At 54.9% G+C, this 55,852-nt stretch carries 64 protein-coding genes (1 of these 64 cut by a window edge); 39 read left to right on the forward strand and 25 right to left on the reverse strand.

Annotated elements, in window-relative coordinates; all coding sequences use genetic code 11:
• The first annotated feature begins 40 nt into the window (after positions 1–40).
• Complete coding sequence (locus VGA14_RS05600) at positions 41–1,045, forward strand: hypothetical protein (RefSeq protein ID WP_331002768.1); 1,005 nt, start codon at positions 41–43, stop codon at positions 1,043–1,045.
• On the opposite strand, the gene VGA14_RS05605 is transcribed toward VGA14_RS05600, so the two are convergent.
• Positions 1,046–2,128 carry an LLM class flavin-dependent oxidoreductase gene (locus VGA14_RS05605; RefSeq protein ID WP_331002769.1) on the reverse strand — a complete coding sequence of 361 codons (1,083 nt, stop codon included), beginning with the start codon at positions 2,126–2,128 and terminating at the stop codon, positions 1,046–1,048.
• 240 nt (positions 2,129–2,368) lie between these two features.
• Between VGA14_RS05605 and VGA14_RS05610 the strand changes: the two genes are divergently transcribed.
• On the forward strand, positions 2,369–2,587 hold the full coding sequence (locus tag VGA14_RS05610) for a hypothetical protein (RefSeq protein ID WP_331002770.1): 219 nt from the start codon (positions 2,369–2,371) through the stop codon (positions 2,585–2,587).
• Here VGA14_RS05610 and VGA14_RS05615 read toward each other — a convergent pair whose 3' ends face one another.
• The 6 genes from VGA14_RS05615 to VGA14_RS05640 are packed head-to-tail and all read right to left on the reverse strand — an operon-like array spanning position 2,588 to position 7,781.
• Positions 2,588–3,811 (reverse strand): NADP-dependent malic enzyme, encoded by a 1,224-nt coding sequence (locus VGA14_RS05615; RefSeq protein WP_331002771.1) that lies wholly within the window; start codon positions 3,809–3,811, stop codon positions 2,588–2,590.
• A 47-nt stretch (positions 3,812–3,858) separates the two neighbouring features.
• On the reverse strand, positions 3,859–5,037 hold the full coding sequence (locus VGA14_RS05620; RefSeq protein WP_331002772.1) for a citrate/2-methylcitrate synthase: 1,179 nt from the start codon (positions 5,035–5,037) through the stop codon (positions 3,859–3,861).
• Positions 5,038–5,093: 56 nt separating this feature from the next.
• The gene (locus VGA14_RS05625) at positions 5,094–5,348 is read right to left on the reverse strand and encodes a hypothetical protein (RefSeq protein ID WP_331002773.1); all 255 of its coding nucleotides are present in this window, start codon (positions 5,346–5,348) and stop codon (positions 5,094–5,096) included.
• 53 nt (positions 5,349–5,401) lie between these two features.
• Positions 5,402–7,114 carry an urease subunit alpha gene (gene ureC / locus VGA14_RS05630; RefSeq protein ID WP_331002774.1) on the reverse strand — a complete coding sequence of 571 codons (1,713 nt, stop codon included), beginning with the start codon at positions 7,112–7,114 and terminating at the stop codon, positions 5,402–5,404.
• Positions 7,111–7,473, reverse strand: coding sequence for an urease subunit beta (locus VGA14_RS05635; RefSeq protein WP_349257141.1), 363 nt, complete (start codon positions 7,471–7,473; stop codon positions 7,111–7,113). The genes ureC and VGA14_RS05635 overlap by 4 nt, the downstream gene beginning before the upstream one ends.
• Before the next feature lie 5 nt (positions 7,474–7,478).
• On the reverse strand, positions 7,479–7,781 hold the full coding sequence (locus VGA14_RS05640) for an urease subunit gamma (protein ID WP_331002776.1): 303 nt from the start codon (positions 7,779–7,781) through the stop codon (positions 7,479–7,481).
• Positions 7,782–7,951: 170 nt separating this feature from the next.
• Between VGA14_RS05640 and thsA the strand changes: the two genes are divergently transcribed.
• The gene (gene thsA / locus VGA14_RS05645) at positions 7,952–9,622 is read left to right on the forward strand and encodes a thermosome subunit alpha (RefSeq protein WP_331002777.1); all 1,671 of its coding nucleotides are present in this window, start codon (positions 7,952–7,954) and stop codon (positions 9,620–9,622) included.
• Here the strand turns inward: thsA and VGA14_RS05650 are convergent, their stop codons facing one another.
• The 4 genes from VGA14_RS05650 to VGA14_RS05665 all read right to left on the reverse strand — a co-directional run bounded on the left by VGA14_RS05650 (position 9,623) and on the right by VGA14_RS05665 (position 12,825).
• Positions 9,623–10,411, reverse strand: coding sequence for a hypothetical protein (locus VGA14_RS05650; RefSeq protein WP_331002778.1), 789 nt, complete (start codon positions 10,409–10,411; stop codon positions 9,623–9,625).
• Position 10,412: 1 nt separating this feature from the next.
• Entirely contained in the window at positions 10,413–10,799 is a 387-nt protein-coding gene (locus tag VGA14_RS05655; protein ID WP_331002779.1) for an urease subunit gamma, read from the reverse strand.
• 6 nt (positions 10,800–10,805) lie between these two features.
• Complete coding sequence (locus VGA14_RS05660) at positions 10,806–11,954, reverse strand: agmatinase family protein (protein ID WP_331002780.1); 1,149 nt, start codon at positions 11,952–11,954, stop codon at positions 10,806–10,808.
• Positions 11,955–12,069: 115 nt separating this feature from the next.
• Positions 12,070–12,825, reverse strand: a complete 756-nt coding sequence (locus VGA14_RS05665) for a ParB/RepB/Spo0J family partition protein (RefSeq protein WP_331002781.1) — start codon at positions 12,823–12,825, stop codon at positions 12,070–12,072.
• A 189-nt stretch (positions 12,826–13,014) separates the two neighbouring features.
• Between VGA14_RS05665 and VGA14_RS05670 the strand changes: the two genes are divergently transcribed.
• From VGA14_RS05670 to VGA14_RS05695, 6 genes are all read left to right on the forward strand, one after another.
• Positions 13,015–13,287, forward strand: coding sequence for a hypothetical protein (locus VGA14_RS05670; RefSeq protein ID WP_331002782.1), 273 nt, complete (start codon positions 13,015–13,017; stop codon positions 13,285–13,287).
• A gap of 77 nt (positions 13,288–13,364) precedes the next feature.
• The gene (locus VGA14_RS05675; protein WP_331002783.1) at positions 13,365–14,888 is read left to right on the forward strand and encodes a sodium:solute symporter family protein; all 1,524 of its coding nucleotides are present in this window, start codon (positions 13,365–13,367) and stop codon (positions 14,886–14,888) included.
• A gap of 61 nt (positions 14,889–14,949) precedes the next feature.
• Positions 14,950–15,471, forward strand: a complete 522-nt coding sequence (locus VGA14_RS05680) for a hypothetical protein (protein WP_331002784.1) — start codon at positions 14,950–14,952, stop codon at positions 15,469–15,471.
• 45 nt (positions 15,472–15,516) lie between these two features.
• Complete coding sequence (locus tag VGA14_RS05685) at positions 15,517–15,657, forward strand: hypothetical protein (protein ID WP_331002785.1); 141 nt, start codon at positions 15,517–15,519, stop codon at positions 15,655–15,657.
• Between the two features lie 42 nt (positions 15,658–15,699).
• Positions 15,700–16,191, forward strand: a complete 492-nt coding sequence (locus VGA14_RS05690; protein ID WP_331002786.1) for a hypothetical protein — start codon at positions 15,700–15,702, stop codon at positions 16,189–16,191.
• Positions 16,192–16,248: 57 nt separating this feature from the next.
• On the forward strand, positions 16,249–16,725 hold the full coding sequence (locus VGA14_RS05695; RefSeq protein WP_331002787.1) for a universal stress protein: 477 nt from the start codon (positions 16,249–16,251) through the stop codon (positions 16,723–16,725).
• Here VGA14_RS05695 and VGA14_RS05700 read toward each other — a convergent pair whose 3' ends face one another.
• Genes VGA14_RS05700 through VGA14_RS05715 form a run of 4 tightly spaced genes read right to left on the reverse strand, consistent with a single transcriptional unit; the run spans position 16,726 to position 19,453 of the window.
• On the reverse strand, positions 16,726–17,616 hold the full coding sequence (locus VGA14_RS05700) for an urease accessory protein UreD (RefSeq protein WP_331002788.1): 891 nt from the start codon (positions 17,614–17,616) through the stop codon (positions 16,726–16,728).
• Position 17,617: 1 nt separating this feature from the next.
• Positions 17,618–18,268, reverse strand: coding sequence for an urease accessory protein UreG (gene ureG / locus VGA14_RS05705; protein WP_331002789.1), 651 nt, complete (start codon positions 18,266–18,268; stop codon positions 17,618–17,620).
• A gap of 17 nt (positions 18,269–18,285) precedes the next feature.
• The gene (locus VGA14_RS05710) at positions 18,286–18,969 is read right to left on the reverse strand and encodes an urease accessory UreF family protein (RefSeq protein ID WP_331002790.1); all 684 of its coding nucleotides are present in this window, start codon (positions 18,967–18,969) and stop codon (positions 18,286–18,288) included.
• A complete protein-coding gene (locus VGA14_RS05715) occupies positions 18,959–19,453 on the reverse strand; it encodes an urease accessory protein UreE (protein ID WP_331002791.1) in 495 nt (164 codons plus the stop codon). The genes VGA14_RS05710 and VGA14_RS05715 overlap by 11 nt, the downstream gene beginning before the upstream one ends.
• Before the next feature lie 81 nt (positions 19,454–19,534).
• Between VGA14_RS05715 and purM the strand changes: the two genes are divergently transcribed.
• The 9 genes from purM to VGA14_RS05760 all read left to right on the forward strand — a co-directional run bounded on the left by purM (position 19,535) and on the right by VGA14_RS05760 (position 27,625).
• A complete protein-coding gene (gene purM / locus VGA14_RS05720) occupies positions 19,535–20,563 on the forward strand; it encodes a phosphoribosylformylglycinamidine cyclo-ligase (protein ID WP_331002922.1) in 1,029 nt (342 codons plus the stop codon).
• Between the two features lie 41 nt (positions 20,564–20,604).
• Complete coding sequence (locus tag VGA14_RS05725) at positions 20,605–22,188, forward strand: tRNA uridine(34) 5-carboxymethylaminomethyl modification radical SAM/GNAT enzyme Elp3 (RefSeq protein WP_331002792.1); 1,584 nt, start codon at positions 20,605–20,607, stop codon at positions 22,186–22,188.
• Entirely contained in the window at positions 22,189–23,811 is a 1,623-nt protein-coding gene (lysS, locus tag VGA14_RS05730; protein ID WP_331002793.1) for a lysine--tRNA ligase, read from the forward strand.
• Between the two features lie 66 nt (positions 23,812–23,877).
• Entirely contained in the window at positions 23,878–24,633 is a 756-nt protein-coding gene (locus VGA14_RS05735) for a hypothetical protein (protein ID WP_331002794.1), read from the forward strand.
• A gap of 53 nt (positions 24,634–24,686) precedes the next feature.
• Positions 24,687–25,103 (forward strand): hypothetical protein, encoded by a 417-nt coding sequence (locus VGA14_RS05740; RefSeq protein WP_331002795.1) that lies wholly within the window; start codon positions 24,687–24,689, stop codon positions 25,101–25,103.
• A 149-nt stretch (positions 25,104–25,252) separates the two neighbouring features.
• Entirely contained in the window at positions 25,253–26,209 is a 957-nt protein-coding gene (locus VGA14_RS05745) for a hypothetical protein (RefSeq protein ID WP_331002796.1), read from the forward strand.
• A gap of 27 nt (positions 26,210–26,236) precedes the next feature.
• Positions 26,237–27,001, forward strand: a complete 765-nt coding sequence (locus VGA14_RS05750; RefSeq protein WP_331002797.1) for an SDR family oxidoreductase — start codon at positions 26,237–26,239, stop codon at positions 26,999–27,001.
• 102 nt (positions 27,002–27,103) lie between these two features.
• Positions 27,104–27,448 carry a P-II family nitrogen regulator gene (locus tag VGA14_RS05755; protein ID WP_331002798.1) on the forward strand — a complete coding sequence of 115 codons (345 nt, stop codon included), beginning with the start codon at positions 27,104–27,106 and terminating at the stop codon, positions 27,446–27,448.
• Between the two features lie 39 nt (positions 27,449–27,487).
• Complete coding sequence (locus VGA14_RS05760; RefSeq protein WP_331002799.1) at positions 27,488–27,625, forward strand: hypothetical protein; 138 nt, start codon at positions 27,488–27,490, stop codon at positions 27,623–27,625.
• A 3-nt stretch (positions 27,626–27,628) separates the two neighbouring features.
• On the opposite strand, the gene VGA14_RS05765 is transcribed toward VGA14_RS05760, so the two are convergent.
• A complete protein-coding gene (locus VGA14_RS05765; protein ID WP_331002800.1) occupies positions 27,629–27,973 on the reverse strand; it encodes a P-II family nitrogen regulator in 345 nt (114 codons plus the stop codon).
• 149 nt (positions 27,974–28,122) lie between these two features.
• Here VGA14_RS05765 and VGA14_RS05770 point away from each other — a divergent pair, with 149 nt between their 5' ends.
• Both VGA14_RS05770 and VGA14_RS05775 read left to right on the forward strand, forming a co-directional pair.
• Positions 28,123–28,536, forward strand: a complete 414-nt coding sequence (locus VGA14_RS05770) for a hypothetical protein (RefSeq protein WP_331002801.1) — start codon at positions 28,123–28,125, stop codon at positions 28,534–28,536.
• Entirely contained in the window at positions 28,533–28,751 is a 219-nt protein-coding gene (locus VGA14_RS05775) for a C2H2-type zinc finger protein (protein ID WP_331002802.1), read from the forward strand. The genes VGA14_RS05770 and VGA14_RS05775 overlap by 4 nt, the downstream gene beginning before the upstream one ends.
• On the opposite strand, the gene VGA14_RS05780 is transcribed toward VGA14_RS05775, so the two are convergent.
• Both VGA14_RS05780 and ppdK read right to left on the reverse strand, forming a co-directional pair.
• Positions 28,737–28,862 (reverse strand): DNA-directed RNA polymerase subunit P, encoded by a 126-nt coding sequence (locus VGA14_RS05780; RefSeq protein WP_349257143.1) that lies wholly within the window; start codon positions 28,860–28,862, stop codon positions 28,737–28,739. The genes VGA14_RS05775 and VGA14_RS05780 overlap by 15 nt on opposite strands.
• 75 nt (positions 28,863–28,937) lie before the next feature.
• Positions 28,938–31,601: a pyruvate, phosphate dikinase gene (gene ppdK / locus VGA14_RS05785; RefSeq protein WP_331002804.1), complete on the reverse strand. Its 2,664-nt coding sequence runs from the start codon at positions 31,599–31,601 to the stop codon at positions 28,938–28,940.
• Between the two features lie 350 nt (positions 31,602–31,951).
• Between ppdK and VGA14_RS05790 the strand changes: the two genes are divergently transcribed.
• Positions 31,952–32,647, forward strand: coding sequence for a trimeric intracellular cation channel family protein (locus tag VGA14_RS05790; protein ID WP_331002805.1), 696 nt, complete (start codon positions 31,952–31,954; stop codon positions 32,645–32,647).
• Here VGA14_RS05790 and VGA14_RS05795 read toward each other — a convergent pair.
• Genes VGA14_RS05795 through fbp form a run of 3 tightly spaced genes read right to left on the reverse strand, consistent with a single transcriptional unit; the run spans position 32,595 to position 34,731 of the window.
• Complete coding sequence (locus VGA14_RS05795; RefSeq protein WP_331002806.1) at positions 32,595–32,900, reverse strand: hypothetical protein; 306 nt, start codon at positions 32,898–32,900, stop codon at positions 32,595–32,597. The two genes, VGA14_RS05790 and VGA14_RS05795, sit on opposite strands and share 53 nt — an antisense overlap.
• Before the next feature lie 47 nt (positions 32,901–32,947).
• A complete protein-coding gene (gene tpiA / locus VGA14_RS05800; protein ID WP_331002807.1) occupies positions 32,948–33,613 on the reverse strand; it encodes a triose-phosphate isomerase in 666 nt (221 codons plus the stop codon).
• Complete coding sequence (gene fbp, locus VGA14_RS05805) at positions 33,610–34,731, reverse strand: fructose-1,6-bisphosphate aldolase/phosphatase (RefSeq protein ID WP_331002808.1); 1,122 nt, start codon at positions 34,729–34,731, stop codon at positions 33,610–33,612. The genes tpiA and fbp overlap by 4 nt, the downstream gene beginning before the upstream one ends.
• A 163-nt stretch (positions 34,732–34,894) precedes the next feature.
• Here fbp and tuf point away from each other — a divergent pair, with 163 nt between their 5' ends.
• On the forward strand, positions 34,895–36,208 hold the full coding sequence (tuf, locus tag VGA14_RS05810; RefSeq protein WP_331002809.1) for a translation elongation factor EF-1 subunit alpha: 1,314 nt from the start codon (positions 34,895–34,897) through the stop codon (positions 36,206–36,208).
• 9 nt (positions 36,209–36,217) lie between these two features.
• Positions 36,218–36,529 (forward strand): 30S ribosomal protein S10, encoded by a 312-nt coding sequence (gene rpsJ / locus VGA14_RS05815; RefSeq protein WP_292641456.1) that lies wholly within the window; start codon positions 36,218–36,220, stop codon positions 36,527–36,529.
• Position 36,530: 1 nt separating this feature from the next.
• Here the strand turns inward: rpsJ and VGA14_RS05820 are convergent, their stop codons facing one another.
• A complete protein-coding gene (locus tag VGA14_RS05820) occupies positions 36,531–37,442 on the reverse strand; it encodes a cobalamin-binding protein (RefSeq protein ID WP_331002810.1) in 912 nt (303 codons plus the stop codon).
• A gap of 262 nt (positions 37,443–37,704) precedes the next feature.
• Complete coding sequence (locus VGA14_RS05825) at positions 37,705–39,570, reverse strand: fibronectin type III domain-containing protein (RefSeq protein WP_331002811.1); 1,866 nt, start codon at positions 39,568–39,570, stop codon at positions 37,705–37,707.
• A gap of 177 nt (positions 39,571–39,747) precedes the next feature.
• On the opposite strand from VGA14_RS05825, the gene VGA14_RS05830 reads away from it, so the two are divergent.
• From VGA14_RS05830 to VGA14_RS05845, 4 genes are all read left to right on the forward strand, one after another.
• Positions 39,748–40,299: a DDE-type integrase/transposase/recombinase gene (locus tag VGA14_RS05830; protein WP_331002812.1), complete on the forward strand. Its 552-nt coding sequence runs from the start codon at positions 39,748–39,750 to the stop codon at positions 40,297–40,299.
• A gap of 272 nt (positions 40,300–40,571) precedes the next feature.
• Complete coding sequence (locus VGA14_RS05835) at positions 40,572–41,381, forward strand: plastocyanin/azurin family copper-binding protein (protein ID WP_331002813.1); 810 nt, start codon at positions 40,572–40,574, stop codon at positions 41,379–41,381.
• Between the two features lie 100 nt (positions 41,382–41,481).
• Positions 41,482–41,886: a hypothetical protein gene (locus tag VGA14_RS05840; protein ID WP_331002814.1), complete on the forward strand. Its 405-nt coding sequence runs from the start codon at positions 41,482–41,484 to the stop codon at positions 41,884–41,886.
• A gap of 5 nt (positions 41,887–41,891) precedes the next feature.
• Complete coding sequence (locus VGA14_RS05845; RefSeq protein WP_331002815.1) at positions 41,892–42,416, forward strand: hypothetical protein; 525 nt, start codon at positions 41,892–41,894, stop codon at positions 42,414–42,416.
• Here VGA14_RS05845 and VGA14_RS05850 read toward each other — a convergent pair.
• Positions 42,413–43,093 carry a hypothetical protein gene (locus VGA14_RS05850; protein ID WP_331002816.1) on the reverse strand — a complete coding sequence of 227 codons (681 nt, stop codon included), beginning with the start codon at positions 43,091–43,093 and terminating at the stop codon, positions 42,413–42,415. The genes VGA14_RS05845 and VGA14_RS05850 overlap by 4 nt on opposite strands.
• Positions 43,094–43,196: 103 nt before the next feature.
• Between VGA14_RS05850 and VGA14_RS05855 the strand changes: the two genes are divergently transcribed.
• From VGA14_RS05855 to VGA14_RS05885, 7 genes are all read left to right on the forward strand, one after another.
• Positions 43,197–46,076: a virginiamycin B lyase family protein gene (locus VGA14_RS05855; protein WP_331002817.1), complete on the forward strand. Its 2,880-nt coding sequence runs from the start codon at positions 43,197–43,199 to the stop codon at positions 46,074–46,076.
• A 143-nt stretch (positions 46,077–46,219) separates the two neighbouring features.
• The gene (locus VGA14_RS05860; protein WP_331002818.1) at positions 46,220–46,621 is read left to right on the forward strand and encodes a hypothetical protein; all 402 of its coding nucleotides are present in this window, start codon (positions 46,220–46,222) and stop codon (positions 46,619–46,621) included.
• Positions 46,621–47,133 carry a winged helix-turn-helix transcriptional regulator gene (locus VGA14_RS05865; RefSeq protein WP_331002819.1) on the forward strand — a complete coding sequence of 171 codons (513 nt, stop codon included), beginning with the start codon at positions 46,621–46,623 and terminating at the stop codon, positions 47,131–47,133. Before VGA14_RS05860 ends, VGA14_RS05865 begins: the two co-directional genes overlap by 1 nt.
• Before the next feature lie 8 nt (positions 47,134–47,141).
• Positions 47,142–47,633, forward strand: coding sequence for a hypothetical protein (locus tag VGA14_RS05870; RefSeq protein ID WP_331002820.1), 492 nt, complete (start codon positions 47,142–47,144; stop codon positions 47,631–47,633).
• Between the two features lie 150 nt (positions 47,634–47,783).
• Complete coding sequence (locus tag VGA14_RS05875; RefSeq protein ID WP_331002821.1) at positions 47,784–48,287, forward strand: hypothetical protein; 504 nt, start codon at positions 47,784–47,786, stop codon at positions 48,285–48,287.
• Between the two features lie 63 nt (positions 48,288–48,350).
• Positions 48,351–49,196 (forward strand): hypothetical protein, encoded by an 846-nt coding sequence (locus tag VGA14_RS05880; RefSeq protein WP_331002822.1) that lies wholly within the window; start codon positions 48,351–48,353, stop codon positions 49,194–49,196.
• Between the two features lie 67 nt (positions 49,197–49,263).
• Complete coding sequence (locus VGA14_RS05885; RefSeq protein WP_331002823.1) at positions 49,264–51,099, forward strand: CFI-box-CTERM domain-containing protein; 1,836 nt, start codon at positions 49,264–49,266, stop codon at positions 51,097–51,099.
• Here VGA14_RS05885 and VGA14_RS05890 read toward each other — a convergent pair.
• Complete coding sequence (locus VGA14_RS05890) at positions 51,092–52,132, reverse strand: formate--phosphoribosylaminoimidazolecarboxamide ligase (RefSeq protein WP_331002824.1); 1,041 nt, start codon at positions 52,130–52,132, stop codon at positions 51,092–51,094. The genes VGA14_RS05885 and VGA14_RS05890 overlap by 8 nt on opposite strands.
• Positions 52,133–52,389: 257 nt before the next feature.
• On the opposite strand from VGA14_RS05890, the gene VGA14_RS05895 reads away from it, so the two are divergent.
• The 5 genes in view from VGA14_RS05895 to gatA are tightly spaced (at most 32 nt apart) and all read left to right on the forward strand, a layout consistent with a single transcriptional unit that may run on beyond the window.
• On the forward strand, positions 52,390–52,863 hold the full coding sequence (locus tag VGA14_RS05895) for a hypothetical protein (RefSeq protein ID WP_331002825.1): 474 nt from the start codon (positions 52,390–52,392) through the stop codon (positions 52,861–52,863).
• Complete coding sequence (locus VGA14_RS05900) at positions 52,812–53,318, forward strand: hypothetical protein (protein ID WP_331002826.1); 507 nt, start codon at positions 52,812–52,814, stop codon at positions 53,316–53,318. The genes VGA14_RS05895 and VGA14_RS05900 overlap by 52 nt, the downstream gene beginning before the upstream one ends.
• A 32-nt stretch (positions 53,319–53,350) precedes the next feature.
• On the forward strand, positions 53,351–54,682 hold the full coding sequence (aspS, locus tag VGA14_RS05905) for an aspartate--tRNA(Asn) ligase (protein WP_331002827.1): 1,332 nt from the start codon (positions 53,351–53,353) through the stop codon (positions 54,680–54,682).
• Positions 54,683–54,952 carry an aspartyl/glutamyl-tRNA amidotransferase subunit C gene (locus VGA14_RS05910; RefSeq protein ID WP_331002828.1) on the forward strand — a complete coding sequence of 90 codons (270 nt, stop codon included), beginning with the start codon at positions 54,683–54,685 and terminating at the stop codon, positions 54,950–54,952. It begins immediately after the preceding gene.
• A 12-nt stretch (positions 54,953–54,964) separates the two neighbouring features.
• Positions 54,965–55,852: the 5' portion of an Asp-tRNA(Asn)/Glu-tRNA(Gln) amidotransferase subunit GatA gene (gene gatA, locus VGA14_RS05915; RefSeq protein ID WP_331002923.1), read on the forward strand. 534 nt of this gene lie beyond the right edge of the window; 888 of the gene's 1,422 nt are visible here — the first part of the coding sequence; it begins with the start codon at positions 54,965–54,967; its stop codon lies off the right edge, out of view.

Here is a 55,852-nt window from a genome sequence, read left to right on the forward strand (position 1 = left end):
GTTAAAATACTAACACCCAGCTAAACCTGACAGCTCGGGAGTGCAGGTAAGAGTTTCATACGGCAAGTCAGGGATAACTGTGCACCAGAAGGACGGCACGACGGTCGCGCTTGACCCTTCGAGACCTAACGGCTGCGACTATGCCTTTGTCTCTCACGCCCACCTCGACCACCTGCACAGGAAGGGCAACAGCACATCAAAGCTGATAGCGTCAAAAGAGACCTCGATGATAGCGTCGGCCCGGGGCTACGAGATGCAGGGCAATGAATATGATGGATTTGAGCTCGTCGACACGGGTCACATACTGGGCTCCAGGGGTCTCCTGACTGGCGAAGATGTCTATTACACGGGCGACCTCTCGACCAGGGAGCGCGCATTCTTAAAGCCGGCAAGAATGCCCAAGGCAAAGACTCTGATAATCGAGTCGACGTTTGGCAAGGCCGGCTACTCCTTTCCTGCTACAGACGAGATCACACACAACGTCAACCGGATAATATCTGACATGTACGACATGGGGATACCCGTCGTTCTGATGGGCTACGCGCTTGGCAAGGCGCAATTGCTGACCAAGATGTTCGGGCACTGGGACCCAGTGTTTGTCCACGACTCTGTCGCTAAAATGAACAACGTTTATTCGGACCTTGGCGTCGACCTGAAGGACGCTGTCACTTACACAGAAGCAGAGCAGAAAGGCCTGCTGTCAAAGCGCCGGCCGTGGATAATGATAGCTCCCCTGATGTCAGGCAGGAGTTCGTTTGTACAGGACATGAAAGTAAAGTACGGCGCAATCACCATTGGCTTTTCCGGCTGGGCCGTTGACTCTCAATACCCCTACCGCATGGGCCTTGACTATGCATTTCCGATGAGCGACCACTGCGACTACTCCGAGCTTGTTGAGGCGGTAAGGAGGTGCGCGCCGGACAAGGTCTACACGTTCCACGGCTTTGCCGGGGAGTTTGCAGGTTCGCTCAAGAAGATGGGCTTTGACGCCGAGCCTATAGAAAAGAGAAATGGGCGAGCGATGTCGCTCGACTCGTTCAGCTAATTACTTTCTCTTCTGGTCCCGGAAGTATGGGATGACCTTCTTGCCGAACATCTCGATGTTCTTGAAGTAGCCGTCGCCCCAGAACCTGATGATAAAGTGGTTGGTGCCCGCCTTGATGAAGCGCTCAAGCATCTCTATCACGTCGTCCGGCGAGCCGACGCCGATTGCTGTGCGCGCCACGCTGTCGGGTATCTGCAGAGCTGCTCTCTTCATCTGCTCCATCAGCTCGGGCTTGTCCATCGTGTATTCGGTAAAGTATCTGCGGAAGTCAAACTCCGAGTCCTGCGCGATGTTGTGCACCTTGAGAAGCTCGGGCTTGTAGAGGCTGACCTTGACCGCGTTCTTCATCTTGTTCCAGGCTTCCTCACCATCCTCTGAAAAGTAGATATCGACATCGTTTGCGAACTGGAAATCAGACAGGTCGCGCCCAAGCCTCTTTGCGTGGTCCCTGATGACGTTTGCGTGCGCCTTGAAAAGCTCCGGAGTGTAGCCTATAGGGATCCAGCCGTCGCCGTACATCGCGCATAACTCAAGCGTCTTTGGCGCGCCTGCAGCAATATACACGGGCGGCCTTGGCTTTCTTATTGCCTTTACCTGAAGGCAGGCGTTTATCAGCTTGTAGTACTGGCCGTTGTAGTTCACCTTCTTATCGGGACTGGACTCGAACAGCTTTTCGATTACCTCAAGCTGCTCTTTGAATTTCGTGACCGGCTTTGAAAACTCTATGCCAAAGTCAACGACATTCTGCGCCTCGCCAGCGCCGATGCCAAGAATGCCCCTGCCGTTTGTAATCCTGTCAAGCGTGATTGTGGAAAGCGCGATTGCAGACGGGTGCCTTCTTATGGCGTCAGTTACACACGTGCCAAGCTCGACGTTGCGGGTGACGGCTCCAAGAGCCGCTAGCATCAACCACGCGTCGTTTACCACCGCGTTCTTCCATTGCGGCACGTTGGAGTGGTCCATAGCCCATATCGAGTCATAGTCCAGCCTGTCCGCCATCTGGGCGGCGGTCATTATCTGCGTCTCGTCAAGGCCGAGCCTTGCGACGTTGAGGCCCTGGGTAAAACCAAATTTTGTTCTCATTAGAAAAGAGCCCCCAAGAATGCAGTCTCAATCGCGTAATTCATTTGACATAAAAGTCAAAGGAGGGGCTTATTTAAGTATTTTAAAAACCTCGATTTCTCTAGGCAACCTGCGAATTCTAGCTCCCTTTCCATGAATTTCAGGAAAATTAGCCGTCAGGAGCCTTGTCAACATAATATACGCAATCGGTCAAGTGTGCTTGAATCGCGGAGTAAAAACGCAAATGCGCGACTTGCCCGCATGTCTATTACGGAAGCCGACGACGAGCAGTTCATGAAGATGGTTGACGAGATGGTGATGAGCGCCGATAACGACTCTGAGCTTGCCGAAGGCCTGAAGTGGATAGACATGCAGGCGCGCAAGAACGGCGTGACCTTTTACGAGATGGCACTAATTATCCTGAAAAAGCATGTGGCAGAGCGCAGGGCAAAAGAGTGGCTCAAGGCACGAACAGCCTGACTACTTGCTGACTGATTTTACCGCAGCAGTCACCGCCGGCTGTATCCTCTTGTCCATGAGGTCTGGCAGGATGTTAAACGGCGCAAGGCTACCTCTCGGGACCAGGTCTGCAAGCGCGTTTGCAACGGCGACTAGCAGGCGCTGGTTTATCGTGCGCACCCTGTTGTCGAGAATTGCGCGCATCGTGAACGGGAACACCAGCGCGTTGTTGGCCCTGTTCTCGAACTTGTAGCTGCCAGTCGCTATTACCTTTGCGCCTGACTTGGCCGCAAGCCTTGGGTGTATCTCAGGGTCGGGGTTTGTCAGCGGGAGCACTATTGAGTCTTTATTCATAGAGGTGACCATCTCTGCGGTGAGCAGGCCCTTTACGCCTGACACTCCGACAAACACGTCCCTGCCCCTCACCGCGTCGACAAGGCTCGAGAGGCTCCCCTTGGAGCCGTCACGGTCCGTCATCTCGACAAGCTCGAGCTTGTACTTGTTCATCGTGGTCAGGTCCCTTGCCTTGGATATAATGCCCTGCGAGTCGGTGACGGTGATGTCCCGCACGCCGACTTCGTCGAGTATCTTGACTATGCCATAGCCGGCCGAGCCCGCGCCGGCAACGATCACACTTGTCGACTCAGGCTCTCTGCCAGTCAGCCTCATGGCGTTGAGTAGCGCCGCCAGCGTCACGACGGCGGTGCCATGCTGGTCGTCGTGGAATACGGGGATGTCAAGCTCTGCATCGAGCCTGTCGACTATCTCGAGAACTTTTGGGGTTTCAATGTCCTCTACGTTGATGCCGCCAAACACGGGCGCGATGTTCTTTACCGTTGAAATTATCTCGTCGATGTTTGTAGTCGCAAGGCAGATTGGGAACGCGTTGACGTTTCCAAACTGCTTGTACAATAATGACTTGCCTTCCATGACGGGGAGCGCGGCTTCCGCGCCGAGCTTGCCAAGGCCAAGCGTCCTTGTCCCGTCAGTTACAATCGCAATGTTGTTCCACTTTGACGTATATTCAAAAGCCTTTTCGCGGTCGGCGTGTATTGCCCTGCACACTTCGGCGACGCCGGGGGTGTAGGCTATGCTGATATCATGCGCGTCTTTGATCGGAAACTTGCCCCTTATCTCTATCTTGCCCCGCAGCTTTTTGTGGAGCTCGATTGCCTCCTTGCCGAGGTTCGACTTTTCCTTCTTGGCCCACCGCCTGCCTCTGGGGCCTTCCCTGAGAGTTTCCATGCTTTTCTTGTCCCCACATTACAATTGCCGTCTTCTTATCAGCGTTTCTACTTGCCCTTCGAATTCCTTTCGGCAAGCGGGACATACTCGCAGCCCATCGGGCCGCAGTACCGGCCGATGTAGACAGCCTTTGGCCGGTAGAGCGCCGGCTTGGGCGCGGCTTCAGCGAATTTCTCTTCGATGATGTGCGAGGACCATCCGGCTATCCTGGATACTGCAAATATGGGCGTGTTGAGGTCCATCGGTATGCCAATGCTGTAGTAGATCGAGGCGCTGTACAGGTCAACGTTAGGGTAGATGGACTGCTTCTTGTTCTCTATCATCCACTTTTTGGTGGCGCGCTCGACCTTCTCGGTCATCTCGTACCACTTGTTGTTCTTCTCCTTTGATATCGCCCTTGACAGCCTTGAAAGTATGTCTGCCCTCGGGTCAGTCGTGTGGTAGACTGCATGCCCCATTCCCATCATCCTGCCGCCGGACGAGAGCCGCTCTGCGACCCACCTGTCAACGTTTGCCGGGTCGCCTATTTCTAGGAGCATCTTCATGACCTGCACGTTTGCTCCGCCGTGAAGCTCGCCTGACAGTGCACCCACCGCGCCGCTGGCCGCCGCGTACATGGACGCCTTGGTAGACGATATTTCTCTTGCCGCAAAAGTCGATGCGTTAAAGCTGTGTTCCGCGTGCAGTATGAAGCAGATGTCCATCACCTTTGCCTCGTCCTGCGACGGCTCGACCCCGCGCAACATGGATAGGAAATTGGTGGCGTGCGAGCCCTCCTCCATCGGGTCGACGACGTGCTGGCCTGAGCGGATCCTGTTCCACGCCGCCACTATCGCCGGTATCTTTGCAATGAGCGAAATCGCGCGCCTTACATGCGCCTCCTTGCCCATGTCCTCGATGTTCAGGTCGTAGTCCGCAAGTTCTGCGACGCACGACTGGAGCACGTCCATCGGCTGCGCCCTCTTGGGCCTGTTCTTCAGGTTCTTAATTAAAGGCTCAGGCAGGTTGCGGGCCTCGCGCAGCCTGCGGCCAAAGTCAGCAAGCTGCTCCGCGTTTGGCAGCTCGCCGAACAGCAACAGAAAAGACGTCTCTTCAAAAGTGGAATGGTTTACGAGGTCGAGGATGTCAAATCCCCGGTAGATGAGCTTGCCGTTCTCGCCGTCGATAGAACAGATCCTCGTGTCTGCAACTTCGATGTTGCGGAGGCCGATGTTTCGTGCGTCCATCCGGGCGAGCTTGCGCTAATTATTATATTAAACCTACTGCCGGCTGGATCAAAGATTTACAGGGGCGTCATCGTGTCGATGAGCCTTGCGTTCGTGACTTGGCCGTCTTTCTCGTTTATGAGCAGGTCGACCGTGTACTGGAGGCCGTTTAACAGGAACGTGAGGTTTGCGTCCCACCCCTCGCGCTTGTGCTCGTTTGGATACGGCAAAAGCACCCTCACCTTCAGATCCTTGAAACCTGGACCGTATAGCGTCTCGATGGCCTTTTTTGCGACGGCTTCCACTTGGCTCTTGTTTGTTACAGGAGGCATACCATTTTATCTAATTACTAAATATATAAATATTCATCTTTTCGACTGTCGAACTAGAAGAGGTTGTACAGCCTCGCAAGCGACAGTTTCGTCGCCGGCTCCGTCGTCGCAACCTTGCCATCCACCTTCACGACGTAGGTTTCCGGGTCTATCTCTATCTTCGGCGTCAAATCATTGTACATCATGTTGTGCTTTCCTATCTTGCGGCAGTTCCTGACCGGCAACAGCTTTTTCTTCAAGCCAAGTTTTTTTGCAAGGCCGCGCCTTATCGCAAGTTTTGAAGTAAAAGTGAACGACGTGGAATATTTCGCAGAGCCCATTGCTCCGAACATCGGCCTGTAATATACGGGCTCGGGCGTCGGTATCGACGCGTTCGGGTCGCCCATCAAGGCATATGCAATGAACCCGCCCTTTATCACCAGCTTTGGTTTTATTCCAAAGAACTGGGGAGTCCAGACAACGATGTCGGCTATTTTTCCCTGCTCTAGCGATCCCACGTGATCCGCGATACCGTGGGTTACGGCAGGATTAATCGTAAGTTTCGCAAGGTAGCGCTTGGCGCGCAGGTTGTCGTTGTCGCCCTTTTCCTCCTTCAGTCTGCCTGCCATCTTTTTCATCTTGTCAGCGGTCTGCCAGGCCCTGGTCGTGACTTCGCCTATCCTGCCCATCGCCTGGCTGTCCGACGAGTACATCGAGAGCGCGCCTATGTCATGCAGCACGTCTTCTGCCGCAATCGTTTCAGCTCTTATGCGCGACTCGGCAAACGCGACGTCCTCTGGTATCGACGGGCTCAGGTGGTGGCATACCATCATCATGTCCAGGTGCTCCTCAAGCGTGTTCACCGTGAACGGCCGCGTCGGGTTGGTGGACGACGGCAGGATGTTCTTTTCGCCGGCAATCTTCATGATGTCAGGCGCGTGCCCGCCGCCGGCGCCTTCAGTGTGATACGTGTGGATCGTGCGTCCTGCAATGGCCTCGATGGTGTCGTCCACAAAGCCGCACTCGTTCAGAGTGTCGGTGTGTATTGCGATCTGCGTGTCTGTCTTGTCGGCGACGCGCAAGGCCGCGTCTATCGTGGCCGGCGTCGTGCCCCAGTCCTCGTGCAGTTTCAGGCCGCACGCGCCCTCTGCCACCTGCTCCATAAGGGCCGGCTCAAGCGAGTCGTTGCCCTTGCCAAGCAGTCCAAAATTAAGCGGCAGTTCTTCAAGGGATTCTAGCATCCTGTGGATGTTCCAGGGGCCGGGCGTACATGTTGTTGCGTTGGTGCCGTCTGCCGGGCCGGTACCCCCGCCTATCATGGTCGTCGTGCCGGCGCATATCGCCTCTATCGCCTGCTGGGGCGAGATGAAGTGTATGTGGGTGTCGATGGTGCCGGGCGTGCATATCGTGTGCTCACCTGCTATCACTTCCGTGTTTGCAGATACCACCATGTCCACACCATCCATAACGTTTGGGTTGCCTGCTTTTCCGACGCCGGCAATCCTGCCGTTTTTTATGCCGATGTCTGCCTTGATTATGCCAAGGACAGGGTCAAGCACTATGGCGTTTGTGATAACGAGGTCAAGCGCTCCCCTGCTCGGCACGCCGCTTGCCTGCCCCATGCCGTCCCGAACGCTCTTTCCACCGCCAAAGACAAGCTCGTCGCCGTGCGACAGCAAATCCTTTTCAATCTCGATGATGAGGTCAGTGTCTGCAAACCTCACTTTATCGCCGGTGGTGGGACCGTACAGGTCGACGTACTGCCTGCGCGGTATCTCCAACGTCATGCGCCGGAAAACCCCCTGGCTTTGGCTTTTGCAAGCGCCTGCTTTCTTTTCACCGACAACTTGCCGTTTACAAGGGCGTTAAAGCCGTAGACTATTTTCTTGCCGGCGTATTCCACCAGCTCCACTTCACGCGTGTCGCCCGGCTCGAATCGGAGCGATGTACCTGAGGGTATATTCAAATGAAATCCATAGGCTTTGGCTCTTGGGAACGCCAGGGCCTTGTTCACTTCAAAAAAGTGGGCGTGCGACCCTACCTGGATGGGCCTGTTGCCTGTGCTGCTGACCTTCACTTTCACGGTCTTGCGGCCTGTGTTTGCCATAACTGGCTTGTCTGAGATGAAATACTCACCCGGTATCAATGCAATCACGCTATAGGGCTGTGCACGGTCACAAGCTTGGTGCCGTCCTCAAAAGTCGCCTCAACCTGCACGTTCTTTATCAACTCCGGCACGCCTGGCAGCACGTCGTTTCTTGTCAGGACCTGCTTGCCTGAACTCATCAGTTCGGAAACCGACCTACCGTCGCGGGCCCCTTCCACTATGTGGTCGGAGATGAGCGCGACTGCTTCCGTATAATTCAGCTTCAGGCCCCTTGCGCGCCTTTTGCGCGCGACTTCGGCCGCCATGAAAACGTACAGCTTGTCTATTTCGCGTGGAGCAAGCATCATGACGCATACTTACTAATTGTCGTATTTATAATTGAGTATTGGAATCCGTGAACTACCTCTGGAAAGCGCCGCCTGGCAGCACGCCGGTTCGTATTCTACACAAGGTGGGATACTGCATAAATACAGAGGGCTGGAACCGTAAGTATGACCCCCCGTCGCGGAGGATCCTGATGTCCGGCCAGGAACTTTTCAAGGAAGGAACTACCCGCGCAAGCGGCAGCCAGGCAAGGCGGTACAACATGCTCGCAGCAAGGCTGATGTCTGAGATGGTCAAGAGCCTGCTTGGGCCCCGGGGCATGGACAAGGTCTTTGTGGACGTGATGGGCGAGGTCACGATTACAAAGGACGGCGCCACCCTTCTGAGAAAGATAGACGTCGAGCACCCGGCAGCCAAAGTCTTGATAGAGGCGTCAAACGCGGTCGACAACGCGGTGGGCGACGGCACCACCTCTGTAGTCGTTCTTGCGGGCGCGCTCGTCGCAAAGGCGGAAGAGCTTTTGGACATTGGTGTGATGCCGGCGACGATCTCTGACGGCTACCAGAAGGGACTGGAGATGGCCATCGACGAACTGGGGAAACTTGCGACGGCGCACCATCCTTCTGACAGGCAGGTCATGGAAAAGCTGGCGACAACATGCCTTGGCTCAAAGGCGATATCGTCGTGCGCAGAAGCCGGCGACATCGCCAAGATCGTCGTGGACGCGATATTCGCAGTAGCAGACTTTGAATCAGGCAAGGTCGAGGTGGACGACGTCAAGATAGAGCAAAAGCCTGGCAGCGTCTCTGATACCAGACTCGTTTCGGGCGCCGCGATAGACAAGACGGTCGACAACTCGGCTATGGCAAAGGAGATCAGGGACGCCCGCATACTGCTACTTGACGATGACCTTGAGGGCAAGAGGACCCGGACCGACGCAGAGATCAGGATATCTTTGCCGGCACAGGTAAAGGCATACATCGACGCGCAGGCGCTTGACCTGCGGGGCAAGGTGCAGGCGGTAATAGACTCGGGCGCAAACGTCGTCATTTCTAGGGGCGGGATTAACATGCTTGCCCAGACCATGCTTGCGCACGCCGGCATAATGTCGGTGCGCAGGGTAAAAGAAAACGACCTTTGGTGGCTTGAAAAGGCGACTGGCGCGCGCATAACGCGTGACCCTGAAAGGGTATCCGCGCAGGATCTCGGGTACGCCGGCAAAGTCTACGAAAAGTTCGTGGGCGACGACAAAATGGTCTTTGTGGAAGGGTGCCAGAACCCCAAGTCGGTAACGATACTCTTGCGCGCCGGCTCAAGCAAGGTCCTGGACGAGTTCCACCGCTCCGTGCTCGATGCCATGAACGTGCTCCGGGGTTTTATCGCAAGCCCCGCGGTCGTCGCGGGCGGGGGCTCTGCCGAGGCCGCGATGGCAAGGGCTGTCAGGGAAAGGGCGGTCGCGGTGGCGGGACGGGAACAACTTGCGGTTTTAAAGTTTGCCGAGGCGCTTGAAGAGATCCCGCTGACGATAGCGGCTAACGCCGGCATGGACGTCATTGACACGCTTGTACGGCTGCGCGCCGCAAAGGGCAAGAGGCAGGGCATAAACGTCGTCGAGCGCACCGTCCAGGACATGCTATCGTTGAATATCATCGAACCTATAGCAGTCAAGGAGCAGGTCCTCGGGACGGCAGTTGACGTTGCCTGCCTGCTGTTGCGCGTTGACGATGTGCTGGTAGCAATGCCGCAATACTACACACACACGCACACCGACGGCACGAAACACTCGCACAGGGGAGGCAAGCAGGACCATGACCACTTTGACAAGCTGGGCAAGGCGCAGCGGCCGGCGCACCACTATTACTGACTACTCGAACACCTGTTCCACAAAGCCAAGCTCGTATACCATACCTGCGCCTATGACAAATGCCACTATCGCGGAAGCGTACTTTAGCGCAAGTGTCATTCTTGCAAAATTGTGCACCTTTGCAAACGGCAGGCCGATGAGTGTGCTCACGCCGGCCATGCTGGCTATCGAGCCGGCTCCAAAGATGGCGATGTAAGCAAGGCCAAGGGGCACCGACTGGATCGTGGAAAGCACTACGAGCATTATCGCACCACTCCCCGCCATGCCGTGTATCATGCCTACCATAATCGACTTGTGGCCGTGGTGGTGCTCGCCTTCGTGGCCGTGCTCGTGCGTGTGGACTAGGCCATGCTCAGGGTGCGCGTGCGGGTGCGAGTGGCTGTGCCTGTTGAAAAGCCCGCGGAAGAACCTGCCGGCGTTAAACCCCGTAAACGTCGTTACGGCAAGGAAGAGCAGCATTATCCCGACGCCAAACTCTAGCCTGCCGCTCACCATTTCGGGTATTTGCACCGCAAGCAACAGCACCAGCAGGCCCGCTGCAAACAGCGTCGCCGTGTGGCCAAGCCCCCACAGCGTGCCTAGCACCGGGGCGTTGCGTAGCTTTTTTCCGCCGCCCGCCACCATCGTCGAGACCGCGGCCACGTGGTCGGCCTCTATGGAGTGGCGCAGGCCCGTGAGGAGCCCGAGGAGCAGTATGCCTGCCGGTGCCGCCGTGTCGATGGACGACTCGGCCATGTGGAACACCGAGAATATCGGCTCTAGCACCACGTCAAATATTTCAAGCACCATCTCACTCTGCCGCCATTATGTATCCTGAGGCAGGGATGGGTTGCCTTAAGACCACCCACTCGCGCCTGCCGTCAACCACTGCATCAAACACTAATACTCTTAACGTTTCCGGCACGCCCACCATTGCCTGGCCTGACGATAGTATTGTTTTGGCGTTCTTTTCAATTATGCCTACGCGCTTTTCCGCCCGCATCTCGCTTGCGACGAAGTATGCGTACAGCAACAATGCCTCGTTGACGTTCAGCTTCATGTTCTTGCCGAGCTTTTCTCTCGCCATCTCGACGGAATGGTGTAGTATCAACTCGTCAGTCTTGTCCGCATACTGAAAGACTCTAGTAAGGGGCGGAACGTCGGGCTCGCCCTTTACCGTCGCCTTGATGTATATCATGCCCGCCTACTTTTTCGCCTTGGGTCCGTAGTTCAGCGGCGGTCTCTTTGGAATCTTTGCCTTGGGGCCGTTGCCAAAGTCATACGTGTGGCTCGTCCCTCTGTATGGCTTGGGTCTGACTGGCTTGCCTTCGGTCTGCCCCTTCTTTGTGAGCGACAGGCCCGCCAAAAGCTCGACTATGAGCCTGTTTGCAAGGCCAGAAGTGATGCCGCCGTTATAGGAACTGCCGTCGCTAACGTCATAGTTCGGCGCGACTTCGACAAGGTCGAACGCAAACCTGTCCGGGTCAAATGACGTCGACAGCAGGCGCATCAGCCGCATGCCCTCTCTCGATGTCAACCCGTTGGGCTCCGGCTCACCGGTTCCCGGGGCGTATGCAGGGTCAAACGTATCAATGTCCCAGCTGATGTAAACGGCGTCGACGTTGTCATTCGCCCTGTCCGCAGCTTCCTTGGCGATCCTGTCGATGCCCAGCTCCTCGACGTCAAGCATTGTAAACCACTGAAAGTCCTGGTCAGCCATCCACTTGTACAGGTCCGGCCCAGGCCAATAGCCCCTGGGCCCAATGAGCGTGTAGTTCTTGCCCTTCAGGCAGCCAAGCTCCATGATGCGGCGTATGTGCGCGCCGTGGTCGTACTTGAACCCCGTCAGACCCTGCGGCGCGCAATCTGCGTGCGTGTCGATGTGGATCATGCCGATGTTCTTGTACTTCTTGGCAAACGCCCTGACGTTTGCAAACGTGATCGAGTGGTCGCCTCCGAGCATGACAGGTATGCCGTCGATGTCCAGCACTTCCTTCACCTTGTCTGTCATGCGCCTGTGAGACTCGACGACGTCACCTGGCGAAACGTTGACGTCGCCATAGTCAACGGTCCTGAAAACGCCAAACGGGTCAACACCCGTCTCGATGTTAAAGTGCTCGTACGGGGGCGACGGCACGGTGGAAGCAGCGCGGATGGCCCTCGGCCCGTACCTTGCGCCGGGGCGGATAGTGGTCCCAAAGTCGAACGGCTCGCCGATGACGGCGACATCCGGCTTGACTTTGTCAAGCTCCGCCTTGCTCCTCACCCACGGCAGTTTCAAAAACGTGGGTATCCCAACAAAGATTGGTTCATCATTTCCCTTGTACGAGTCGCCGTAAAATTCCATGCCCATGGACTATCAGATTTTATAATTAGTAAGTATATTAAAAATATTTCTAATTAATCTACGTCAAGCCGACAACCTCATTCCGCGATTGTCCCTGCTGTATTTTGCAGAATAACGTAATCTACGATTGCCCGGCGTGCTTCGCAAGGACGTTCCATGCATATTTAGTCACGTCAAGGCCATTGCGCTCTGCCATAACATTGAGCTTTTCCCATAACTCCTTGTCTTGCTTTTTCCTCGGATCAAACACCAGCCGGACCGTGAGCAGGCCCCTTGGCGCGCCGCGCTTGACGCCGGCTTTGGTCATGGCTTCCTGCAGCGTCCCTTTGCTTGCGGCCGCCCCAAGCCTTTCCTGGACGGCTTTTGGCTTTCTTGCCATCATTATAGCTTCATACGTCGTTATCTTTCCACTCTCTATACCATCCTGTAGCGCCTGCGGGAGCGACAGTATGGAGAGCCACTCGCTCACCGTGCTCTTTGGAAGGCCGTACGTAGCAGAAAAGCCAGTTATGCCAGACTTGGTCGTTTCGATCAGCCTTTTCACCATCTGCGCCTTTTCAAGCGGCGACAAGTCCTTTCTGATGAGATTTTCAAACAGCGACGCGGCCTCGGCCTCTGCACCCTCGAGCTCCGTGACCACTGCCGGGATCCTAGTCTCGCCCTTGGCGCTCAGCGCGAAAAAGCGCCTGCGGCCGATCAAGAGCTTGTAGCGCTTGCTTTTTGCGTCAAAGCGCACCACGACAGGCTGCAGCAGGTCGAACTTTGAAAGGTGCTCCTTGATGAGCCTGTCCTTATTGTCTTCGCCAAAGGAATGCTCCTTCCTGACGTTCTCCCCCGCAATGTCTATCCTATTGACCGGGATGTTTCTGACCAGCACTCGCGCATGGTATTAGTAATCTGCGTATTTATAATTTCTGCTGGGAAATTCTGCAAAAAAGCGCGGATGTTCTTTTTTTGTACAACCGGAAGCCGCATAGCTGTAGTATACGCATCATCAGGCGCTCTCAAATACGTAGTTTACATTTTTTATACCAACCCTTATATCGCACGCGGGCACCATCCAGTCATGCAAGGAAGTACGTCCAAGATCTTCCGCGCGACGGCCGACGCGGAGAAGACCTTGATGAAAACCAGCTTCCTGAGCTATTATATCTCCATGTACAACACGGTCAACGAAAACTTGGGCTACAAGAGCGCGCCGGTTAGCGTCGATGAGATATACGACTTTTTGCAGGACCTGAAGCACGAGGCCGGCGAGCAGGTGCCTGACATCGCAAAAGAAGACATTGCCTTTTCCTTCCACATCCTGAACATGCTTGGCGTCTGCAAGAGCGATTAAGGGCGCGCCAGCGTTCGACAGTCGAACTTTTTCCACGAGCAAGTTTTATATATTTACTAAATACATACCAGAGGGATATGGCTCAACTGGACGGGTACGGAATAGCTATAATCGCATTCTTGGGTCTGTCGCTTGCGGTCGGAACGCTCAGCTCAAGGTTCGTCAAAAAGAGCACCAAACGTTACATGGTGGCCGGCAAGAGCCTGCCGCTCTTCTTCGTGGGCACGATGCTCGCCGCCCAGTCCATCGACGGAAATTCGTCGCTCGGCAACGTCGCGCTTGTCTACCAGTTCGGGTTCTGGGCCGGCGCCGCCATACCAATAGGCCTCGGCGCCTGCCTCATACTAACGGGGCTTTTCTACGGCAATAAGCTGAATAAGATGTCGCTTCTCACCCTGCCGGACTTTTACTACCGCCGTTTCGGCAACGGCGCGGAAGGCATATCCGGCGTGCTCATGATGATAAGCTTCACGGTGCTCGTGGCAGGCAACTTCGCAGCGAGCGGTTTTATACTCGAGGCCGTGTTTGGAATCGACTTTTTCTGGGCCATGATGATAGCAGCAGTAGTCGTGCTCGTATACACATTTGCCGGCGGCCTGTTTTCATCGGCATACACCGACATTTTCCAGATCTATATTGCAATCGGCGCGTTCTGGGCCGCGTTCATCTTCGTTGCAGCCGGCTACGCCGGCGTCGACTTTGGAGAAGTGCTTGCCGCTACGCCTCCCGCGTACCTGGATCTCTCCGGCCTGTTCGACGTGGCCAACGGCGCGCTGGTCAACTGGGGAGGAATACTTGCCCTTGCTATAGGCGACATCGTGGCGCTTGATTTCATGGAGCGCGTCTTTGCGGCAAAGGATCCCAAGACTGCACGCCGCGGCGCGTTCATGGGCGCGGGCCTGACCTTCTTCACTGTCATTCCGACAAGTATGATAGGCATATTCATGCTATTCATGCTTCCGACACTTGAAGACCCGTTCATGGCCTACCCGACGTTTGCGCTCAATCACGTGCCCTTCGCGATAGGCGCCGCCCTGCTCATGGGCGTACTTGGCGCCTCGATGTCGACTGCGAACGGCGGCCTGCTCGCTATTTCATCAGTCATGTCAAGGAACATCATACAGAGGAACATACTGAAGAGGATAATGAAGCGCCCAGGCATGGACGACCGCAAGCTGCTCATCACGACGCGCATCTTTACGATACCCATGATGACAGCCGCGTTCATACTGGGCTATTTGCTCCCGCAGCCCGGCATCTACCTCATTCTGGCATTTGACATCGTCTTTGCAGGAGCCTGGGGCCCGCTGACGTTTGGCCTGTTCTGGAAGAAGGCCAACATGCCCGCGGCGGTGACGTCCTTGATAGTCGGCTCCGCGCTGAGGATGCTGATGTTCTTCATCGTGCCACTAGAGCTTGCAGGGCTTGACACCATGATACCGCCTGTCATATCCGTCGCCCTGTTCGTCGGAGTGGCGCTTGCAACGCAAAAAAGGTATCCTGGAGAGCAGAGGCACGGTGTTGTTGATTACGTGCCGCCAGAGGAGGACGTTATAAACGGCGATGACCTGAAAGCCTACGTCGAACCTACCCGCAGGTAGCCTCCTCCCACCTTTTTCCAACTAAAAAGGTTAATTATTGGAGAAAGCGCTCCATGCTCCTGTGCCAAGCCAGGGCTATGCCACGATTGGCCTAAAGCCGGCGATACTGACAAAACTGCAAAAGATAACCGACGAGTACTACCCAGGCATGTTTGTCCCAAGCGCGCTGATAATCCTGATGAACGAGGTAAAGCGCGGCTATTACATGGTGGACGCGTGCACGATAAAGGAGGACTTTGCCGGCCACTACACCTCACTTACCATACGCTCCGACGTCAAGAACTGGCTTGACGAGAACTATGAAAAATGCAAGGAGGAGTACAGCAGGAAATACAAGGCAACCAGCTTCACCCAGTTTGCGAGCTACTTCATGCTAAACATGTTCGAGTCAAAAGCAAAGTCGCAGAACTTTGTCCTGAAGCTCAAGGAGGCCGACTTTGCGTGGCTTGAAGCCGAGTACCAGAAGCGCAAACAGGAGTACAGTACAAACCATTCAATCTACACGTTTGAGCAGTTTGCCGACGTGTTTCTGAAAGAGCTCCTGGACAGGCTCAATGAAGCAAAAAGGGTCCTGACGGTCTAGCGTGCGTAGTGTGCCATTTTCGACGAAGCAATCACAATAGCAGTCATGATAGGCGGAAGCCCCGCGGCCGCCTGGTACGCCAAGAAAAAGTTCCAGCCGGAGATAGAGCGCAGCCTGGAAAAGCAGGAGAGGTCTGCGGTAGAGGTTCAGGAATCCGTCCACAAAAAGCGCAAGGAACACCATTAATCCGCGGCAATATTGAATAGCAAGCGCGATGATATCTAGTGGTTGCTGTTCAACATCCGGCCCCTCAGGGACGTGCCAAGCGTCAGGCGCGAAATAATAAGGCTGCTCGAAAAGCAAAAGCCGGGGACCTGGGACGACCTGTCATCATTCCGGAAAGAAATAGAGGAACTGCTGTCGTCGATTTCAGAGTTCGTTCCTTCCTGGGGAAGAGCGCGCGTGGTCTTTCGCATAGCGCGGGTGCAGGTCGGCGGCGAGACCCGCGCGTTCCTGGACAACGTCGAACTTCCAAACACCAAGCACGATTTTGACCTAGTCCTGAAAATGATGAACCACCTGCGCAAGGAAAAGGGCCTTGAAGAGGTCAAGATGCCTATATTTGTGCAGCCAGATGATATGGCGCTTGCGCGCAAAGACGGCTTGCTGGATTTTGAGCCGGATAAAATACTATCGCAGCTTGCAATCGTTTTCCAGAAGGGCACGATAATTATGGTCGGGTTCGTGTTTGGCCGCGACTACGTCCTCCTGGAGAACTGATAGGTAATATACAGCTCGAATAACCAGCTTTTTATAGATAGTAAATCAACTAGAGCCATGGCAGGTGCCGACGCTCCGTTGTTCAAAAAGATACTAGTACCGCTTGACGGCTCGCCAGTTTCTAAAAAGGCGGCAAAACACGCAATCCATCTCGCTCAAGTTGAGAACGCCAAGCTCGTCCTGATGCACGTAGTCGAGGACATCAAGCAAGGCGGCGCCATAGGGCTCCAGGCCAAGTACGGCAATGTCAAGCTAGTTGAGGGGTTCAAGAAGGCAAGGACCAAGGCCGCGGAAAAGTGGATCACTGACATAAAGTCCCAGGCCGACAAGGCCGGCGTAAAAGCCACAAGCGAGATAGTGCCCGACGACGGCACGTCTGAAGTGGGCATGATAACATCCTACGCCAAGAAAAACGACGTGGACCTGATAGTCATGGGCAAGAAGGGGCAGTCCAAGTTCCGGCAGCTCTTGGTCGGAAGCGTGACAAACGCGGTGATTCACCACGCGCCGTGCCCGGTCCTAGTTGTGCGCTGATCAACCCTTCCTCATCTTTGTAAAGGGCGCGCCAAGCACAAGCTTTCTCGTGATTTCAGCAACCTTGCCGGCGGCCTGCTGCAGGTTGCCGGCGTAATCGCCCAGCATCCTGGCTGCGATGCCGCAACCGTGCGGCATGATTGATGAGCCGCCGCGGATTTTCATGTCTGCAAGCGCGGCGTTTGCAAGCCGGTTCAGCTCGGGGACGAGCCTTGCCGACGCCACGACGTAGACGCTTGCGACCACATCCTGCTCCATCGCGCCTGCCGCCTTGATATCAGTCGTTTTTGGCTCAAGCACCGCCGAGTCTGCAAATTTCAGCCTGCCCTGGCAGTCGCTTCCTTGTATCTTGAGGTAACAGATGTCGTACTCGAACAGCTCGCCCGACGCGGCCCTGCCCGGCGAGATTATTTCCGAATAAACTACTGTTGCACCTTCGCCCACCCGGAGGTTTGTCTTCTGGTAAAACCTCGACCCTGCGTAGGGTATTATCTGGTCGGGCATGTATTCCAAATAACAACCGTCGTTCACCGTGATGTCGACCTGCTGCGTGGCAAAACCCTTCTCCATTTTGTATATCCTGGTTGCTCCCTGCGTCGTCAGGTGTGCAAGGGCGCCGTTGTCAAGGGAAACGTCGATGCTGTACGTGTCGCCCTGCAGCACGCCGCCGGAAGGCGATATGACGTACATGTAGGCCATCGACGGTAGCGACTCTTCAAGGTACATCGGCTTTTGCGCGAAGAGAGGCACCTGTGAGTACTGCTCTTTTACCACGGTCCTGCCGGCCGCCGGGTCGCCTGCAAGTTTCAAGACAAGCACGCCACGCTTGCCGGTGTCGCTTCCTGCCCTGGCAGCGCCGTACTTTGCCACCTCGGGCGGTACTTCTTCCATCTCAGCCTACCATTGCCTTTGGAGGGAGTTCAAAGAGCACGTCGCGAACTATGTGCCCGGCGACCCTGTCGATACCCTCACCGGTCCTGCAGTTGACAAACGCAAACGGTTTCTTGCCCCTAACCGCCCTTGCATCCCTCTCCATCACTTTCAGGTCCGCGCCGACGTGGGCTGCAAGGTCTATCTTGTTTATGACCAAGAGGTCGCAGGTCTCTATCCCGAGGCCCCTCTTTCTGGGATACTTGTCGCCGCCGGCAACATCGACTATGTAGATGAAATAATCTGCAAGCGCCGGGCTGAATGTGGTCGTGATGTTGTCTCCACCGCTCTCTATTATTATCAGGTCAAGCTCGGGGTGGCGAGATTCCATCTCCTCCACCTCGGCGATGTTCATTGACGGATCCTCGCGCACAGCAGTATGCGGGCAGCCTCCAGTCGCAAGTCCGACCACAAGGTCCTCTGCAAGCATTCCCTTTTCCGTGGCAAGGTTGTGCCTCATCCTGTCGGCGTCCTCCTTTGACACAACGTCGTTGGAGATTATGCCAGCCTTGTACCCCATAGAAAAGAGCGCGGGCACCACTTGCTCTATAAGCATCGTCTTGCCCGAGCCCACGGGACCGCCGATACCGACGCGCGGCACGCGCTTTGCCATGCAGGAAAGCCCCAAATTTACGTAATAAACATTTTCGAGTCCAACCTTTCGTGCTCCATCTGCACCACGTCGATGCCGGGGGCAAACTGCCACAGCCGGTCAAGGGGCTTGTTGACGTTCTCTTCAACTATCTTTGCTATCGTTGGCCTCAGCGCATGGAGCATCTTTTGCGCGGCAACATGGTCAATGGCGCCAAGCCTCAGAGCCGCGCCGGCCATCCCGACGCAGAAAGAATAGAGGAACATAGTTCCCGCCTCGCGCTTTGGTATCCTGAGCGCCGCGCAGGCGACCGCCAGCGCCGCGGGGTACATGCCGCTTGTCCTCTTTTCGCTTACTGCATTGTTGTAATCAGACAGTATCTTGTCGTCTGAAAAAGTGGCAACGCAGCGCACTAAATTGGCGCCGGACCTAGAAGAGGCGTTACGCACCTCCTCTACCAGCTTTACCGCATAGAGCGCCCAGTCTGCACGGAGAATGCCACCAAGATTTGATTTTTTTGCGCACTCGTAGGCGTTTCCCAGCGCGCAGCAATCAGCCGGCCCCACCTGCCTCCCAAGGTGTGTGCTTATCAATTCCTGCAGTTCCTTCACGTCTGCCTTCTTGCGCTTTGCAAGCGCCTCAAGACCGTTTGACATCGTGTACGTGCCGGCCGGAAAGAACGAGTCTGCGAGCTGCAGCATCGACAAGAATTCAGTGCTCATGCGCTCCTGCCTCCTGCTCAAACACGAGCAAGTCTGAACTTATTTCCACGCTACCTGCAATCTGGCCAAGCTGCCTCCTTAGCATTTCGATTTCGCCGTCTGACTGGATGGGGAGGACTATTCTGTCGCCGTCCACCCTTACCGGCCTGTGCAGGTTCCCAATCGCGTGCCCGACAAGCACTGCCGTCCTTGAGTCAGGATCTTTCAGCCTGACGACCGCCACCTTTTCAGGCTCTATGTCGATAATTATCATTTGTTCTGCAAGGGCCACCACGTCGCCGTGCCTGAGCCTGGTGCCGGCAGGCAATGTAAGCGCGACATCAGTCCCCTTGTCCGTGCTCTTTCTCATGCGCAGGCGCTCCGACTCCGACCTGCTTATCGCTAACTTCTCTACTGCGTTTTTTGCAAGCATCTCCTCGTACCTGCCTTTCAACTCTTTTCCGATGTTGCCAACCACAGACTCGCAGATTATCAGAATGCTCAATATTGCTAAGGGCAGTCTGCTTAATTTCCTTTTGATATTGTATTTATAATCAGAGATTGCTACCTCCACACGTTGAAGAAGATGACCTACCGCGACGTCGGTATCGACGTCGACAAAATCCGGGCGGCGCAAAAGTCGATAGGCGACATAATCTCTGCCACGCACGCTTTTCCCAAGAAGGGCAGGGTGCTTTCAGGGTTTGGTCACTACGCTGGCCTTGTGAGGCTTGGCGCGCAGACGATAGCGCTTCACTCCGACGGCGTGGGGACAAAAGTGCTCGTCGCGCAGCTCATGAACAAATTCGACACGGTGGGCATCGACTGCGTGGCCATGAACGTCAACGACATCATCTGCGTCGGCGCAAGGCCGATCGCGTTTATCGACTATGTCGCGCTAAAGCAGCCCAATGAAGCGTTGATTGGGGAGATTGCCCGGGGACTCGTGGAAGGCGCAAGGCAGTCGCAGATGGCAATAGTGGGGGGCGAGACTGCAGTCCTGCCTGATGTCATCGCGGGCGAGGGCGAGAACGCCTTTGATCTTGCCGGCATGGTGATGGGAATAGTGGAAAAGCAAGTGCTTGGAAATTCAATAAAGCCCGGCGACGTGATCCTCGGGGTAGAAAGCAGTGGGCTTCATTCAAACGGCTACACGCTTGCGCGAAAAGTGCTCCTGTCGAAATATTCCGTGGATGAAAACGCGGAGCACCTTGTTCAAACAGTCGGCGAAGAATTGCTCACACCCACGCGGATATACGTCAGGCCTGTCATGGATATCTTGAAAAAGGTCAGGGTGCACGGGCTTGCCAACATTACCGGCGGCTCATTCACGAAACTTCCTCGCCTCAACAAAAATGTGCGCTACGCGCTTGATGACCTCCCTGCAATTACCGGCATCTTCAAGCAGATACAGGTCGACGGCAACATCGACATCATGGAAATGTACAGGACGTTCAACATGGGGATCGGCTTTTGCGTCATAGCGCCCAAGGCGGCGGCCGATGAAATAATCAGGACATTTGGGAAGCACGAAATGCGCTGCCTTCAGATAGGTACGATAGAAAAGGGCTTGGGCGTGGTGGCGTCGCTTGCAGGCAAGAAACGCCCGCTGTAATGCCAAAATTAATATGCGAACGGGGACAATTTTGAAAAATATTGCTAGCCATCCCCGGCCCTGACAATTACCAGCAGGCCTGCATTGCCATAGCGGAAAGGATTCAAAAATCGACGCTATCGGCCGGCGACGTGCGCAGGGTCGTGCGGGAGGTCGCGTCTGCCCACAGGCTTGAGACGATTCCCAAAAACGAGCACATCCTAGCCTGCCTGCCAAAGGACAGCAGGTATCGCAAGGTGCTGATGGTCAAGCCGGCCAAGACCGCGTCGGGCGTTGCAGTCATTACCGTCATGCCAAAGCCGTTTGAATGCCCACACGGGCGCTGCACATACTGTCCTGGCGGAATAGAGTTCAACACGCCGCTAAGCTATACCGGCACAGAGCCGGCGACAAGGGTCGCGCAAAAGTTTTCCTTCGACCCCTACGAGCAGGCGTCGTCAAAAATACAGCAATTGCAGGCAAGGGGACACGACACCGGCAAGTCGGAGATAGTGATCGTGGGAGGCACGTTCCCCTTCATGCCACAGGACTACCAGCGCGGTTTTGCCAAGGGGTGCTACGACGCGCTGAACAACTCTGTGTCGTCAAGCCTTGCAGACGCAGTAGCTGCAAACGAAACCGCGCAGAACCGCTGTGTGGGGTTCACGGTCGAGACAAAGCCGGACTATTGCAAGGAGCCGCACGTCGATCTGATGTTGGAGCTTGGCGTGACAAGGGTGGAAATAGGCGTCCAGTCTCTGAGGGACGACGTATACAGACTCGTCAACAGGGGGCACACTCTTGGAGATGTTGTTGATTCTTTCAGGATAGCGCGCGAGGCCGGCTACAAGATAGTGGCGCACATGATGCCCGGCCTTCCCGGCTCGTCTCCTGAAAAAGATATTGAAGATTTCAAGCGATTGTTCGATGACAAAGACTTCAAGCCCGACATGCTAAAGGTGTACCCGACGCTTGTCTTGGAGCATACCGGCCTGTACAGCATGCACAAGGCCGGCAAATACACCGTGTACTCCAACGACGACCTTGTAGAAGTCATTGTGGCAATGAAAAAGGCGATGCCCGATTATGTCAGGATAATGCGCGTCCAGCGCGAGATAGAGTCCGCAGACATTGTCGCCGGCTCAAAGAGCGGTAACCTGCGCCAGCTTGTATTGCAAAAACTCCATGAGAAGGGGCATGAGTGCCGGTGCATAAGGTGCAGGGAGGCCGGCCTGCAGAAACGTTATCCTGAGGCCGGCGACGTGGTGCTAAAGAGGCAGGACTATGTCGCGTCTGCAGGGCATGAAACGTTCCTGTCTTTTGAAAGCCAAGACGGCAAGACGCTCCTTGGCTTCTTGCGTCTGCGCAAAGTGCACAATTCCCACCGGGAGGAACTGGCCGGCTCGGCTATCGTGCGTGAGCTTCATGTATACGGGCAGGCCATCGGCGTCGGCTTGGAGGCTGACAGCTCGTCGATGCAGCACAGGGGATATGGAATGAAACTTATGCAGGAGGCAGAAAGGATAGCACTGGAAGAGATGGGCGTGGGCAAAATCGCGGTCATCAGCGCCGTCGGGACGAGGGAATACTATAAAAAACAACTGGGATACCGTCAAGACGGGCCTTACGTCTCAAAGGTGCTGTAGATGGAAGAAGAGCAGATTATGATAGGAAAGGGCACGTGGCTTGACAAGCTAGCCGATACGCTGGTCAAGCGCGAGCAGAGGCTGGGCCGCAAGCTGGACCTGATAAGGGTCGAAAGCGGCCTTGGCGCGTCGGGGATACCGCACATAGGGAGCATGGGCGACGCCGTCAGGGCTTACGGAATCGCGCTTGCTCTAAAGAACATGGGCTACAACGCGGAGCTAATTGCTTATTCAGACGACATGGACGGCCTGCGCAAGATACCTGCTGGCCTGCCCGACTGGCTATCAAAGCACATTGCAAGGCCCGTCTCGGAGATACCCGACCCGTTTGGCGATTGCCACTCATCGTACGGCGCGCATATGAGCAGCCTGCTTTTAGACGGGCTCGACAGGGTGGAAGTAAAGTACAGGTTCCAGAGCGGGCGTGAGGCGTACAAAACTGGGAAACTTGTGAAACAGATTGACACTATATTACAGAACAGCGAGAGGCTCGGCAAAAAGATTGCCGAGTTTGTGGGCCAGGACAAGTACGTAAACATCCTTCCGTATTTCCCGGTCTGCTCAAACTGCGGCAGGCTCTATACCGCAAGCACAGAAAAGTACCTGCCCAGCGAAAAGAAGGTACTCTACACGTGCAAGGGGGGAAGGATAGGCAAGCAAGAAGTCGCCGGCTGCGGCCATCATGGGGAAGCAGACATCATAAAGGGCGAGGGCAAGCTTGCCTGGAAGGTGGAATTTGCGGCGCGCTGGCAGGCCTTTGACATCAGGTTTGAGGCGTACGGCAAGGACATCATGGACTCAGTGAGGGTAAACGACTGGGTCTGCGACGAGATACTTGGCCACCCACATCCAATGCATGTCAAGTACGAGATGTTTCTAGACAAGTCGGGCAAGAAGATAAGCAAGTCCGCTGGCAACGTGTTCACGCCGCAGATGTGGCTAAAGTACGGCACGCCCGAATCGATATTGTTGCTGTTGTTCAAGCGCATCGCAGGCACGCGCCACGTGGGGGTGGACGACGTGCCGGCTCTGATGGACGAGTACGACTATCATGAGGACGTGTATTTCGGCAAGATAAAGGAGGAAAACCCGGCCCGGCTTGCCAAGGTAAAGGGCATATACGAGTACATCAACAAGCTCGAGCCCCCAAGGCAGCCGGCGCAGCACGCGCTCTACCGATTCCTTGCGCAGCAGGCGTCCATTTATCCCGATGATCCCGACAGGCACGACAAGGTCTTTTCACGTCTTGTCAAGTACGGCATGGCCCAGGAAAAGAGCGACGACTTGATGGGTAGGATACGGCTTGCCGCAAGCTGGGCCGACGACAACCTCGCAAGCGACGAGATATTCGAGGTGCAGCTTTCTGACAATCAACGAAACGCCGTGCAGCAGCTGCTCGGAGTTATCAGCGAGTTTGCAAACGTGGTGGAAGCCCCGGACAGCGCCAAGGCCCTGCAATCCAAGGTGTTTGACATTGCAAGGGCAAATGGCATGGAGCCAAAAGACCTGTTCACACTGCTGTACAAGATGTTCCTTAACACAGAGAGGGGGCCTAGGATAGGCAACTACTTCCTCGACCTCGGCGCCGGGCGCGTGTCAGCCGTGCTCAAAAGGTATCTGTAGCTGCCAGGTTTGCGGCGGCCGCTAAATAGGCCTACTTATATCGTTGCGGCATGTATAGCTGCTGGGTTGAGTGAGAAGCGCAATGTCGTTTCGCTGAAGGTGCTCGCAGCGTACGCGCGTGACATGGGCCGCGGCGTCGTGCGCATGGACCACAATTCTATGGATGTCTTGGGAGTTTCCACCGGCGACACGGTCGAAGTTTTTGGAAAATACGACGGAACAGAAGCGGTATGCTACCCGCTTCTCGCCTCAGACGAGGGCAAGGGGATAACGAGAATAGACCCCAAGATCAGGCAGACGATAGGAGCCAGCATCGACGACACTGTGACGATAGGGACTGTGGGGCATCTGCCCACAGAAACCTTTGCCAAGAACGCGCCTGCGCCACAAGAAACCGCGCAAACTGGCGCGACGGAAAAAGGCACGACGCCTACAATGGCGGTATTCTCCGGCTCCTGCATCGACTTTGACAAAGAACGCAACAAGATTATGGAGTTCATAGGGACACTGGAGTTTGCCGTGCGCAGAAAGAGCCAGTGCAAATGCTACACTGACGGCAAGAAGACGATGGGCTGGGACTTTTTCAACCTCGAGATAGACATGGGCTTTACAGAAAAGCTCGTCGAGATCTACCCAGACATCGAGAAGCAGGAGGGGAACACCTTCGAAGACAGGCTTGCGCTCTGGATGAACAAGCAGCTGAAAAAGATGAAGCTGGAGTACAACATGAAGCTGAAGGATATCCCCCAGGAGAAGGTCAAGGGGTTCCGGCTCGACCCCGAGTCCTTCCGCACTGGCAGGGACCTGGACGACCTGCGCTAAACGGCCCACCCGGGAAGATTATATATCCAGATGCAGTCTTTTTTCATGGACGGATGAAACGGAAATATGCCGAGAAGCCGCCCATGATTGTGGTCACCGGCTCCTGCGTCAACTTTGAAGAGGAAAGGCCCAAGATAGTAGAGCTTTTGGACACGCTCGAGATGGGCGCCCGGACAAAGGACAACATCGAGTGCTCGTCGGTGGGCAAAAAGTACCTGGGCTGGGACTTTTTCTACATCTATTTCTCGCAGGAGTTTGTGGGCGCACTCCTTGACCTCTACCCTGACATCGACAAGCAGGAGGCCAACGCCATAGAGGACAGGTTCGTTATATGGCTTGACAAGCAGTTTCGGAAAAAGAAGCTGAAATACAACCTGAAGCTGAGCGATGTGCCCCGGGAGCAGGTGCGCGGATTCAGGCTCGACCCGGAAAACTACCGCAGCGACGACTGGATGGAAAAGTTTCGCTGATATTTTTATTACGCGTTCGGCATTCCCTGCTATGTTGTGCTGAACAGCACGCCGCTTTTGCGGTCAGACTTTGTCGGCCTCGTGCCTGACGAGAGGATACTTGAAAAAACAAGTTCATTAAAGGGTCTGTTTAAAAAACTGTGTTACGAATGAAGGTAATGATATTTTCGCACGAGTCGGACTTGGACGGGCTGTACTCGGCGGCAATCGGCATCATAAGATACCCACAGGCCATGACCGTCTTTCTGGGCTACGGCAAGGAGAACTTTGAAAAGATGGGCAACTTTGTCTGCTCGGCGACGCACTACGGCAAAGAGCGCGGCCTTGTCATAGTAGCCGACCTCGGGCTCAATGACGACACTCTGGAGACCTGCAGGCAGGTGTTTGACGACGCGGTGCGCAACGGGTGGCAGATAATGTGGGTCGATCACCACCCCTGGTCGCACGCCGCAATCGACATGGTAAAGCAGTACGGCGAGCTCGTGCACGATGCGTCGGGGAAGAAATGCGCGGCCGACTTGATGCATGAAAGGTTACTGCCGGAAAACGACCTGGCCGCAAAACTGGCAAGCATGGCCCACACTATGGACTTTTTCACAAAGGACCAGTACCTGACGCCGATAACCGAGATGATAAAGTATTACCAGACTCTGCCCGACTTTTACGAGCGGCTGTCAGATCTGGCAAGGAAGTCTGCAAAGGGCATACTGTGGGACGCCGAGATGCAAGGTGACTATGTGCGGTACGAAAAATTACGCGACGAGGCGAGGGTTCAGGTGCTTGCCGCCATAGAAGTGAAAGAGACTGGGGGCGTCAGGGTGGCGTACGTTCCCACTTCTCAATACCTGCAGAGCAGCCTTTTTTCAGAGGAGGTGTTTGCTGTCACCGGCGCCGACCTTGCCATGTTTTATAGCGGCAAGGGCAAGGTGAGCATACGCCGGAGCAACGGCCGGGTGTCTTGCAGGGCTGTTGCGGCAAACCTGCCGGAAGGGGGCGGGCACGACTATGCGGCGGGGGCGACATTTGCAAGCAACCCGGAAAACAAGAGTGAGGTCGTGGCCGAACTGGAAGCGGCAGTGGCAAAGGCCACCAGTCAAATACTTTAAAAGAACAGACCGCGAACTAAACCCGTTATGGCTGGTGGATTGAAGGGCAAGGTTGCTGTAGTGACGGGCGCAGGCGGAGGGGTGGGCAGTGTCATTACCAAGAGGCTGGCCTTTGAGGGATGCAAGGTGGTGCTTATCGGGCGCAACATGGACAGGCTGGCCAAGGCCGCCGCGGACGCCGGCGACAAGAAAAACACCCTGACAGTCGTCGCCAACATCACAAAAGAGGCCGAGGTCCTGAGCGCTATAGAGCAGACCATTTCGTCGTTTGATGGCGTGGACATACTGGTCAACAACGCCGGCACCATAAACGACCCGGTGGCGTTCCACGAAATGACCGACGACAAGTGGAATGAGCTTGTAGACACCAACCTGGTCGGGACATTCCAGATGACTAAGGCAGTCATTCCCATAATGATGAAGCAAAAGGGCGGAAACATCGTCAACATATCATCGGTGCTGGGCATACGCTCGATACCAAACGTTCCGCTGGCAGTCTATGGCACCACTAAGGCCGGCGTCATCATGTTCACAAAGAGCATCGCGGTGGAGTACGGCCCGCACGGCATACGCTCAAACTGCATCTGCCCGTCGACGATAAGGAGTTCGTTGATCGAGCCGTACCTGCAGGACGAGAATGCCAAAAAGCTGCTCGAGGCCACGTTCCCACTGCGCAGGGTGGGCGAGCCCGACGACATCGCCGGCGCAGTCTCGTACCTGTGCTCCGACGACGCAAAGTGGGTGACAGGCACGGTGCTGGTGGTGGATGGCGGCGTCACGGCAAAGCAGTGACCACCTCCCTCTCTTTAACATAAACTATGATATTTGTGATAATATCAGAATTTTTACACCTCACAGAAATCTTTATTACTTTTGCCCTGCGCTAAGTGTGGCATGAAGAGACTGGACATAATCATCCCACACGAGCGGCTCGGGGAAGTGAACGAGGTCCTGCACAGCCATAAGGTCGGTGGTATGTCATTCTACGACGTCAAGGGCAGGGGTCGGGCCAAGCGCGAGCCGGTGGCAGTGGGCCGGGGCGTCATTCGGTACGTGCCGGAATTCGGCTTTCGGACAAAAATTGAAGTACTGGTGACCGACTCGCTTGCCAAGCCGATAATCGACGACATCGTCAAGACGATAAGCACCGGCTCTGCGTCGGACGGCAAGATATTCGTCTACGATGTGGCAGATGCGTACGACATAGGCAGCAAGGAAAAGAGCGACGCGGCGCTGTAGGGGAAAAGAGTTATAATCTTGCCGGCTTTAGTATGTGCCATGCACGCTGAACAAGATGGCAAGAGGACCATGCCCGTATGCTTTACTCCCGACCAGCTGAAGATGGTGGAAGAGTATGCCAGGAAAAAGGGCATGCTCAGCGCAAGCCAGGCAGTCGAAGAGCTGGCCGGCAACTAGTTCTTAAAGTGCCGCTTCTCCGCGCTTTTTTGTCCCCACATCGACTACGTCATCGATGCTGGAGACGAATATCTTGCCTTCACCCTTGACGCCGGAGCTGGTGCTCTCAAGTATCTTGTCTACCACCTTGTTGACCATCGAGTCGGACACCACCACCACTATGGTCGAGTTGATGTTGAACTCGAGGGTAAAGGTGCCGGTTCCCCTTCCAGAGTGGACCTTTTGGCGCGGGATTTCTCCCATGCCCTTTGACTCAAAGTAGGTGATGCCTCCAAGGTCCAGTTCCTTGAGGGCTGCAAACGCTCTTTCGAGACGCGCTCTCGAAACTACTGCTTCTATTCGCTTCATAATTTTAGTACCTAAGTTGCGCTATGTGGGTCTTTTATTAAAATATTATGCATGCACCGCAATAAATCATGTCATATTTGCGGCAATTGAAATATTTTGAACACATGCACACGCATACTTTTTGTACCCGGTGAGCCGAGAAAGACGCGTTGGGCCTCTTTGGCAAAAAGCCGCTGCTCTGCGCCGTATGCAAGAAGGAGCTGAAGCACAAGTACAAGCCGAAAGAGGAGTGGAACACGGAGGGGTACCTGTGCAGCGACTGCCACATAGAAAAGACAAGAGAGTTTGCCATGAAGCCCCGCGACCCTGACAGGTGCGCCGTCTGCAAGTCGGAACTTGGCGACATCGCGGCCAAGCCGAGGTGGCAGTGGAACATGGACGCTGGCACGCTCCTGTGCCAGCCCTGCTTTAACAAAAAAGACGCCGACTACAACAACAAGCTGAACTTTTGCGCGGTGTGCGGCTCCAAAATAGGCTTTGTCCGCTACAACCCCAAGCCGGCGTGGAAGATACAGGGCCAGATGTGCCGCAAGTGCTGGGACGGGAGGAACGCCCAGAAATGATGTTCAAAAAACACGAGTGCGAAAAATGCGGGAAAAAGTTCCGCAAGGTCGAAGAACTGATGCACCACCAGCTCGTCGCCCACGAAAATAAGCTTTACACCTGCGAAAAATGCGGCACGGGATTTGAGGGCATGGAGCAGATGCGCGACCACGCAAAAAAGTTTCATTCTTACAACAAACAGGTAGAGGAAAGAAAAAAGTCAGATGGCCTTTAGCTGCTTCACTATGGGCGGCCTCGCCTTGCGGAATACCCGAAACCCACAGATGCACTTTATCTCCGGAAGCCTCGACAACTCTTCGACCGTGACAGGCGTCCCGCAGCGCATGCATTCGTATGTGACGCCTGCAGCAGAGGAACTTTCAGACACAAGAAAAGCCTGCTCCGGCCCACATTTTAAGCTTTAATCCGCCAAAAAGCGCGAAAGCCCGCCTACCCTGCTACCTCGTATCGCCGACTGCGCCGCTGCAAGTATGGCAATGGGTATCCTGTGTGACGAGGCGCTCACGTAGTCCAGCCCTATCCTCGCGCAGAACTCTATTGAACGCGGGTCGCCGCCGTGCTCGCCGCAGATGCCGACTTCCATGTCCTTTTTGACTTTCCTTGCAGACTCGACGGTCATGGCCATGAGCCTGCCCACGCCCTTCTGGTCAAGCGTCTGGAACGGGTTTGCCGCCAGTATGTGCTTTTCAAGGTAGAACGGCAGGAACTTGCCTTCCGCGTCCTCCCTGCTGAAGCTGAAAGTGGCCTGCGTGAGGTCGTTCGTGCCAAAGCTCAGAAAATCAACAACATGCGCTATCTCGTCTGCCAGAAGGCACGACCTCACGACTTCTATCATGCTTCCAAACATCATCTTGAGCTTGACCTTGTGTCTGTGCTCCACCTCGCGCTTTACTGACTCGAACATGTGTCGAGCGGTCACGAGCTCGTTTACCATGCCCACCTGCGGAACCATCACCTGCGGCTCGACCCTGACCCCTTCTTTCGCCAGCTCTGCCGCCGCTTCGCAGATTGCGCGGACCTGCATTTCATAGATCTCGGGGAACGTTATGCCCACCCTTATCCCCCGGTGTCCGAGCATCGGGTTTATTTCAGAAAGTTCGTGCACGCGCCTGAGCATCTTTTCGCGCTCGAGCATGCCCTTTTCTGCCTTTGGCCCACCCTCCGATTTTAGCTCGAATATCTGCATCATCAGGTCCTCCTCCTTTGGCAGGAACTCGTGGAGCGGCGGGTCGAGTAATCTTATCGTTACGGGCAGCCCCTGCATCTCCTTGAATATAGCCTTGAAGTCAGAGCGTTGCAGGAGCTCAAGGTCTGAGAGCGCCTTTTCCCTCTCGGCGTCGCTTTCTGCCATCACCATTCTCGCAAAGAGGGCGCGCCTTTCGTGCTGGTTGAACATCCACTCCGTCCTGCACAGTCCGACGCCCTCCGCCCCATACTTCCTCGCAAGCGCCGCGTTCTCGGGCGTATCGGCGTTTGCGCGAATCTTTATGACCTTCATCTCAGAAGCCCACTGGAGTATCTCCTTGAATTCGGAAGTTATCTCTGATTTTGCAGTCGGGACCTCGCCCAAGAACACCCTGCCCGTCGAGCCGTCTATTGTTATGGTCTGGCCTTCGGCGACCGCGACCCTGCCGTCGATGGAAAATCTCTTGCCCTCAGAGTCTATCTCTATCTGGGTGCAGCTCGCCACGCACGGCCTGCCCATGCCCCTTGCAACTACTATGGGGTGAGAGGTCTTGCCTCCCCTGCTCGTCAGTATGCCGGAGCAGAGCCGGAAGGCAGAGACGTCGTCTGGCCTTAATTCCTTCATGACAAGTATCACCCGGTTGCCGTGCTTTGCAAGGGTCTCGGCCCTGGAAGCGTCAAACACTGCTATCCCTGACGCTGCCCCCGGGGACGCCGGTACGCCTGCCGCAATCGGCCGGTGCCTTCCGCTTTCAATCCTGGGATACAGCGCCTGCTCCAGCCCCTCCGGGTCTATCCTCTGCAGCGCCTCCGTCCTGCCTATGAGCCCTTCGTGGTACATATCGACCGAAGTCTTGACGCTTGCGACCGCGCTCATCTTGGCCGTTCTGGTTTGAAGGACGTACAGATTGCCGCGCTCGACCGTTATCTCGACATGCTGGCACTCGCGAAAGTGGTTCTCTAGCTTCTCGCATACCTGGATGAGCTGCTTGAAGGCGCTGGGCAGCTCCTTTTCCATCTGGTCGATGTGGCTCGGGCTTGCCTTGCCCGAAATGACGTCCTCGCCCTGCGCGTTCGTGAGGTAGTCGCCGTACAGTTTTTTGTCGCCGGTCACAGGATCGCGGGTGAACACAACGCCCGTCGCGCTGTCAGCGCCCATGTTGCCAAACACCATTGCAACTACTGCTACTGCGGTGCCGTTTGCCATGTCAGGCGTGATGCCGTACTGGCGGCGGAATTCTGTAGACCTCTTGCCGCTCCACGACCTGAACACGGCGTCGATGGCAAGCTCGATTTGCTTGTAAGGGTCGGCAGGGAATTTCTTACCGCCCTTTTCGTACAGCGACTTGAACGCTCCTGCGACCTTGCGCAGAGCCTTTTCGTCATTCATGTTTGCGCCTGCCATCGCCTTTTCAAACTGCCTGTCGTCGACCCCGAGCACTATCTTGCCAAACATCTGCACAAAGCGCCGGTACGAGTCCCAGGCAAACCTCGCGTCCGTACTTTTTCCAAGGCCTTCAACTGTTTCGTCGTTCAGCCCCAGGTTGAGGATGGTGTCCATCATGCCCGGCATCGACACGGCCGCGCCAGAACGCACGGACACCAGCAGCGGGTTTTCCGCCCCTCCGAAACTTTTACCAGTCATCCCTTCCAGTTTTTTTATGGACTTGCGCACTTCGTCCATAAGGCCGTCAGGCATATGCTTGCCTGCCTCGTAAAACTTTTCGCAGATGTCAGTCGTTATTATAAAGCCGGGGGGGACAGGAAGTCCAAGCTTGGTCATCTCTGCAAGCCCGGCGCCCTTCCCCCCAAGGAGCGCCCGGTCCCTGCCGTCGGTCTCTTCAAAGAAGTATATGGGCCTTGGGATGGCACGGCTCAATTTGGGTATTGCTCCGCCGGCGCTGGTTTAAAACGTTGTGCGCACCGGGCATTAGCATTCCCCGATCCCGATGCGTTTGGACCAAACTACTTAGGTCGGAACTATAATAGAATCGCCGGATTGTCTACTGCTGCAGGCAGTTCTAAAGGTTTGAAGAAAAAGATTCCCGTTTGAGTACTGGTATCTAATAGATGCTGATCGTGGTCAGGTAATTGGAAATGATCGTGATCATGCGCCTTTTGATTTATCACAATGATATCTCTCGGTCAATGTCCAAGACCATAGGAATTCAGTCGGATGCCCACCAGAACCGCCCACCAATAGTTTCAAATCATTGCAGGTGCAGCCAAGTGCGGCGAATTTCGCTGTCAGAACCAGCAGGCATCCCGTCCGTGTCACTTCTCATCCAACTGCTAGACCTCTTTGGGACGGCGGCATTTGCAGTGACGGGCGCGTTCAAGGCAGTAGAGCACAAGTCAGACATAGTCGGCATAATCATACTTGCCACCATAACGGGCCTCGCCGGGGGCGTAATACGCGACGTAACGTTTAACCAGTTCCCGCCTGCCGCCATATCAAATCCGTTCTACGTCGGGATAACGATCGCAGTCGCAGTCGCCATTTTTTTCCTGTATGGCTCGATGAAAAAACACTCGAACCTTTTCCTAAAGTTTGATGCGATAGGACTTGGCGTATTTACAGTCATTGGCGCGTCCATAGCCTACAACATTGCAGGCCTGAACTTCCTTGCGATGGCCTTTGCCGGCGTGATAACCGCAATAGGGGGCGGCATACTTCGCGACGTTTTCGTAAATGAAGTGCCCATAGTGTTCGTAAAAGAGCTGTACGCCACCGCAAGCTTTGCCGGTGTCGTCATGCTGTTTGGGCTCATCTCGGCCGGCGTTCCACTTGAGGTAGCGGCAATACCATGCATCGTTGCAGTCACGGCACTAAGGCTGCTTGCAATAAGTCATGGCTGGAACCTGCCGAGGCCTAAGGTCGAGCCTCAAACACCATGTTCGTTGGCGGCTGGGTGGCGCGCCTGAACTTCGTAAAGCCGCCGCCTGCCACCACTTCCTTTATCTTTGCCTCGCCTGCCTGCGCGCCAAGGGCTGCCCCGTCGTGCCCAAAGGACGCCGGCACGCATATCGTCGAGGACGCGGAATAGAACATCCAGCCAAGCAGATTTAGGTTATCCTCGAGCCTGTCGCCGACAAACGCAAGGGGAGTGCCACAGGCCCCTCCCATGTCGCCCTCTACTTTCCCCAAAAACTCTTCCAATTTTACTTGGCTGACCACATCCTTCTAGATCTGGCGAGCGTTGATATTCAAGATATTTTCCGGATCTATTCTGCTTTCATCCCCTGCGCGAGCTCGGCAATCTTGTCCGGCCATGACTTGGCTTTTACAACACTTGATGCCACAAGTATCCCATGCGATCCAAGTTCAATCGCCTTTGACACGTCGCCCTTTTCCGTTATGCCTGCGCCGCAGATGACTTTTGACCTGCCGCCTGCAGCCTTTATCGAGTTTGTTATTATCGCTGGGTTTTCCTTTGACACGGCCCTTCCACTCCCTATCAATTCTGGCGGTTCGATAGCGATAAATTCGGGCGAAAACGCCGCTATCTTGGCTACTTCGTCAGGCGTGCGGGCGCACACGATTGAAGTCATGGCAAGGTCGCGCAGTCTCTTTACAAGGCTCTCAATTGCTTGAACGTCGATCCTGTGCTCGCTATGGTTTATCAGGGACCCGGAAGCGCCGTACATCTTCGCTATCTCGGGTACAAAAAATCCCGTGGTCGAGCCCTCTTTAGCGTCGTCGACGTGCTGGCACACCACCGGGATGTCGACGGACTTGGCGACAAGCGCAAGCGAAGCCTGGGGCGGCGCAAGTACTATTTCGACTTTCAATTTCTTGGCGACCTCCTGCGCTGCCTGCGCAAGCTCTATCGTCTTTGCTCCCGAAGCGTCAGAATAATTCTTGAAATTTATGATAAGGGGCCGGTTCAACGCTTGCTCTTTTCCTTCTTGCCCGAGTCCATGTCGCGGAACTTGGTTTCAAGCTTCTTCATGCGCGCCGTGTAGCCTTTGTTGTATTCGAGCTCTTCCGGTATGAGCGTGGCAGGATGGATGAACCCCTGGTTGCGCATTATCATTGCTCTTTCTGATGCCTGCATGCGCTGGAGTTCCCAGTCCGCGGTGCCAAAGCCGTCATGGGGCCCTGTCAGCTTGCCGTCGTGCATCGAGAACAAGAGGCACGATACGAGAGGAATCGAGTAGTTGAGGCTTGCAGCCGAGTTCAGTTTCACCGGCATGAGTGGCATGTGGTGGCTGCCCCTGGTGTTGCCAGCGACATAGTGCGGCTCGTTGAAAGCGCTTCCCGCTTCCTCTGTAGCCGGAAAGCTCTTTTGCGTCCTGACTATCATAATTGGGTCGTCCTTGCCGACGTAGGTTCCTGCGATGTTGTGCAGGCGGTCGGTCGACGCGGACACGATGTGGTCCTTCATGTCTGCGGAATAGACTGCCGACACTACGTACCGTCCTGGGTACATCAGCGCGGCTTCAAGCTCAGCCTTGTCCTGCCACATCTTCAGGTCCGCGATCTTGCCCGACATCACGTCCAATATCCTAAAAACCACGCCCTCTGCAAGCTTTTCGTTTATCAAAAGGCCGGTGTTGCTCCTTGCATCCACGAACATACGCCACAGCGGGAAATTGTATGCGCCGGGCTCAGTCTTGTCTGCCGCAAATATGCAGAAAACCTCGCTTGGGCGTTCCTCCATCTCTATCTCTGCGACGCCGGGGCCCATGCCCTTCACGTTGCCTGAAAACGAGTCCTTTAGCAAATCCTGGCCTGCGCCGTAAAGTCCCTGCTTCTTTGCGACTTCTGTCCCTGCTGTAAAGGCATCCCATGCAAGCTTGTGGATCTTTTCGTCGTCCACGCCGCGGGTGTGCGTCATGATGATGTGAATGTCGTCGCCGGCGTAGCCGATGTAATGATCGACAAGCATTCCCTTGCTGTTCTTGGCAATGAAATCCTTGACGGCCTGCACCAGCTCGTCGCTTGGGCGCGTGTGGCCACCTATCCCGCCTATGTCAGCTTTGATGGCGCTGATTGTAACTTGCATGAGCAAAACTCTCTCTCTTTGGTTTAAAACTCTTCCGATGTTTTCCTCGTGGGCATTTTCAAGCCTGTACATGCCTGCGGCTAGAAACCGCCGATGAGAGTTGCAAGAATTCGCAAGATGCTCGGGCGAAATATAAATAAAGCCCATGGAGCGTCTTTGCCCTATGAGCGCAAGCAAAAAGCCACACTTGAACATTGTGGTTGTAGGCCACGTCGATAATGGTAAATCTACTACTGTAGGTCACCTCCTTGTCGATCTAGGTGCGATTGACCAGAGAACTATCGATGCATACGGCAAGGAATCCGAAGCAACGGGCAAGGGCGACACCTTCAAGTACGCATGGGTCATGGACAGCATCAAGGACGAGAGGGAGAGGGGTATCACGATCGACCTTGCATTCCAAAAGTTCGAGACCGCAAAGTACTTCTTCACACTCATTGACGCCCCGGGTCACAAGGACTTTATCAAGAACATGATTACCGGCGCGTCGGAGGCTGACGCGGCAATCCTCGTCATCTCCGTCAAGCCAGGTGAGACCGAGGCAGCCATAGAGCCGGGAGGACAGGGCAGGGAGCACGCATTCCTCGCGAGGACGCTCGGCGTGAACCAGGTGGTTGTTGCGCTGAACAAGATGGACGACGCCGGCTACCAGGAAGCCCGCTACAAGGAGTGCAAGGACTCGGTAGAAAAAATGCTAAAGTCGGTCGGCTTTAACACCGCCAAGATCAGCTTTATCCCCGTGTCTGGATGGAAGGGAGACAACCTCGTCAAAAAGTCCGAGAACACGGCCTGGTACAAGGGCCCAACGCTGGTAGAATCACTCGACGCGTTTGAGCCGCCAGAGAAACCGATCGGCAAGCCGCTCAGGATCCCAGTACAGGACGTTTACACGATCACCGGCGTCGGCACAGTTCCAGTCGGCAGGATCGAGACCGGAAAGATGAAGCCTGGAGAGAAAGTCATCATAATGCCGTCAGGTGCCCCCGGTGAAATCAAGACCATCGAGACTCACCACACCCAGATGGAATACGCAGAGGCAGGCGACAACGTCGGCTTTAACCTCCGGGGCGTTGACAAGGGCCAGATCAAGCGCGGCGACATGATAGGTCCAGCAGACAACCCGCCAACAGTGGCAAAGGAGTTCGAAGCACGTATCATCGTCATACACCATCCAACAGCATTGGCCCCAGGATATACGCCAGTGCTACACGCGCACACGGCGCAGGTGGCAGCGACAATCTCGGCCTTTCTCTCAAAGATAGACCCGAGGACCGGCGCAACCACAGAGGAGAACCCCAAGTTCCTGAAGACAGGCGACGCGGCAATCGTCAGGATAAAGCCGGTGAGGCCACTTCCAATAGAGACCTTCAAAGACTTTCCGGAGATCGGCAGGTTCGCACTCCGCGACATGGGCACAACCATTGCGGCAGGCATCGTGCTTAACGTCACCGAGAAGTACGACCCGAACAAAAAGTAAGTGAATTAGATGCCACAGGCAGCAAGAATCAAACTCACAAGCACCAACCTCTCCACGCTTGAGAGCGTGTGCACCGAGATAAAGGGCATCGGTGAAAAGGGCGGCATCAAGATCCGCGGCCCGCATCCTCTCCCAACAAAGAGGATGAAGGTTGTCACGAGAAAGTCGCCGTGTGGCCAGGGCACCAACACTTACGACAAGTACGAGCTCCGCATACACCGCCGGGTAATAGACGTGGGCGCGGATGACAGGGCCATCCGACAACTAATGCGCCTGAAGATCCCTGACGACGTCTACATCGAAGTCTCGCTGACCCAGTGATTCACAACTTTTTGTAAGCCCCTTTGGGCACACTTATTTTCCTTGACGCTTCTGGGTGGATTATCTTTGCAAGTATCTCAAGGCCCGTAACGGTGCGGGGTCCGGGTTTGCTAAAGTACGAGCCGGCCTCCACCGCGTAGACTTTTCCTCCCTTGACAGCCCGAAGCGAGTTCCACTTTTCATTGTCTTTAAGTACATTCATTTCTTTCAGCGTACGCTTTATGCCGAACCCGCAGGGCATCATGACCATGATCTCGGGGTCAAACCTGACAAGCTCGCCAATGTCCATCCGGCGCGACTGCTCGCCTGTGACACTCATGCCATTTGTGCCACCCGCATATTCGACCATCTGGGGCACCCAGTGACCGGCCGTGAAAAGCGGGTTCACCCACTCGACACACGCCACCTTTGGCCTCTGCTTTACTTTCATGGCCCTGACCGCGTCTATGCGCCTTTGCAGCGACGCGACGAGCTTTCTACCTTCCTTCACCCTGCCCACCTTTTCGGCCACGTCCATGATGGACACTAGTATGTCGTCCAGGTCATGGGGGTCAAGTACAAGAACATCTGGGGCGCCGCCCAGTATCTTAACGGCCCTACCGATCTCCTTTGTAAATGGAGAGCACACCTCGCAGAGTCCCTGTGCTATTATCAGGTCCGGTTTGGCTTTCCTCAGCGCCATGTCGTTGATGGCGTAAATGTCGGCGCCAGAGTGAACCAGCTCGACAATCTTGCTGTCTATCTCTCTGCCGGTCATCGCACTTGGGTCAAATGATGGTCTGATGACCTGGGGCTTACGTCTTGCAGCAGGCGGGTACTTGCATTCGTGCGTAACGCCAACTATTTCACTTGCAGCCCCAAGTTCGTAAAGCGTTTCAGTCGCGCTTGGTAGGAATGAGACTATGCGCAACATGTACAGTTCTTTTCACATTGTTAAAAAGACTATCGCTGGCATGCAGATAATCGCTTTATGAAGAGATATTGAAAGTTCAAGAATGGCCCCTTTCAGAATCATCCAGCTTTTCCGTGGCAATAGAATTTCAAATTTCAAAAAGTCTGTTTCGCGTGGTGGACAGTAATCATCGTGTTTCACCTTGGCACTGATTTCTGCTAACCATGTTTCACGGGATTATCGTGGAAGAAAAAAGGAAAGATGAGGGGGAAGGAAGGCTTCCCTAGAACCTTCCAAGGCCAAACGAGCTACCCCTGAAGCGGGCAAACCCGATTACAGCCACGAGCGAGATCGCAAACACAAGAGCCGCAATTACGCCAAACTCTGGTACCACAGTTGCGCCTTTGATTTCCACCGAGCTGACACCAGACGGCACGGTGAACTTGATGGTTGTTTCAGTTGCAGTCGATTCCACTACTGTGAATGGCAACTCTTCACTACCTGCCGTTACGCTCGAGATGCCGTCTATCATGCTCTTTGGAAGAGTAAGCTGGACTTCACCGGGACTGCTCAGAGACAAGGTGACGGATTTGTTAGGATCGATTGTGGTCGCTGTCACCTTCGCCGCGCCAGTAGCAGCGATTGAATAGCTCTTGCCGTCAATTGTTGCTGTAGCTGAACTTTGCTGAGATGTTGGTGGGCTCGGGGAAGTAGGTAGAGAAGAAGCAAGTATGGGCAGTTCGCCAGGTGCAAACTTTTGAATTCGAGTATCGCCTCCTGAACTCACACCTCCCGTTATTGTTGATTGGGTTCTAACCACGTAGATGTTGTCAGAACTATCGATTGCAATTGGACTATAGAAGTACAATGTTTCACAGTCTATAGCACCCATCAAGCACTTCTGAAGGTCTTCGGGTTCACTTCCAAATCTTGATTCAAGAAGTCCGCTAGTAGTGAATTTCTTTATGACGTAGCCACCAGCAGATTGGTCAATCGCGTACAAGTTTCCGGAGCTATCAAATGCGACGGCAGACGGCGCCACTAAGTATGACTCTTTAGCAGCTTGAGAGTTAGGTGCGGGAATCCTTGAAACAAAAATTCCATCAGAATTGAATTTTAGAAGCTTACCAGAAGCTGTAATGTAGATATTGTCAGCCCCGTCGATTGAGATATTAAATGGACTAATGAAATAATCATCAGAAAGGGGAGACCCGGATGGGCGCAATCCTCCAAAGCTCGACACAAACAACCCATTGGAGTCAAACTTTTGAACTCTGTGGTTGCCCGCGTCTGTCACGTAGAAATTACCAGAGCTGTCAAACACAATGTCACTTGGATTATTGAACTGGCCATTTCCAGAACCATACGAACCATACTTTGCTGCGAAAGCTCCAGACGAATCAAACCTCTTAATCTGGTTCCATCCGGGGTCTGTAGCCCACAAATTACCCGAGCTGTCAAATGCGATGCCCCCTCCGCCGCCGACAAATGCGTCACCAACGCCGGGCTTGTTCTCTCCAAACATGGACAGAAACATGCCTGAAGGGTCAAACTTTGCAATTCCATCTGTCATTAGTGAAACGTAGATGTTACCGACGTTATCAAAAGCAAAGTCGACTGGAGCAAAATTACCGACATAATTAGCGTGAGTTACTCCAAACAGTGACTCAAACGTCGTTCCAGCTACATTAGAAGCAGAACCAGTTCCAGCTGCATTAATTGCACATACTAAATACGCATGCTTAATGAGCGGCACTACTTGTGTATCGACGAATGAAGTTGATGTAGAACGCGTATCTGGAACGAATGTGGTCAGACCTTGAGCTCGGCAAGTTTCAGGGGTCTTTCCATCAGAATAATACCCAACTCTCATTATTTTGTATCCAATGATCGGTGAACCACCATCGAATGCCGGGGCTGTCCATGACAACCTTATTGATGTCGCATCTGCTGTCACGGACAGATTTGTTGGCGCGCCAGGTGGTGTGGCTGACTGAGCCCAAATGTCACTGGCGCTTGTGACGGCGAGCATGATTGCTGTCATTATCACTACTGCAAATAATTCCGCGGCCGTCCTTCTGTATCTGAGCATCCTCACAATAAAGTGTGAGAAGTTAATTAACCTTCTATGATGATCATACCTTTTCAACCAAAGTATATTCCTTCTAGGCTATGATAGGCTCTGTTAACTTAAGGCAAGAGCTATAGCTAGGCTCGTCCTAGCTTTTCATTGCCCATGAACAGAACTAGAACAAACCCAGCTATAATCAGGTATGGGCTGTACCTGTATTTTAGCTCTAGGAGCCTCAGGTTGGCAGCCAAGTGCTTGGAATCGGTAATTAAAAGAAGCCACGTATCCATCTGGAAATGGGTCCAGAAATATTCAGATTGTGCAGATAGGTTCAAGACGGATAAACGTCTGGTTAGGGAGATATTTGTTGACGAGACCCTGCTCCAGATAGATGGTAAGGATTACTGGCTATGGATTGCCTACGAGCCTAATCTGAATGCATGTCTAATGATGCACCTATCGAGAGAAAGGACCCTTTTCATATGCTACCGGTTCTTCAGACAGTTGAGGAACAGGTATGGCGGAAGGAAACCCATCTACACGGATGGTGCCAGATGGTACAATGAAGCGTGCAGGTGGTTGAGGCTACCACACTATGTGTATGGTACTGAACTGAAGAACATGATGGAACGATTCATCCAGCACATCAAGGACAGGACAGAATGTTTTGACGACCATTTTCCATGCAGGAAACAGGATTGTGACAGGCGGCATGTGTGGAACTGGTTGAAATTATTCATACTGTATGTACATACGGGTATGGACAGGAGACGGTTCATGATGTTCCTGTCTATGGATGGTGGTTAAGTTAACAGGGCCTATGATACTGCAAAAATAACAATTTCATGGTCGATTTGACAAGATTTGACCTAATAAGCTTTGCAAAAGTATCGTAATGAATGTTTGATGAAAGAATCACCATACCTCCGAGCTGTTTCCTGACTGGTCAAGACACGGACGTGGGGGCGGGATCTGAACTTTCTCCTGAAACGTGTTCCGCTTAACCCGCCTTCTTGTTGTAATGGTGATAATCTCGAGGGCCAAAACAATTTAATATCTCAAGAGAGGGCATTTTAACTATGAAGTTAAGCGTGGCTCTTGCTGCGAGCGTGGCGGCTGTGTTGGTACTGGCTCTCACTCTTCCAACCCAGGCGGCTTTTGCAGCAACAATAAATGCTGAGATCACCAAGAACGCGATAGACAAAACGGCTGATGCCTATTCACCCTATCCGATAAATGTCAACGTGGGCGACACGGTAATCTGGACAAACACGGACGGTACTATACACACTGTATCCTCCGGTACTGCGTCAGACCCTACGGACGACTTCGGATACGATGAAGAAGGAAATCCAACACTTATATTTGCTAACGGAAAATTCCAGCATACATTTACAGAAGCAGGCGATTTCCCATATTACTGTACGCTGCATACCGACATGGTGGGTAAGGTGATTGTGGCCGCTGGTGGTGGCATGCCGACTGAAACCATGGCTGAAGTAGAGCTTGACGGTAACACCTATCAGGTAACAGCAAAGTCTGCCGAGACCGAGGTTTTGTTTGCCGACATATTCCCCAATGAAGCAGTTGAGGTAGAGTTCGAAGGGCCCGGAGAGGTCGAGCTGACATTGCCGAAGAGCATGATCGACGGGATCAATGCGGTGAGCGCCGGCGACAACGCGATACAGTTTGAGACGGTCAGCTCTACCGCAACCTCCACGACCATCAAGTTTACGGTGCCCGAAGGTGGCGAGGTAGTCGAGATAACGGGTGCAACTGTGGTACCAGAGTTTGGCGTAATTGCGGCTCTTGTGTTTGCGGTCTCGCTCGTGGCTGTAATCGGGTTTGCCCGCTTCAGGGGTAGCTCGTTTGGCCTTGGAAGGTTCTAGGGAAGCCTTCCGCCCTCTTTTCTTTTTATTATTGCTCAAAGCTATCCTACCGGCGCTTTTGCTTCTTGTCCCTCTACCCGCCTTTGCGCAGGAGCAGATCATGCTTGCAACGGCAAGCGACCAGGGAACTTTTAGAGTCGAGATAGAATGGACGCCTGCAGACATTGGCACGGAGAACACGTTTGAGATGCACTTCATAGAGCCAGAGACGGGCAAGGAAGTAGAGGACGTGGTCTACGACTTTGTAATCGAGCAAAGAGGCGCGCCACTCTTTACGAGTGCAGGTCAAGCCTCAAACACACAAAGGGTAACGTTTAGCGAGCCGGGGTCGTACACAATCCTCGTGAAAAACATCGACGGCCTCGGCGAGGGCGCTTCATTCCCTGTTCAGGTCACGCCTGAAATCCCAGATGGAAGGATTGCATTCATCGTCGTGGCTATGACCGTAGCAATTCTCGTCACTCGTCTCAATAGGAATAATTTATTTAGGCTCCAAACCAGATAATAGCAATGGTGGGCAAGCAATTCCTAATCATGTCATTAGTCGCTCTAGTCCTTGTCGTTGGTATCCCTCTTTCTGCATATGCACAGGAAGGCGATAATAGCATGACAAAAACTACCAGTAAGGGCTCGCTCGACATTAGGTTAGAGCCAATTCAGATCTCTTCGCATCAGGTACAATTCAAGGTGAGCTTTCTTGACCCCGGAACAAATAACATTCATCAGCACCAAGATTATGACTTCAAGATACTGAAGAACGAGCAGGAGATCTTTAGTGCAGCAAAGCAGTACAATCAGCCACTGCTTCATAATGTGGAAGGAACGATCACGGTTCCGTACACCTTTGAACAAAATGGTGGTTACGCGGTAGAGCTCCAGATACTTGGAACCGGCTATGGTCCGACTGTCATCCCCACAGATGAAAACGCTGTATTTTCGATACAGGTGACGCCAGAGTTCCCGGCAGGCGCGCTGTTTGCGATTGCGGCGGTGACTGCAGGCACGATAGCCACTGCGAGGATTAAAAAGCTCTAGGCTTTGCGCGACAGCGCAATTGCGGCGATGGCTATTCCTGCCACGCCGACACCGACTCCGACAATGCCGACCATGAACGCCCTGTCGGCAGCTCCCCTTGTTTCGCTTGCAGACTCGGCTGCGTTCCTTGCAACGTCGTTTGCGTCTTGGGCAGAGTTGTTGGCGTCCTCTATTTGGACGGTCAAGTCGGTCAGCACGGCGCGCATCTGCTCGATAAAGCCCTCTGGGATGCCCTGCCCGGGATCGCTGCCAGCTTCAGGGAAGTTTAGCTTCTTCGAGTCTTCAACGTCTTCAAGCTCTATCTGAGTGTTGACCTGCTGCTGGTTTATGCTCCCAGTAAAAGCTACGGCGTACTGGCCCAGTTGCGTGGGTATAATTTCAGCCTCGTACCAGCCGGCCTGTTCGGCAGGCCTGAGCGCGAGCTCTTTCTGCACGCCCCCCTTTTTCACAACTACGCTGGCAGACGCAAACGCGTTTGTCACTGGCTTATCGTCTGAGATGGTCGTCACTTGTATGACTATGGTGTTCAGCTGACCAATAAGCGGCGGCTCTATGCCCCACCCTCCCACAAGCTCGAGGTCGCCGACCTCCGCTTTGTTGTGCGCGAAGGCGGGCTTCAAAAAGCCGAAAAGCAATAGCGGCAATGCAAAAGCCAAAGCGACGGCTGCCTTTTTCATCCGTGAAAACTTGATTTGCAATGCTTATAATCTTTGAGTCTTGTTCGGGGTTTGTACCACAAAACAAGCAAGAGTCAAATATGCGCCGGCGCGTATTTCTATCATGGGCCGCTCGTGGCTGTACGCGCCGGTGATAATCGCAGTCGCCGCACTTTTGGCCGCGGGTGCGCAGCAGGCTTTTGCCCATCCGATACTCGTCGACTCAGACCCCAGGCCCTTTGCGAGAGTCTCATCCACACCCGGGACTGTGACCGTCGTCTTCAGCGAGGCAATAGAGATAGACTACAGCAAGATAGCCGTGCTCGGGCCAGACGGGACAAGGGTTGACAGGAACGACCCTGCCCACGCAGACGGCGACACTACAACCCTGCGCGTCTCGATGCAGCCAAACCTACCGGAGGGTGTCTACACGGTCACCACACGCGTTTTGTCGGCAGTCGACGGCCACGTGGTCGACAGCGCCTACACGTTTGGCATCGGAGTCGCGCCCACACCGGACGCCAACGGGCCGTCGGGAGGGCAGTCCGACATACTGTCGCCGGAAGAGTCGGCGTCAAGGTTCCCCGGCATGGTGGGGCAGATAATCGTGGTGGGCGCGGCTTTCGGGTCGCTTTGGCTGTGGAGGCCGCTTGAAAGGGTTTCCTGGCTTGCAAACGCGATAGCGGCAAGGCGCCTTGAAATCGACAAGAACATGATAAAACTCGTCATAATCGGGACCAGCCTCGTCCTTGCCTCGAACGCGGCAATGATATCGGTGCAGGCGTACGAGATTGGCGCCGGCATAGGAGATGCAATCGCTACCAAGTTTGGCGGCGTCTGGACGACTAGGATGATAGAGTCGTCCATACTCATGATAATCGCGGTTTCTGTGCAGCGCAAGATGGCGAAGGAGGGCACAATGCCTTCGCGGGCAGAGATGATTGCAATCCTAGTCATGGCACTTGCGGTGCTAGTCACGTCAAGCCTGATATCGCACGGCGCGGCGACCGGCCAGATAGCCGCAGTCCTGCTGGACTTTTTCCACAACGCGGCGGCAGGGATATGGATTGGCGGCATAGTGCTCATGGGCTTTGTCGTGGTGCCCAAGCTGCTTGCCCTGTCAGACGAAAGGGCGAGGCCGGCCGCTATATCGATACTCATACCGCGCTTTTCCACAGTCGTCGTGACCGTGCTTGGCCTTTCGGTCATCACCGGCCCGCTTTTGCTGTTTATGATAGAGAGCAACCTCTCGCTCACGCTTGCATCCACCTACGGCAGGATACTTGCCATCAAACTCGCGCTTGCCGGCGTGATGGTGGGCATGGGCGCCTACTCACAGGTGGTGATACAGAAAAGGGCAATAGCCGCGATGGCCGGGGGGCTGTCAATACAGCACACAGGCGTTGGCAGGTTTGGCAAGACGCTCAAGGCCGAGGCCGGAGTTGGAATAGCGCTATTGCTCATGGTCTCTCTTATGGCCAACGGGGCGCTCCCCGCAGGCGAGTTCCCGCAATATGCAAGGCAGGATCCGCAGGACGCGTTTGCACAAATACCCGTGGACAGGGGGTACGTGCAGGCTTTGTACACTTCCGCCGGCCGCGTGGACCTTGAAGTCAAGCCGTTCGCAGTGGGGCAGAACTCGTTCACGCTCTCCTTCTTTGAGCTTGATGGCAAGCCTGCGTCGGGGATAGAATCTGCCTCAATAAAGCTGACGCAGGTAGAACGCGGGATAGGGCCTATCACCGTGGAAACTACGAAAAATTCAGAGGGCGTGTACATGGCAGATGCGGCGTTTGGCATAGCCGGCGCCTGGGACGTAGTGGTAGAGGGCGTGAGGCCGGAATCCACGAACATAGTCGCAAGCCTCGACTTGGACGTAGGGCCGGCGATATCAGACCTGTCTTTTGAGCTTGCGGAATACAAGATACCTGCGTCACCAAGCCTGCCCCTGTTCCCTGTGCTTGACAGGGAGCGCAATTCGATTTGGGTAGGAGACTCGCAGCCGGCGACCGGACGAATCTGGCAGCTTGACATGGGAACAGGAAACTACACGATGCACCGTCTGCAGAACGTGTCGCTTGTCACCATATCGGCGCTTGACGGCGACGACAAGATATGGTACGTCGATCCGAGCCTGACGCTCCTTGGTCAGTACGATCCTGACACGAAAACAAACAGGAATTTCCCGCTGCCACAAAAGGGTTTAATTTCCGGCCTTGCCCTAGACAGCGACGGGAACCTGTGGATGCCGGTGGTGCAGCCAAACAAGGTGTTCAGGTTCGCGCCTACGACACAAGAGTTCACCGCGGTAGATATACCAACGCCCGGCTCGGCGCCGGTAGCGATTTCAATAGACCGGAATGGCAACTTGTGGGTTGCTGAATCAATCGGCAGCAAGATAGCGATGATTGACCCTGCCACCGGCGAGATAAAGGAATACGCGCCACCGGGGCGCAACAAGCTGGACGTACCGACAGTAGTGTTCCAGGACCCAGACAGCGCCACTCTTTTCATATCCGAGCACAGCAGCCATACGATTACCGCATTTAACCCATTCTTTGAGACCTTCAAAGAATACCCGGTGATAAACGAAGGCGGGCTCCCATTTGGAATGGCCAAAGACAGTTTCGGCAACCTCTGGTATGCGCAGCACGAGATAGACAGGATAGCCGTGCTTGACCCGCGAACCGGCCAGGGCACGGAGGTCAAGATACCTACCGCCGGCTCGTGGATTCAATATATCCTGTCAGACGACGACCGCAACATATGGTTTGCGGAGCAGTACGGCGCAGCCATAGGCAAGATAACGGTGACCGCAAAGCCACCCACGCAACAGCCAGGACCCGGCGAACAAGAAGGAGAGCAGGAAGCAGAGATGGATCTGCCCCTTGCTGACTTTGCCGGCCCAGGCATCGCCGCAGGTATAGTCCTTGCCGGCCTGTTCTACGCAAAGAGCGCGACGGACCTGAAGCGCAACGTGCGCGCCGCGTCAAAGCTGGACTAACTGCCACCACGATTGCAGTCAGAACCAAGTTTGCTTCTCGTCCATCCGCCTGCTCCTTCTGCGATGCGCCACACCACTTTATTCTTCAGTTCTGGGTTTGTACCACTCTGTTTATTAGCCAAAAACTACCAAATTACTTGTGGATGCAGAAGGGTACTAGGCCTGCCCAGCAGGCTGCGAGCAAGCCGCTGCTCTTCGGCCTCGTTGCTGCGGTAGTGGTTGGGATAATCGCACCACTGACCCTGCCGCACGTCACGCACCCCTCGATGATCTACCACATCGTTCTTCACATGGCAGCAGTCGCAATAGCTGCGTTCTTGAGCATAATATCGCTGACGGCGTACGGGAGGGCCGGTGACGCAAGGACGCTTTTCATGACCGTCGGCTTCATGGCGCTCGGGGTTGCGGAGGTGTTTTACCTGTTGCAGGCAGCAGCGATTCCGATGCCGTTGTGGATACCCAGCATAGACATAGAGGTTTCTCACCTCATTACGCTTGTCATGCTCACCATGTTCGGGATAGGAGTGCTCAAGGTGAACAAGTGATGGAAGCAGTAGAGCTGACCCTCACACCGGACCTTCTCCTAGCGCAAATTGCAAAAGAGCCGGGCATACGCTACCGGGAACTCTTGCGGCTGACGGGACTTGCAAACGGTGTATTGACTTACCACCTGTCGGCGCTTGAAAAGTTAAGCATGATTAAAGTGGACAGGCAGTCAGGGGCAACGCGCTACTACCCGGTGAGCATTCCAGAGGGCGAGTCGCGTGTATTGGGGTTCGTGAGGCACGGGCCGGTGCGAGAGATAATCTCGTTCATGCTTGCAAACGACGCGTGCACTTTTGCCGAGCTTGTGGACCACACAGGCAAGGCGCCCTCCACCGTTTCGTCGCACCTGAAGCGGCTGAAGGAAGCCGGCGTAGTCCAGGTCCGGTACGGCGAGTACCAACTGTACAGCCTTGCAAACCGCGAACTTGTCGCAGATGTGCTGTCCAAGTACAAGTCGACGTACGCTGACAAGGTCGTCGACAATTACGTTGAAATGCTGGACGAGTTGTAGCTGGCACATTGAGGCTGGCATTTATCATAGTCGCAATCGCCCTACTGCTTGCCTGCCAGCAGGCCTTTGCAGACCCGCTGATGGGACAAGTCACGCGTCAGCGCATAGGAAACTATGATTTTGAAATAGCGACAGAGCCCGACCCGCTGCAGCAGGGCGCGCCTGCGAAAATAATGCTCAGGATTGCCGGCGTCAACGGCGACGACTTGATCGACGTGCCGGTCCAGCTCAGGATTGAAAAGGACGGCCAGGCCCTGCAACGTGCCGGCCCGCTCGTCGTGCCTTCCGGCCACTACAATTACACCTATACGTTTGCAGAGTCGGGCAGGTACGTGCTCTACGCCGACCTCCGGGACTATTCCTACAGCGGCGAGGTTCTCACTTTTACGTTCTTCCTCAATGTGCCCGGCCCGTTTGACTACGTCGTGCCCGGCATAGGAGCCGCAGCGGCTGCAATAGTGGGGGCAATAGTCATACTGAAAAGGCGCAGACACGGTTGATGGGGAGAACCCACACGACCGTGTAATGAAAAGGCGATCCGCCGGTTTGGCGTTTCATTCTGAATAACGCGCGTTTGCATATTAGTGGTTGTGGTTCATTCGCCAAATGTACCAATGTTGAAATATCGACAACGGCGAAATAATCCTGTGTTGCAGTACCTGCTTCCCGCGCTTGTCCTGCTCTTGCTTGCAGCAAAGCCAACAGATGCACACTTTTTTGGCGATATGCAGGAAATCGACGGCTACCAAGTGATATTCGCGCCCTACCCGTCAAGCCCCGTGATAGGAGCGAACTCGACGCTCAACTTTAGCGTGCTTGAGGACGGCGCCAACCTTTTCAACATATACGCGGCGGTCAAAGTGCAAGAAAAGTCCACCGGCGAGGTGATCTTCCAAGACCAGTACAGGCAGTACGAGATAAGCGACATCACAGTGCAGTTCATTTTTGCAGAACCGGGCGACTACACCATCACCCTTGAGACGCGAATACCCGAGCACGAGAAATACCAGGAGCAGCCGCTTACCGCAACTTTTGCCGTGTCTGCATTTCCACCGGGGCTGCCTCTTGACGAGCTCTTGATCTATTACGTGGCGCCCGCCGCCGTTGCAGCGGCCGGCATTGCCGTGTACCTGCACTCCAGAAACATGATCTGACGCCGGGACAGTTCGGTGCGTGTACTAAAAGACTAATTAGAGGAGAAGGTCAAGTCTGCTCATATGAAGCCAACTAGTATGGTGGCACTATTGCTGGCTGGCATGGATATTGTAGGGATGACCTATGCTACTGCAGGCCAGAGGGCGTTTGCGCATAATTTCTCTGAAGACGAGAGCGCCAATTTTCTTGTAAATGTCATGGCTACCAAGGTTCACCTGATGCTGGTGGGCAAGAACCTTGCCAATCCTGATGCAGCGCTTGCGCACATCGACCATGTGCATATGTTCATCGACGACGAGATGCTCAACGAGATAGCCGAAAGGAACGAGAGGATAGCCGACGACATCCCGGTTGCTCTGGACGACCTTGCGATCATGATAGAAAGCGGCGAGGACAGGAGCGTCATAGTCGGCCAGTTCCGCGAGATAAACAGCCTCCTTGCCGAAGCAGTCAGCGTCAGGATAGACAGTGACCACATAGAGGATACGCACATCAAGGCGCTCATAGTTGCAGGGCTTGTTGACAACGCGCTTGCTTCGTACGAGCAGGCCTACGGCCTTGGAGAACACGTGATGGAGAACGGCCAGATGATGGAGGATAGCATGGAACAGAGCGGCATAGTTGACCGTGACGCCTACGTCGCTGCAAAGGCATTTGCGACCTTGGCCAAGAATGCCTTCTTCAGGGAGCATTTGGCGGACGAAGGGTCCGAGATGGCCCACGAAGCCCAGTTGGGCTTGGTCAAGCTGAGGGAAGCCGTCTACGCCGAAGATCCGCTTGAAGACGTGACTGTAGCAGTGCACTTGGACGTCCACGAGAAACTGAAAGAGGCCTTTGGGCTTGAAATCGCAGGACACGCGGATTCCGACGAGCACTCCGATGAGGAAGGCGACCACACGAAAGGGTAACCGAAGACCTTCCCCTCCACTTTTTTGGGACAAATCTTTATCTTGAGTATTTGCGCTTGTTTTGACCGTGCAGCGTTGCATTATCCCCGTAATGATCGTCATTCTAATCATGTCGGTACCGAGCGCCTACGGGCACGGCCTTGGCTTTGACGAGTCGATTCCAGTGGTCATATCGGGAAAGCAGGTGTCGGTAGAGACCACGCTCTCGCCGTTTTACATCGAAGGCGTGCAGGGGGGCCAGCCCGTGTTCACCGTCAGGGCTCACGAGCCGGCCACTAACTCGACCATTACCGGCACAGACTTTAGGGTGACAGTCAGGCTGCAGAACGAGGTCCTGCTGGACCAGAGGTTCAGCTCGTCAGACGGGCTCGTTGTCGCAAACCTGATACCCGACGAAATCCAGACCGCGCAGGTCAACGGTCGGCCGGCATCGGGAGAGCCCGTGCAGGTGAGCCAGGACAACCCTGCAGAAGTGAGGAGCAGGATACTTGCAGACGGCGGCCTTTACCACGTCGCAGTCACGCTTGAAAAAACCAGCACAGGATTGCAGCTGGAACAGGACAGGACGTTTGACCTGTACGTCAGCATTTCAAAGACGCAAGAGTTTGAGGTCGAGACGCAGCAGCGGCCGCAGACGATATCGATCAAGACTTACTACGCCGACGTGGACAATCTTGAATACGACCAGAACAGCGGCAGGCTGGCGTTTTCCATGCTGTTTGACTGGAGCTCGCAGTACGTGAGCCAGGTGCAGCTCGTGCACATGGAAGTAGAGTTCCCGAAAGCCATAGAGAACCTGCAGTCAAACGGCTATTCCGGCACAATAAACGGCCGCGACCTTGCTCCCGGCGACGTACTGATCGACGACTATTCTTACCCGAACACCCGTGTGGTGCACTATGTGCTGAACAGCAACAGGCTATCTAGCATCGCAGAGACCGCAAAGGGCAACAGCATGGATTTTGTGCTCCTGCCCACCACCATTCCGAAATTCCCACTCGACCTTTTGTCTACGACTGAAAAGTACGATTGGCAGGTTGCGTGGGGACCGGAGGTGATAGAGACCGGCGTCCTGACGACCTTCGCGATGAACATCCAAGATCCTGCAACTACAGACCTTGTCCGGAACGCCTCTTTTGACTTTGTTCTTACAAAGGAGGGCCGCGAGGTCCACAGGCAGCACCTGTCGTCAAATCAGGGCATATTCTCTCACGAGTACACTTTTGCCGAGCCCGGCACGTACAGGCTTGCCGCGGAGAAAATCAACGGCGGGAGCGAGAGCGCCCAGCTGGACATTGTCGTGCTGCGGGGCACGGGGCCGGTGGAGCCGCCGCAGCAGCCGTCAGGGTGCCTGATAGCTACCGCTGCATTCGGGTCAGAGCTCACCCCGCAGATGCAGTTCTTGCGGACTTTTCGCGACCACTACATAATGCAGTCTGCCTCCGGCTCGGCGTTCATGGGTACGTTCAACACAATCTATTATTCATTCAGCCCGCAGGTTGCCGACTATGAGCGCGACCAGCCCTGGCTGCAGGCCACCGTAAAAGCGGCCATCTACCCGCTGTTTGGGATACTGATTGCGTCAGAGAAGGCCTTTGCCGCCTTGGGCGGAGGCGAGGCTGGAACCGTTCTCGCCGGAGCCGTCGCAAGCTCGCTCATCGGCGCGGTCTACGTCTCACCTGCCGCGGCAGCTGCTATGATTGCAGGCAAAAAGCGCGTCAGTGCAAGGGTGCTATTTGTGGTTCTCTTTGTAGCAACAGGATCACTTGCCGCGACCGCGCTAGCGCTGCAGGCTGCCTCTGCGGCCGCGCTACAGCTCGCCGCGTCAGCCTTTGTCATATCGGCGGCAGGGGCGGCGGCGCTTGCAGTAGCCAGGCTGGCCAAAGCAGCGTGGACTAGGTGACCACATCGGCGAGCCGACCCTTCTTTTTCGCCATTTTCACTTCGCGGGCTATTCTGCGGCCCATGCTCATCGGCTCGTCGTAAAGCAGGTCCGAATACGGCGAGCCGTCCACGTATAGATTTGTCCCAGCAACTATTCTTGCCGAAAACTCGAATGTCGTGAAGTGTCCCTCGCTGTCGTAGACCCCCTCGAGGCAGAACGGGCCAGGCATGCCTGGCTTGACGAGCCTCTCTGCCGCCCTGCAGAATCCCTCGCCCATCCTGTAGACCTCATCGAGGAGCGACTCGCGTAGCACAAGCGGTATGTTGCCGACCACCGTGTAGGAGGGCTCGCCTCCGGCCCCGAGTTGCTGCCTGGCAGGAATGCGTCCCATGCCGTCGATGTCAGACTCGTAACGTCTGTCGACGCCCAAAAGCTCCAGCTCCTTTGTGAGCGGGGAAAAGAAATACTGCAGGTAAACAGGAACGCCCCTGACAAACTCCTGTATGTAGAGGTCCTGCTCGCCTTTTATCATGTTCCGCTGCACAAGCCTCTTTGCGCCCTCTTCAAAGCTCTGGCGGTCCCACGCAAGGTAGTACCCCCTTCCACCTGCTGCCCCGTGCAGTTTGACGATGCAGAGTCCCCCTATGTCGTCCTTTGACACCACCGGCCTTGGCGTCCTCAGCCCCGCCGCTTCCATTAGCCTCTGCTTCAGCCCCCTGTCGGCCTCCCAGCGCAGTATCCACTTGTTGCCGAATATGGGTGTGTCTATCTTCTCTATCTGGTCGCTTGACATCTGCGATATCAGAGTGCCGTGCGGGACAAGAACGGCGTTTGCCCTTTTCAGCTTGGCTTGGACGCCGTCGTTAAGGAACTCGCTGAAGCTGTCGACCAGAATCATGCTGTCGATAAAACCAAACCTCTCGTACAGCCCGGCGCGCTTTTTCTCGCACACCAGCAGGGTTTTAAAACCCTCGTTCTTTGCCCCCTTTAACACCTGCAGCGCGCAGTGCGAACCTAGGGTCGCGATGGTAACAGCTTTGCCCTTTGCCAAGATAATGTTGGTTGCAGGGCCGGAGGTTAAAATCGTTGTCGAAAAAATATGGTCATTAGGAGAGGTCGAGCCTGTACCTAGATCCGCTCTCTACCATGTAGTCGTTAACTACCCTGTTGGTGCAGTCGGGATACAACGCCGCAGCTGTGGAATGGTGTTCCTACTTCTAACCATGTATGGTCAACGGCTGAACCTTTGACATAATGAAAACAAAGATAGCGTGACCCTATTATTGCCGGCAGGCCTTACAGAGGTGCGTGGACTCGAGAGCAGCGCACACGGCCGAGCACGCCTTTATCGGCGCCCTGCAAAATGTCCTCGGCCAGACGCTCAGGGTAAGAAAAGTCGAGCACAAGAAGGACGACAACACCGCGTTCGTAGTCATCCCGCAGCTTGACGTCGACGCTGTTGTAAAGGCGGAGATCATGGTCAACGCGCTGATTGCAGAAGGCAGGAGTGTCACCACGCGGACGTACCCGTCGCTTGAGGGGGCAAGAAAACACAACCCATCTCTTCGCGCAAACGAGGAGCGGATTTCTGGAGAGGTGCGGGTCGTGGAGATAGAGGACCACGATGTGGCTGCGTGCGCAATGGACCATATGCTTCCAACCTGCGCGAGTGTGAATTCTTCCTTGCCACGAGGCTCTCAAAGAGCGGGAGCGAGTACGAGGTCGACTTTGTGGTGGGACGGGATGCCAAGGACGCGGCGGTTGCGCTGTCTGCAAAAATGATGAAGGTGTGCGAGGAGCTGGGCGCAAACCCGAACACGGTCGAAAGCACCGCAAGGAAAGCCAGAACAGAGGGCGAGGTCAACTTCAAAAAGCTAAAGGCGCTCAGCAAGGAAAAGCTGGACGGGATTGCACCTATTTCAAACGGCAAGGTAGCGGTGATAAAGGGCGCGTTTTTTGGGCTTGCAGACGAGGCGCTGCTAGAGTTTGCCGGTGACAAGATAACGGCTGCGAACACCGTGGCAGTTCTTGCAAACGCTAGTGCGTCGGAAACGACATATTTCATACTTGCGCGACATGAAGCGATGGACATAGACTGCAACAAGGTGTTCCGCGAGGTCGCCGGCGCCGAAGGCAGGGGCGGGGGAAAGCCACACTTCGTCACGGGCGTCGTCAAGAAGGAAAAGGCGCAGCAAATAGCCGATAGAATAGCCGAGCACGTCCTACGGTTAAATTAATAACCTCTTTCATCCAACACGCTCTGTTTAATTTGGAAACCCTCAAAGAGGAGGATCTGGGCCAGTGGAGGCGCACCCACTACTCCGCACAGGTCGGCCCCTCGATCGCAGACCGCGAGGTCGTCGTCATGGGGTGGGTGTCGAGCGTCCGGGACCACGGCAACATCCAGTTCATAATCATCAAGGACCTTCAAGGCGAGGTGCAGGTGACTGCGAAAAAGAGCGAGGTGGGCGACGAACTGTTCTCGCTTGTGCAGGAGGTAAAAGAACATACTTCGGTAGGCGTGCGGGGCAAGGTGAGGCCGCAGGAAAAGGCCCCGACCGGGGCAGAAATAGTGCCGCTCGAAATCCGCGCGTTTTCTATTGCAAAAAAGGCTCCGCCGTTCATGACGCAGGGCAAGAGCTCGCCTGTAGGAATCGACACGCGGCTTGACCTCCGGGCAGTCGACCTGCGCAGGAACTACCTGGGCTCGGTGTTCCGAATCAGGCAGACAGTCGTAAACGCCGTCAGGGAGTTCCTTGCTCGCCAGCAGTTCATCGAAGTCAGCACGCCCAAGATGATAGCCACTGCCACGGAAGGCGGGGCAGCGCTTTTCCCGATATTCTACTACGACAGGGAGGCGTTCTTGGCGCAGAGCCCCCAGCTTTACAAAGAGCAGCTGACCATGGCGTTTGAGAGCGTCTTTGAGATAGGGCCCATATTCCGGGCCGAACCTTCGCGCACGAACCGCCACCTGTCGGAAGCCACGTCGATAGACGTCGAGCAGGCTTTTTCAGACTATAGAGACACCATTTCGCTTCTTGAGCGCATGATAGTAAACATCGTAGATACTGTCAAGGAACGCAACGCCTCCGACCTGAAGTTGCTCGAAGTCCAGATGCCTGCGCTCGAACTTCCGTTCCCAAAGTACGCGTATTCCGACCTCATCGACAAACTGCAGGAGGCCGGTGAGCATGTTCAGTGGGGCGAAGATATCTCGCCGCAGGCACTGAAAAGCCTGTCCGACGAAAGGATGAGCGGCTTTTACTTTATAGTCGACTGGCCGACCTCGGCAAAGCCTTTCTACGTCAAGCCCGGTGCAGACCCCAAGGTGTGCGAGTCGTTTGACCTGATGCACGGGTCGCTAGAGATGTCGTCTGGCAGTACCAGGATAAACCGCAAGGACCAGCTGGTCGAGAGGATGCAAAAGCAGGGACTAAAGCCGGACGCGTTTGACTATCACCTGCGCGTCTTTGACTACGGCGTGCCTCCTCACGCAGGCTTTGGCCTAGGCCTCGAGCGGCTCTTGATGGCGCTTGTAGGGATAGAGAACATTCGCGATGCGACTTTTTATCCGAGGGACATCGACAGGCTGGCGCCGTAGATGGTGACCAAGGACGATGTAAGGCATCTTGGCTGGCTCTCCCGGATGGATCTCTCAGACGACGAGCTGGAAAAATACACGTCGCAGATAGAGCAGATAATCGCGTATCTCGGCATGCTTGACAAGATTGAGCTTGAAAAGGCTGAGCCGATAAGGGCAAGGAAAAAGTATGTCGACCTCCGGCCCGACGAGGCGCAGGCGTTTGGCTCTGACGCGCTTGGCACAGCAAACCGCAAGGACGGCTTTGTGAAGGGCCCGAGGATGGTCTAACTGCTGTACAAACTGGACGCTGTAAGCGTCGCAAGAAAGGTCGCAGAGCGCGAGTTTTCAGCCGAGGAATACATCCAGCAGGTACTTGAGAGGATAAAGAAGGTGGAGCCCAAGGTGAACGCGTTCATCACCGTCAACAAGAACGCGATAGAGCAGGCGCGCTCACTTGACAGGAAAATACGTGATGGCAAAGATGCCGGCCCGCTCGCCGGTGTCGCGGTCGGGATAAAGGACAACATATCCACAAAGGGCATCAGGACCACCTGCGCGTCCAAGATGCTTGACAACTATGTTCCACCATATGACGCCACCGTTGTCAAGCAGCTGCAGGACGCCGGCGCTGTAATCGTGGGAAAGGTCAACCTGGACGAGTTTGCGATGGGCTCGACGACAGAGTTCAGCCGGCACGGGCCGACAAGGAACCCGTGGGACACCAGCCGCGTGCCTGGCGGCTCTTCGGGCGGCAGCGCGGCAAGCGTGGCTGCGCTTGAATGCGCAGTATCTCTTGGCTCCGACACGGGGGGCTCTGTGAGGTGCCCGGCAAGCTTTTGCTCCGTGGTGGGCCTAAAGCCGACGTACGGCCTCGTGAGCAGGTTTGGGCTTGTCTCCTACGCAAACAGTCTGGAGCAGGTGGGGCCGGTCGGCAGGACGGTCGCCGACGTGGCGTCGGTGCTCGACGTGATATCAGGGTTTGACGAGCGCGACCACACAACTGCCGCAGGCAAGCAGTCCTACGGCGCGGGCAAAAAGCGGCCGCTCCGCGTAGGCCTTGTCAAGGAATTCATCGAAGGCGCAGACGAACAGGTATCGAAGATAATCTATGACGCGGTCAACACCCTTGCAAAGGAGGGATGCAAGTGCGAAGAGGCGTCGCTTCCATCGGTGAAGTACGCGCTTGCC

This window comes from Nitrososphaera sp. (genome assembly GCF_036397675.1).
Taxonomy (GTDB): Archaea; Thermoproteota; Nitrososphaeria; order Nitrososphaerales; family Nitrososphaeraceae; genus Nitrososphaera.

Excerpts from the sequence above, each read along its gene's own strand:
- VGA14_RS05605 (WP_331002769.1), bottom strand. The coding sequence starts at position 2,128 with ATGAGAACAAAATTTGGTTTTACCCAGGGCCTCAACGTCGCAAGGCTC.
- VGA14_RS05610 (WP_331002770.1), top strand. The coding sequence starts at position 2,369 with ATGTCTATTACGGAAGCCGACGACGAGCAGTTCATGAAGATGGTTGAC.
- VGA14_RS05615 (WP_331002771.1), bottom strand. The coding sequence starts at position 3,811 with ATGGAAACTCTCAGGGAAGGCCCCAGAGGCAGGCGGTGGGCCAAGAAG.
- VGA14_RS05620 (WP_331002772.1), bottom strand. The coding sequence starts at position 5,037 with ATGGACGCACGAAACATCGGCCTCCGCAACATCGAAGTTGCAGACACG.
- VGA14_RS05625 (WP_331002773.1), bottom strand. The coding sequence starts at position 5,348 with ATGCCTCCTGTAACAAACAAGAGCCAAGTGGAAGCCGTCGCAAAAAAG.
- ureC (WP_331002774.1), bottom strand. The coding sequence starts at position 7,114 with ATGACGTTGGAGATACCGCGCAGGCAGTACGTCGACCTGTACGGTCCC.
- VGA14_RS05640 (WP_331002776.1), bottom strand. The coding sequence starts at position 7,781 with ATGATGCTTGCTCCACGCGAAATAGACAAGCTGTACGTTTTCATGGCG.
- thsA (WP_331002777.1), top strand. The coding sequence starts at position 7,952 with ATGTCCGGCCAGGAACTTTTCAAGGAAGGAACTACCCGCGCAAGCGGC.
- VGA14_RS05650 (WP_331002778.1), bottom strand. The coding sequence starts at position 10,411 with ATGGTGCTTGAAATATTTGACGTGGTGCTAGAGCCGATATTCTCGGTG.
- VGA14_RS05655 (WP_331002779.1), bottom strand. The coding sequence starts at position 10,799 with ATGATATACATCAAGGCGACGGTAAAGGGCGAGCCCGACGTTCCGCCC.
- VGA14_RS05660 (WP_331002780.1), bottom strand. The coding sequence starts at position 11,954 with ATGGGCATGGAATTTTACGGCGACTCGTACAAGGGAAATGATGAACCA.
- VGA14_RS05670 (WP_331002782.1), top strand. The coding sequence starts at position 13,015 with ATGCAAGGAAGTACGTCCAAGATCTTCCGCGCGACGGCCGACGCGGAG.
- VGA14_RS05675 (WP_331002783.1), top strand. The coding sequence starts at position 13,365 with ATGGCTCAACTGGACGGGTACGGAATAGCTATAATCGCATTCTTGGGT.
- VGA14_RS05685 (WP_331002785.1), top strand. The coding sequence starts at position 15,517 with ATGATAGGCGGAAGCCCCGCGGCCGCCTGGTACGCCAAGAAAAAGTTC.
- VGA14_RS05695 (WP_331002787.1), top strand. The coding sequence starts at position 16,249 with ATGGCAGGTGCCGACGCTCCGTTGTTCAAAAAGATACTAGTACCGCTT.
- VGA14_RS05700 (WP_331002788.1), bottom strand. The coding sequence starts at position 17,616 with ATGGAAGAAGTACCGCCCGAGGTGGCAAAGTACGGCGCTGCCAGGGCA.
- ureG (WP_331002789.1), bottom strand. The coding sequence starts at position 18,268 with ATGGCAAAGCGCGTGCCGCGCGTCGGTATCGGCGGTCCCGTGGGCTCG.
- VGA14_RS05710 (WP_331002790.1), bottom strand. The coding sequence starts at position 18,969 with ATGAGCACTGAATTCTTGTCGATGCTGCAGCTCGCAGACTCGTTCTTT.
- purM (WP_331002922.1), top strand. The coding sequence starts at position 19,535 with ATGACCTACCGCGACGTCGGTATCGACGTCGACAAAATCCGGGCGGCG.
- lysS (WP_331002793.1), top strand. The coding sequence starts at position 22,189 with ATGGAAGAAGAGCAGATTATGATAGGAAAGGGCACGTGGCTTGACAAG.
- VGA14_RS05740 (WP_331002795.1), top strand. The coding sequence starts at position 24,687 with ATGAAACGGAAATATGCCGAGAAGCCGCCCATGATTGTGGTCACCGGC.
- VGA14_RS05745 (WP_331002796.1), top strand. The coding sequence starts at position 25,253 with ATGAAGGTAATGATATTTTCGCACGAGTCGGACTTGGACGGGCTGTAC.
- VGA14_RS05750 (WP_331002797.1), top strand. The coding sequence starts at position 26,237 with ATGGCTGGTGGATTGAAGGGCAAGGTTGCTGTAGTGACGGGCGCAGGC.
- VGA14_RS05755 (WP_331002798.1), top strand. The coding sequence starts at position 27,104 with ATGAAGAGACTGGACATAATCATCCCACACGAGCGGCTCGGGGAAGTG.
- VGA14_RS05760 (WP_331002799.1), top strand. The coding sequence starts at position 27,488 with ATGCACGCTGAACAAGATGGCAAGAGGACCATGCCCGTATGCTTTACT.
- VGA14_RS05765 (WP_331002800.1), bottom strand. The coding sequence starts at position 27,973 with ATGAAGCGAATAGAAGCAGTAGTTTCGAGAGCGCGTCTCGAAAGAGCG.
- VGA14_RS05775 (WP_331002802.1), top strand. The coding sequence starts at position 28,533 with ATGATGTTCAAAAAACACGAGTGCGAAAAATGCGGGAAAAAGTTCCGC.
- VGA14_RS05780 (WP_349257143.1), bottom strand. The coding sequence starts at position 28,862 with ATGCGCTGCGGGACGCCTGTCACGGTCGAAGAGTTGTCGAGGCTTCCG.
- fbp (WP_331002808.1), bottom strand. The coding sequence starts at position 34,731 with ATGCAAGTTACAATCAGCGCCATCAAAGCTGACATAGGCGGGATAGGT.
- tuf (WP_331002809.1), top strand. The coding sequence starts at position 34,895 with ATGAGCGCAAGCAAAAAGCCACACTTGAACATTGTGGTTGTAGGCCAC.
- rpsJ (WP_292641456.1), top strand. The coding sequence starts at position 36,218 with ATGCCACAGGCAGCAAGAATCAAACTCACAAGCACCAACCTCTCCACG.
- VGA14_RS05820 (WP_331002810.1), bottom strand. The coding sequence starts at position 37,442 with ATGTTGCGCATAGTCTCATTCCTACCAAGCGCGACTGAAACGCTTTAC.
- VGA14_RS05835 (WP_331002813.1), top strand. The coding sequence starts at position 40,572 with ATGAAGTTAAGCGTGGCTCTTGCTGCGAGCGTGGCGGCTGTGTTGGTA.
- VGA14_RS05840 (WP_331002814.1), top strand. The coding sequence starts at position 41,482 with ATGCTTGCAACGGCAAGCGACCAGGGAACTTTTAGAGTCGAGATAGAA.
- VGA14_RS05845 (WP_331002815.1), top strand. The coding sequence starts at position 41,892 with ATGGTGGGCAAGCAATTCCTAATCATGTCATTAGTCGCTCTAGTCCTT.
- VGA14_RS05850 (WP_331002816.1), bottom strand. The coding sequence starts at position 43,093 with ATGAAAAAGGCAGCCGTCGCTTTGGCTTTTGCATTGCCGCTATTGCTT.
- VGA14_RS05855 (WP_331002817.1), top strand. The coding sequence starts at position 43,197 with ATGGGCCGCTCGTGGCTGTACGCGCCGGTGATAATCGCAGTCGCCGCA.
- VGA14_RS05860 (WP_331002818.1), top strand. The coding sequence starts at position 46,220 with ATGCAGAAGGGTACTAGGCCTGCCCAGCAGGCTGCGAGCAAGCCGCTG.
- VGA14_RS05865 (WP_331002819.1), top strand. The coding sequence starts at position 46,621 with ATGGAAGCAGTAGAGCTGACCCTCACACCGGACCTTCTCCTAGCGCAA.
- VGA14_RS05880 (WP_331002822.1), top strand. The coding sequence starts at position 48,351 with ATGAAGCCAACTAGTATGGTGGCACTATTGCTGGCTGGCATGGATATT.
- VGA14_RS05910 (WP_331002828.1), top strand. The coding sequence starts at position 54,683 with ATGGTGACCAAGGACGATGTAAGGCATCTTGGCTGGCTCTCCCGGATG.